40 protein-coding genes and 1 tRNA gene (1 of these 41 running past the window's edge) are annotated in these 49104 nt (G+C 47.0%); 14 read left to right on the top strand and 27 right to left on the bottom strand.

The features are described 5' to 3' along the window. Positions 1 to 451: acetyl-CoA carboxylase carboxyltransferase subunit beta (locus ACO1NU_RS02870; RefSeq protein WP_448816947.1), on the top strand; the 451-nt coding region annotated here is incomplete at its 5' end. 83 nt (positions 452 to 534) lie between these two features. Here ACO1NU_RS02870 and ACO1NU_RS02865 read toward each other — a convergent pair. The 3 genes from ACO1NU_RS02865 to glmM form a co-directional block, all read right to left on the bottom strand. Then, complete coding sequence (locus ACO1NU_RS02865) at positions 535 to 972, bottom strand: hypothetical protein (RefSeq protein WP_448816946.1); 438 nt, start codon at positions 970 to 972, stop codon at positions 535 to 537. Positions 973 to 1067: 95 nt separating this feature from the next. Beyond that, positions 1068 to 2192, bottom strand: a complete 1125-nt coding sequence (locus ACO1NU_RS02860; protein ID WP_448816945.1) for a cysteine desulfurase family protein — start codon at positions 2190 to 2192, stop codon at positions 1068 to 1070. Between the two features lie 12 nt (positions 2193 to 2204). Beyond that, positions 2205 to 3593 carry a phosphoglucosamine mutase gene (gene glmM, locus ACO1NU_RS02855; protein WP_448816944.1) on the bottom strand — a complete coding sequence of 463 codons (1389 nt, stop codon included), beginning with the start codon at positions 3591 to 3593 and terminating at the stop codon, positions 2205 to 2207. Between the two features lie 151 nt (positions 3594 to 3744). Between glmM and ACO1NU_RS02850 the strand changes: the two genes are divergently transcribed. From ACO1NU_RS02850 to ACO1NU_RS02840, 3 genes are read left to right on the top strand one after another with little or no spacing between them, the layout of a single operon-like run. Continuing rightward, the gene (locus ACO1NU_RS02850) at positions 3745 to 4482 is read left to right on the top strand and encodes a class I SAM-dependent methyltransferase (RefSeq protein ID WP_448816943.1); all 738 of its coding nucleotides are present in this window, start codon (positions 3745 to 3747) and stop codon (positions 4480 to 4482) included. Further along, positions 4475 to 5056, top strand: a complete 582-nt coding sequence (locus ACO1NU_RS02845) for a phosphatase PAP2 family protein (protein ID WP_448816942.1) — start codon at positions 4475 to 4477, stop codon at positions 5054 to 5056. Before ACO1NU_RS02850 ends, ACO1NU_RS02845 begins: the two co-directional genes overlap by 8 nt. Beyond that, positions 5038 to 5751 carry a ZIP family metal transporter gene (locus ACO1NU_RS02840; protein ID WP_448816941.1) on the top strand — a complete coding sequence of 238 codons (714 nt, stop codon included), beginning with the start codon at positions 5038 to 5040 and terminating at the stop codon, positions 5749 to 5751. Before ACO1NU_RS02845 ends, ACO1NU_RS02840 begins: the two co-directional genes overlap by 19 nt. A 13-nt stretch (positions 5752 to 5764) precedes the next feature. On the opposite strand, the gene ACO1NU_RS02835 is transcribed toward ACO1NU_RS02840, so the two are convergent. The 9 genes from ACO1NU_RS02835 to ACO1NU_RS02795 all read right to left on the bottom strand — a co-directional run bounded on the left by ACO1NU_RS02835 (position 5765) and on the right by ACO1NU_RS02795 (position 11805). Beyond that, positions 5765 to 6214, bottom strand: coding sequence for a MarR family winged helix-turn-helix transcriptional regulator (locus ACO1NU_RS02835; RefSeq protein ID WP_448816940.1), 450 nt, complete (start codon positions 6212 to 6214; stop codon positions 5765 to 5767). Positions 6215 to 6224: 10 nt separating this feature from the next. Then, complete coding sequence (locus ACO1NU_RS02830) at positions 6225 to 6383, bottom strand: DUF5522 domain-containing protein (protein ID WP_448816939.1); 159 nt, start codon at positions 6381 to 6383, stop codon at positions 6225 to 6227. Next, positions 6383 to 7324 (bottom strand): MBL fold metallo-hydrolase, encoded by a 942-nt coding sequence (locus ACO1NU_RS02825; RefSeq protein WP_448816938.1) that lies wholly within the window; start codon positions 7322 to 7324, stop codon positions 6383 to 6385. Before ACO1NU_RS02825 ends, ACO1NU_RS02830 begins: the two co-directional genes overlap by 1 nt. Then, entirely contained in the window at positions 7311 to 7916 is a 606-nt protein-coding gene (coaE, locus tag ACO1NU_RS02820) for a dephospho-CoA kinase (protein WP_448816937.1), read from the bottom strand. Before coaE ends, ACO1NU_RS02825 begins: the two co-directional genes overlap by 14 nt. 4 nt (positions 7917 to 7920) lie before the next feature. Then, the gene (locus ACO1NU_RS02815) at positions 7921 to 8862 is read right to left on the bottom strand and encodes a hypothetical protein (protein ID WP_448816936.1); all 942 of its coding nucleotides are present in this window, start codon (positions 8860 to 8862) and stop codon (positions 7921 to 7923) included. 71 nt (positions 8863 to 8933) lie between these two features. Continuing rightward, entirely contained in the window at positions 8934 to 9248 is a 315-nt protein-coding gene (gene yajC / locus ACO1NU_RS02810) for a preprotein translocase subunit YajC (RefSeq protein ID WP_448816935.1), read from the bottom strand. An 8-nt stretch (positions 9249 to 9256) separates the two neighbouring features. Beyond that, on the bottom strand, positions 9257 to 9694 hold the full coding sequence (locus ACO1NU_RS02805) for a DUF1573 domain-containing protein (RefSeq protein ID WP_448816934.1): 438 nt from the start codon (positions 9692 to 9694) through the stop codon (positions 9257 to 9259). Positions 9695 to 9699: 5 nt separating this feature from the next. Further along, positions 9700 to 10647 (bottom strand): transcription antitermination factor NusB, encoded by a 948-nt coding sequence (gene nusB / locus ACO1NU_RS02800; protein ID WP_448816933.1) that lies wholly within the window; start codon positions 10645 to 10647, stop codon positions 9700 to 9702. 69 nt (positions 10648 to 10716) lie between these two features. After that, positions 10717 to 11805, bottom strand: a complete 1089-nt coding sequence (locus tag ACO1NU_RS02795) for a Glu/Leu/Phe/Val family dehydrogenase (protein ID WP_448816932.1) — start codon at positions 11803 to 11805, stop codon at positions 10717 to 10719. Positions 11806 to 12041: 236 nt separating this feature from the next. On the opposite strand from ACO1NU_RS02795, the gene ACO1NU_RS02790 reads away from it, so the two are divergent. From ACO1NU_RS02790 to ychF, 4 genes are all read left to right on the top strand, one after another. Beyond that, complete coding sequence (locus ACO1NU_RS02790) at positions 12042 to 13835, top strand: ABC transporter ATP-binding protein (RefSeq protein ID WP_448816949.1); 1794 nt, start codon at positions 12042 to 12044, stop codon at positions 13833 to 13835. Positions 13836 to 13913: 78 nt separating this feature from the next. Continuing rightward, positions 13914 to 14237 (top strand): DUF3276 family protein, encoded by a 324-nt coding sequence (locus ACO1NU_RS02785; protein ID WP_448816931.1) that lies wholly within the window; start codon positions 13914 to 13916, stop codon positions 14235 to 14237. A gap of 130 nt (positions 14238 to 14367) precedes the next feature. After that, complete coding sequence (gene speB, locus ACO1NU_RS02780; protein ID WP_448816930.1) at positions 14368 to 15252, top strand: agmatinase; 885 nt, start codon at positions 14368 to 14370, stop codon at positions 15250 to 15252. A gap of 40 nt (positions 15253 to 15292) precedes the next feature. Then, positions 15293 to 16393 (top strand): redox-regulated ATPase YchF, encoded by a 1101-nt coding sequence (gene ychF, locus ACO1NU_RS02775; RefSeq protein ID WP_448816929.1) that lies wholly within the window; start codon positions 15293 to 15295, stop codon positions 16391 to 16393. A gap of 89 nt (positions 16394 to 16482) precedes the next feature. Here ychF and ACO1NU_RS02770 read toward each other — a convergent pair whose 3' ends face one another. The 11 genes from ACO1NU_RS02770 to ACO1NU_RS02720 all read right to left on the bottom strand — a co-directional run bounded on the left by ACO1NU_RS02770 (position 16483) and on the right by ACO1NU_RS02720 (position 34965). Beyond that, positions 16483 to 19068 carry a DUF4961 domain-containing protein gene (locus ACO1NU_RS02770; RefSeq protein ID WP_448816928.1) on the bottom strand — a complete coding sequence of 862 codons (2586 nt, stop codon included), beginning with the start codon at positions 19066 to 19068 and terminating at the stop codon, positions 16483 to 16485. A gap of 30 nt (positions 19069 to 19098) precedes the next feature. Continuing rightward, positions 19099 to 20448: an MFS transporter gene (locus ACO1NU_RS02765; RefSeq protein WP_448816927.1), complete on the bottom strand. Its 1350-nt coding sequence runs from the start codon at positions 20446 to 20448 to the stop codon at positions 19099 to 19101. 17 nt (positions 20449 to 20465) lie between these two features. Beyond that, complete coding sequence (locus tag ACO1NU_RS02760; RefSeq protein ID WP_448816926.1) at positions 20466 to 22274, bottom strand: alpha-amylase family glycosyl hydrolase; 1809 nt, start codon at positions 22272 to 22274, stop codon at positions 20466 to 20468. A gap of 29 nt (positions 22275 to 22303) precedes the next feature. Further along, positions 22304 to 24622, bottom strand: coding sequence for a glycoside hydrolase family 65 protein (locus ACO1NU_RS02755; protein WP_448816925.1), 2319 nt, complete (start codon positions 24620 to 24622; stop codon positions 22304 to 22306). A gap of 33 nt (positions 24623 to 24655) precedes the next feature. Continuing rightward, on the bottom strand, positions 24656 to 25306 hold the full coding sequence (pgmB, locus tag ACO1NU_RS02750) for a beta-phosphoglucomutase (RefSeq protein WP_448816924.1): 651 nt from the start codon (positions 25304 to 25306) through the stop codon (positions 24656 to 24658). A 1-nt stretch (position 25307) separates the two neighbouring features. Further along, positions 25308 to 27161: a glycoside hydrolase family 13 protein gene (locus ACO1NU_RS02745; protein WP_448816923.1), complete on the bottom strand. Its 1854-nt coding sequence runs from the start codon at positions 27159 to 27161 to the stop codon at positions 25308 to 25310. Positions 27162 to 27278: 117 nt separating this feature from the next. After that, the gene (locus ACO1NU_RS02740) at positions 27279 to 28340 is read right to left on the bottom strand and encodes a SusE domain-containing protein (protein WP_448816922.1); all 1062 of its coding nucleotides are present in this window, start codon (positions 28338 to 28340) and stop codon (positions 27279 to 27281) included. 86 nt (positions 28341 to 28426) lie between these two features. After that, on the bottom strand, positions 28427 to 30004 hold the full coding sequence (locus ACO1NU_RS02735) for a RagB/SusD family nutrient uptake outer membrane protein (RefSeq protein WP_448816921.1): 1578 nt from the start codon (positions 30002 to 30004) through the stop codon (positions 28427 to 28429). An 18-nt stretch (positions 30005 to 30022) separates the two neighbouring features. After that, positions 30023 to 33010 carry a SusC/RagA family TonB-linked outer membrane protein gene (locus ACO1NU_RS02730; RefSeq protein ID WP_448816920.1) on the bottom strand — a complete coding sequence of 996 codons (2988 nt, stop codon included), beginning with the start codon at positions 33008 to 33010 and terminating at the stop codon, positions 30023 to 30025. Positions 33011 to 33350: 340 nt separating this feature from the next. After that, positions 33351 to 34370, bottom strand: a complete 1020-nt coding sequence (locus ACO1NU_RS02725) for a LacI family DNA-binding transcriptional regulator (RefSeq protein ID WP_448816919.1) — start codon at positions 34368 to 34370, stop codon at positions 33351 to 33353. 121 nt (positions 34371 to 34491) lie between these two features. Further along, on the bottom strand, positions 34492 to 34965 hold the full coding sequence (locus ACO1NU_RS02720; protein ID WP_448816918.1) for a peroxiredoxin family protein: 474 nt from the start codon (positions 34963 to 34965) through the stop codon (positions 34492 to 34494). A 398-nt stretch (positions 34966 to 35363) separates the two neighbouring features. Here ACO1NU_RS02720 and ACO1NU_RS02715 point away from each other — a divergent pair, with 398 nt between their 5' ends. The 4 genes from ACO1NU_RS02715 to ACO1NU_RS02700 all read left to right on the top strand — a co-directional run bounded on the left by ACO1NU_RS02715 (position 35364) and on the right by ACO1NU_RS02700 (position 39916). Then, the gene (locus ACO1NU_RS02715; protein ID WP_448816917.1) at positions 35364 to 37034 is read left to right on the top strand and encodes a peptidase domain-containing ABC transporter; all 1671 of its coding nucleotides are present in this window, start codon (positions 35364 to 35366) and stop codon (positions 37032 to 37034) included. Positions 37035 to 37049: 15 nt separating this feature from the next. Then, the gene (locus ACO1NU_RS02710; RefSeq protein ID WP_448816916.1) at positions 37050 to 38366 is read left to right on the top strand and encodes an HlyD family secretion protein; all 1317 of its coding nucleotides are present in this window, start codon (positions 37050 to 37052) and stop codon (positions 38364 to 38366) included. Beyond that, positions 38350 to 39759 (top strand): TolC family protein, encoded by a 1410-nt coding sequence (locus ACO1NU_RS02705; protein ID WP_448816915.1) that lies wholly within the window; start codon positions 38350 to 38352, stop codon positions 39757 to 39759. Before ACO1NU_RS02710 ends, ACO1NU_RS02705 begins: the two co-directional genes overlap by 17 nt. A gap of 85 nt (positions 39760 to 39844) precedes the next feature. Beyond that, positions 39845 to 39916, top strand: a tRNA-Arg gene (locus ACO1NU_RS02700). Between the two features lie 72 nt (positions 39917 to 39988). Here the strand turns inward: ACO1NU_RS02700 and ACO1NU_RS02695 are convergent. The 4 genes from ACO1NU_RS02695 to ACO1NU_RS02680 all read right to left on the bottom strand — a co-directional run bounded on the left by ACO1NU_RS02695 (position 39989) and on the right by ACO1NU_RS02680 (position 47757). Further along, complete coding sequence (locus tag ACO1NU_RS02695) at positions 39989 to 41626, bottom strand: glycoside hydrolase family 28 protein (protein ID WP_448816914.1); 1638 nt, start codon at positions 41624 to 41626, stop codon at positions 39989 to 39991. Between the two features lie 91 nt (positions 41627 to 41717). Continuing rightward, positions 41718 to 43715, bottom strand: a complete 1998-nt coding sequence (locus tag ACO1NU_RS02690) for a sialate O-acetylesterase (protein ID WP_448816913.1) — start codon at positions 43713 to 43715, stop codon at positions 41718 to 41720. 99 nt (positions 43716 to 43814) lie between these two features. After that, on the bottom strand, positions 43815 to 46373 hold the full coding sequence (locus tag ACO1NU_RS02685; protein WP_448816912.1) for an adenosylcobalamin-dependent ribonucleoside-diphosphate reductase: 2559 nt from the start codon (positions 46371 to 46373) through the stop codon (positions 43815 to 43817). Between the two features lie 583 nt (positions 46374 to 46956). Continuing rightward, positions 46957 to 47757 (bottom strand): hypothetical protein, encoded by an 801-nt coding sequence (locus tag ACO1NU_RS02680; RefSeq protein ID WP_448816911.1) that lies wholly within the window; start codon positions 47755 to 47757, stop codon positions 46957 to 46959. Positions 47758 to 47926: 169 nt separating this feature from the next. Here ACO1NU_RS02680 and ACO1NU_RS02675 point away from each other — a divergent pair, with 169 nt between their 5' ends. Together ACO1NU_RS02675 and kaiC are read left to right on the top strand one after the other, a co-directional pair. After that, positions 47927 to 48223, top strand: a complete 297-nt coding sequence (locus ACO1NU_RS02675) for a Dabb family protein (protein WP_448816910.1) — start codon at positions 47927 to 47929, stop codon at positions 48221 to 48223. A gap of 161 nt (positions 48224 to 48384) precedes the next feature. Beyond that, positions 48385 to 49104, top strand: partial view of a circadian clock protein KaiC gene (kaiC, locus tag ACO1NU_RS02670; protein ID WP_448816909.1) — the 5' portion only. It continues 1008 nt past the right edge of the window; only the first 720 of its 1728 coding nucleotides appear in the window; its start codon is at positions 48385 to 48387; the stop codon falls past the right edge of the window.

The following is a 49104-nucleotide window of genomic DNA, read 5'->3' as shown; positions in this document are numbered from 1 at the left end:
CGGTGGTTCTATGGGTTCCCTGGTTGGTGAGAAGAACGGAAGATCGATCGACTATTGCATTGAACACCGCATCCCCTTCATGATGATCTCCAAATCAGGAGGTGCCCGGATGATGGAAGCAGCCTTTTCATTGATGCAAATGGCGAAAACTTCAGCCAAGCTGGCGCTGCTTAGCAAAGCGAAGATCCCGTACATTTCATTGCTTACCGACCCTACAACCGGTGGCGTTACCGCTTCATACGCAATGCTGGGTGATATCAACATCGCCGAGCCTGAAGCACTGATCGGATTTGCCGGCCCCCGCGTCATCAAAGAAACCATCAAGAAAGACCTTCCAAAAGGGTTCCAGACTTCCGAGTTTGTACTCGAACATGGGTTCCTTGATTTCATCGTTGACCGCAGAGAAATGAAGGAGAGAATCTCCAGCTTCATCAGCCTGATGAACAACTAGAATACAGCAGCATTCATAAGCCTGCAACAAAAATAAACCCCGCCTGCAAAAGATGCAGACGGGGTTTATTTTTTTACACACGTTTAAAGGTCTCCTCCCGGCCCGGTTCCCGGCTCGTGCCCTACTATGGGACTCGACTGGCGGGATTCCACACGAGATGAAAATCCTGTATTGGGCGAATTAAGATGCTGAGGCGCATTTGTCGCCGTGGTCGGCTCATCATCATCGTCCAGCACAATATCCTCATCGTCGTCGTCATCATCGAGGATAATATCATCGTCATCGGCAAAATCTTCATCGCCGGTCAGATCATCATCCGCGATCAGATCATCGTCGTCATCGTCATCAAGATCCGGATCACCGGCAATAATATCATCGTCGTCGTCTATCTCGTCAGCGTCCAGATCGAAATCGCTGTCTTCGTCGTCGTCAAGAGGCATTATATCGTCGTCGTCTTCAGGTCCAGAATAGGTCTCTGCTATTCGCTCTCTTTCCTGATACTTTTCTTCAAATAGTTCCATAGATAAATCAGTTTAAAGGTTTAACACTCTTACTAACAATCGCATACAGGTACATTGTTTGGAGAAAAAGGAAATATTACAAAAGCATTGCGCCTTTATACCCCCAGAGCAGCCTTCAATTTCGAAACCGCAAAGTCGATCTCCTCACGTGTCGTGAGCTTGCTGAAAGAAAAGCGGATGGCCGGTCTTTCCTGATTTGCACCGATGGCTTCAAGCACGTGCGAACCGATATTCGTTCCTGAACTGCAGGCACTTCCTCCCGACACCGAGATCCCGGCTATATCCAGATTAAACAACAACATATCAGCCATTTCCATCTCCGGAAAAGAAGCATTCAAAACGGTATAAAGACTCCTAGACGGATCTGTTTCACCGTTGAAGGTCACTCCCGGAATGGTCTCCAGCTGCTCCTTCATATAAGATTTGATGCCCTGAATATGTGCATGGTGGGCATCCATCTCCCTATATGCAATTTCCAGCGCCTTAGCGAGTCCCGCGATACCGTAGATATTCTCCGTACCGCCCCGCATATTCCGCTCCTGTGAACCTCCGCTGATCATCGGTGCAACTTTTACCGCATGATTGATATAAAGGAAGCCCACTCCTTTTGGTCCGTGCAGCTTGTGCGCCGCACATACCAGAAAATGAACCTTCAGCTTCTGCACGTCATGTGGGTAATGACCCATAGACTGTACCGTGTCGCAATGAAAGAGTGCGCCATGTCGCTCACATATCTCCCCTACAGCTTCAATATCCGTCAGCGTACCTAGTTCATTGTTTGCATGCATAAGCGAAACAAAGCTCTTCTCCTGTGAGATAAGCTCCTCCAAGTGGTTCAGATCTACATTACCCTTCTCATCGATATTCACATAGCTCAGCTTGATCTGTCCGCTTCGCTCCAGATCTTCCAGCGTATGCAGTACAGCATGATGCTCTGTCCTGGCAGTCACCGCATGCCTGATCCCGTAACTGGCAATGCCCGACCGGATGGCCGTATTGTCCGCTTCCGTCCCGCCGGAAGTAAAAAAAATCTCGGAAGGCGCCGCATTCAGCAAGCCGGCCACAGTTTTCCTGGCCCGCTCCACCAGCGCCCTCGCCTCTCTGCCGTGACCGTGAATGGATGACGGGTTTCCGAAACAACTTTCCATTACCGATGTCATCTCCTTCAACACCTCCGCATCAAGCGGAGTAGTCGCAGCATTGTCTAAGTACACTCGCATTTATCGTATTAATTAAGACCCTAACAGGGCATTCATATCCGCAATCAACCTGCTCGCCAGGGCATTTGCACTTTCTTCTGATGAAGACTCTGAATAGATCCGGATGATCGGCTCTGTATTCGACCGTCTCAGATGTACCCACTCACTGCCAAATTCAATCTTCAATCCATCGATCGTTGAATGTGGATGATCAATATATTTATCCTGAACCTTTTTAAGCAAACCATCTATATCCATTTCCGCCGTCAACGTCATCTTGTTTTTCGAGATGAAGTAGCTCGGATAGGACGCACGCAACTCCGACACCTTCTGTCCGGATTCCGCCAGATGCGTCAGGAACAAAGCGATTCCAACCAGCGCGTCACGGCCGTAGTGCAGCTCAGGGAAGATCACCCCGCCATTCCCTTCACCACCTATAACCGCCCCGGTTTCCTTCATCTTCGTCACCACGTTCACCTCTCCCACTGCGGCTGCCTGGTAGATATGTCCTGCCCGCTCGGTCACGTCACGCAGCGCCCTTGTTGATGAGAGATTCGAAACCGTATTACCTCCCTGCTTCTTCAGCACAAAGTCGGCTACAGCAACCAGCGTGTATTCCTCGCCAAAGGCGGCACCATCTTCACAGATGAAACACAAACGGTCCACATCCGGATCCACGGCAATACCCAGATCAGCACGCTTCGCCACTACCTCCTGCGACAGTGCCACCAGGTTCTCGGGCAGCGGCTCAGGATTATGCGGAAAATGTCCGTCAGGCTTACAATACAGCTCATGGATCGTTTCAACACCGAGCGCCCTGAGCAGGACAGGCACAAAGATGCCACCTGTAGAGTTCACACAGTCGATCGCCACCTTAAACTGAGCCTTTCTGATCAGTTCCACATTCACCATTGGCAAGGCCAGGATCATGTCGATATGCTTTTGCAGGTAAGTATCGTTCATCGTGATGGTACCCAGCTCGTCCACACCGGCAAAATCCAGATCGTCCATGGTCTCAGCAAGCTCAAGAACTTCCTTGCCCTCCTGATCATTGATAAACTCGCCCGAAGCATTCAGCAGCTTTAGCGCGTTCCATTGCTTGGGGTTGTGACTTGCCGTGATGATGATGCCACCTCCTGCTCCTTCTGCAGGTACAGCTACCTCCACGGTCGGCGTCGTGGAAAGACCGAGGTCTATCACATCCATCCCGATGCTCTGCAATGTACCGGCAATCAGGTTGCGAACCATCTCACCCGAGATGCGGGCATCCCGGCCGATCACGATTTTGTTCTTTCCTGTTTTCTGTGCTATCCACTTGCCGTAGGCAGCGGTAAACTTAAGTATATCTACAGGGGTAAGCGCATCGCCTGACTTGCCGCCGATCGTACCTCTGATTCCTGAAATTGATTTTATTAGCGTCACGATAAGTTTTTTTATGTGCGCCAAAAATAAGAATAAAACAGTTAATTCGACTTACATATCCCCGGCCCCGGAAGATGCTTAAGCCCTTTTAGCATCGGTAATTAGCGAGAGCTAAAAAATATGTAAGTTTGCAAATTGTAAATTCTACGATATGCCCGATAAATGGTATCAAAGCTGGTTTAACTCTCCTTATTATCACGTTCTTTACAGTCAGCACAACGATTCTGAGGCCGAGTTCTTTATCGACAACCTTTGCTCCCGATTCACACCCCATCCTGATGCACGGATCCTCGACATCGCATGCGGCAGAGGCAGGCATTCCATTTACCTCAACAAAAAAGGTTACGATGTGACAGGTATTGACCTTTCGCATTCCAACGTGATTTACGCCAAGCGCTTCGAAAACGAAAAGCTGCACTTTTACGAGCACGACATGCGCCACCTCTTGTATATCAACTACTTTGATGTGGCACTTAACCTTTTTACAAGCTTTGGTTACTTCGAATCGGAGGCCGACCATATCAAAGCCCTCGAAGCTTTCCGTAAGTCGCTGCATCCTGATGGCCTGCTTGTCCTCGACTATTTCAACAGCAGCAAGATATTAAGCCACCTGACTTCTAAGGCAACGAAGAAAATCGATGGCATTACCTTCCATATTACCAAGCGTGTGGAAAATGGTAAGATCATCAAAACCATTAACTTTGAAGACAAAGGGCACGCACACGAATACAAAGAAGAAGTTGTTGCTTTTTCGCTCGCCGACTTCCAAAGGCTTTTTAAACAAAGCGGCTTTGAGGTGGTGCATCACTACGGCGACTACTCTCTGTCAGAATACGAAGAAACTACATCAGACCGATTAATATTTATTTGCAAAAAAGCAGATGTTTGACCAGCTAATCCAACTTGATCACCAGGCATTTCTGGGTATCAACCAAGGGCTTGCCAATCCCTTCTTTGATTGGATCATGCCCCTGCTCCGGAACAGATTTTTCTGGATACCGCTATACTTCTTTCTAATCGTCTTCTTGGCGCGTCACTACAAGAAATTCGGATGGATCTGCGTCATCTTCCTGCTCATCACCTTCGCCATCAGCGATTTTGTAAGTGCATCCATGATCAAGCCGATCTTCGAAAGGCTCAGGCCCTGCAACGAAATAGGCTTCAGGGAAGATATCCGCTCGCTGGTGCACTGCGGAGGGGGCTTCAGTTTTCCATCCTCCCATGCTACCAATCACTTCGCTATCGGCGTCTTCCTGATCGTTGTCTTTGCACACCGCTGGAAGCCGATAATTCCGCTAGCTCTGGGATGGGCATTTAGCATTTCTTTCGCTCAGGTGTACGTAGGTGTCCACTTCCCGATAGATGTCACTGTAGGGGCTCTTTTAGGATCTCTGGTGGGCTATGTCGTGGGCTCTACCTTCCTCACTCTTTACATGAAACAAATATGGAATACTGGAAGCTGATAGTACTTTTCTCCAGCTGCTTCGTTGGCGGGATGAGTATCTTCTTTTTTCAAAAAGAAAATACTCAAAGAATAAAGCTGCTGTTATCCTTCAGTGGCGCCTATCTATTTGCCATCACCGTTCTGCACCTGATTCCCGAGGTTTACGAGGCTCATGATCATAATATCGGGCTCTTCATTCTTGGAGGCTTCCTGTTTCAGATTATTCTGGAGCAATTCTCAGACGGTATCGAACACGGTCACGTGCACAGTGCCACGCATGGCCATCATCATTTCCCATACGGGATTATGGTCAGCCTCTGCCTGCACGCCTTCCTGGAAGGAATGCCGCTTACACAAGGCCATCAGAACGAATTGCTGTTCGGTATTGCCCTGCACCATATCCCTGCCGCTTTTGCCCTTGCCAGCGTACTTATGCAAAACAAGGTAAGCAAGAACATGATCGTCACGATGATCGTGCTGTTTTCACTCATGTCTCCTCTGGGATACCTGCTTAGCAACGGGATCAGTAATGGTTCAATTGGCGATATCGACGCCTATTTTGACAGGATCATGGCCGTGGTAATCGGAATATTCCTCCATATATCCACCACCATCCTCTTCGAATCAAGTGTCGACCATCATTTCAATAAGCGCAAACTCATCGCCGTACTGAGTGGTACGGCAATTGCCCTGGCAGGATTCTTCCTGCACTAGGGCTATGCAGAGCTTAGCCCCGCAGCTTATCCAGCAAGATATTCAGCTGCCTGCACTCTTCTTCCGAGAGATTGTTGCTCAGGATATCTACTGGTGTGACCACCGGATCGAGGTATGACAGCACATCCAGACCCTTCTGTGTGATCAGGATATCTACGGCCCGTCTGTCGTGTGAGTTGACTGTGCGCGTCACCAGCTTCTTCTGAACCAGTCGCTCAACAATCCGTGAGGCATCCGACATTTTATCGAGCATCCGCTCCTTGATCAGGTTAATGGTCGAAGCCTTCGGGTACTGACCGCGCAGTATCCTCAAGAGGTTATATTGTTGCAATGTAACCTGTTCAGTACTCAGGCGCTCCTTTACCAGCCCGGTAACCCAGCTGTAAGAATAGATCATATTAACAACCAATTTGTGATAGTCGTTCTTAAATCTTACCTGATGGATTTCCTTCTCTAATTCCATTTTTCTTCAATTAACGGTTAATCTTCTTTTCGTTTTCTGATTGTCCGTAATTCCATGGGCAGTGTAAACACTTGTTTTTGCAGCAGTATCCTCTCTTCTGATGATATTCAGCCGTGAAAACCATGAACCCTTCTTCATTAAAATAATAGTCCTTCTGTTCTTCCAACATCAGGATAGTAGTTTAACCGGCATCACTCCCGAAAAATGCTTTCTCAGGTGCTCGCCGTCCCCATGAAGGGTCCATACTTCCGAAGGCTTTACAGCCTCTATATATTTCAGGATGTCGCTCCAGTCCGCATGATCTGATATATAAATCGAAAGATCATTCTGAGCCTGCAGTCGCTTCCAGCCGGAAGCAAAAGCCCTCAATACGCCCTTTGCTCTGAAATAACAGTCAAATGTAAGAGGAGGAACAATATAAACAAACCCTTTGTCGGGGTATTTCATCAATTTCCGGTTATATGGGGCATAATTGCCCGGATTGAACCCGAAATCTTCATATAATTTGGTAATGCCGACCATCGAGTGGTGCAGCAGAACGGAACGCTGCGGACAGTATCGCGTGATCAGATTTACCAATCGCTGGCTCTTCCCGAGTGAGTATGATCCCAGCAACACGTTGTGATTAGAGGCATTCAGCTTGCTGATCTCTTCTGCCGGATCGGGATGCAGCACATCCGGATTAGCAAACGTGGTTTCAGTAATGAGTACGTCTGCTTGTACCACATCGATGGGCTCACAGGTTGGGTCCTCCTGCATCTTAATATCACCTGTATACAGGTATCGCGTGCCCTCATACTCCATCAGGATCTGCGCCGACCCGAGGATATGCCCTGCGGCAATCATCGTGATCTTCACCCCGCCGATCGAGAAAGGCTGGTGAAAACCGAAGGTGCGGAACTGCTTCGCCGCATTCTTCCTGAGCCGGAGCTCCATAATGGCTGCTGTAGCAGGCGTACAGTAAACCAGCTCATTCCCCGGACAGGCATGATCGCCATGGGCATGTGTTATCACCGCCGTCTTCACGGGCAGCTTCGGGTCCAGGTAAAAATCGCCGGCCCGGCAATATAATCCCGACTCTTTGAAAGCCAGGAAATCAGGTAATATCATGAGTTGTTAATGCTAAATCAGTAAATCGGTCATGCAAGGCAAGAACCTGCGGGATGACCAGATGCATCTCATCATTCATAATGACGAAGCTTGCCAGCTTTTCTTTCATTTCGTCGCTCATCTGCTTATCGATGCGTTTCATCACATCCTCTCTGCTGATGCCATCGCGCGACATGACGCGGGCAATTCGCAGCTCGGGAGGCGACTTCACCAGGATTGTATATGCACAGTCTTTTGCCGATCCGCTCTCAAACAAGATGGCTGCTTCCTTCAACACATAAGGCCCCTTCTGCTGCAGTGCCCACCTGTCGAAATCACGGAAGACCGCGGGATGAACCAGGCCGTTCAGAACATCAAGCAAGCCGGCATTATTGAAAACTATGGAGCCTAAAAGAGCCCTGTTGAGCGTTTGTCCCGCATATACCTCTTCACCAAAGGCTTTTGTGACGCCGGCAATGAGCTCTTCGTCTGTCTGCATCAGCATCTTCGCACGCACATCGGCATAGTACACAGGCACGCCTAAAAGCTCAAATAAACGGCATACGGTTGTTTTCCCGCTGCCGATCCCTCCGGTTATACCAATCTTCAGCATTTGATTATTTAATAAAGAAATCGACGACCTGGGGGTCCACCTTCACCATCTTCGTGAACTGGGGGATACGCTTTACCTTAGCAGGCAGTTGCGAATAGCCGGCTTCCCTCTTGTCGCTCAAATCGATCGAGACCGCAAATGAATCTGCCTTAATAGCCGGATACCTGCTTAGAGGCGTCAGCACCGTAACCCGGATCCGTTCAGGTAAGACCTGCACCTCCCTGCCTTTTGCATTCAGCACTTTTACCGGGACCTCCACAATCTTCTCCGTAAACATTTCCACCGGGATCTCCACCTTGACTGACAAGGGAAAAACATCAATATTGTTCGCTTTCGACTCCATGAAGCCCACCTTTGCCGTTACCGGCGCACTTACCTCATTCCGGGTGAGCATATTCGTGGGCCAGGCACTAATGCCCTTCAGGTCTTCTGTAGCTCCGTTTACGATCACATGATTAGGCGTCATCCTGATAGGTCCCGAAATACCATAGTTCTTCTCAAATGTCAGATTATGCATCAGCCGGATGGGGATTTTCTTCACCGAGCGTTTCGAAAAGTCGAAGAATAAGGTGTCTGGGAGGATGGATATGACCCGCTGACTGGAATTGAACTGCTTGTTGATATCAGCCAACTGACTGGAGCAAACGATAAAGCTGCGCGTGCTGAGGGAGCGGAGGCTCACATTAATTGCAGTGGGCTGCAAACGAAGCCGCGAAAAGAGTAACTGCCAGCCGGAGCCTTCAATGCGCAAAGATACGCTGTCGTCTTGTAGCGGATGGTATGCCCGGTTTTCAGGCGGATCGATATAGTTGATTTTGGAATCAACCATGTACACATAATTACCCGATAACGCGATCATCATCCAGGTGGCAAACGCAACGATTAAACAGCTGATAAAAACAGTTAAACGGCGTCTTTCCGTGCGATTCAGTGTTATCAAGGGCATAATCGATAAAGATATAACAAACTTCCCTTAATAAGCAGAATGCCGTCTTAAAAGACGGCATTCCAAAATTTCTAAGCCTTAACTGCGTTGAGTGCTTTTGAAGCGTCAAGCGAGATGGCCGACTTGTCGAAGCGGATCTTCGCGCCGCTTTCTACCTCTATAAGGAAAGACGTTTCGTTCATGTCAATGATTCTGCCGTGGATACCTGCAGAAGTGATCACCTTATCCCCTTTTTTCAGCTCTTCGATAAACTTCTTCTGGTCTTTCGCTTTCTTCATCTGCGGACGGATCATGAAAAAGTAAAATACGATGATGATTAACACCATTGGCAGGAAGCTCATGAACTGAGACGCACCCGCAGCTTGCAATAAGATTGATACTGTCATTTTAAAATTTATTTAGTTAATGATTGAACTTCACCTTTCATGAAAAGTTCAGTGGATGGTGTTGCCGCGTTAGACGTGATAATCACCTGTTTATTTTGAAGACCTACTTTACCAGAGCTGTCAAAAACAACCTTGATCATCGCACTCGCACCCGGAGCAATAGGCTCATGCGGATACTCAGGTACCGTACAGCCACAGCTTGCAGAAGCATTAGAGATGATAAGCGGACTGGTACCTGTATTGGTGAATTTGAAGTCGTGAGACACTTTATCTCCATCGGTGATCTTTCCGAAATCGTATTCTGTTTCTTCGAAAACGATCGTGGCGTTGCCTGCAGAATCAGCAGCCACCGAATCCTGAGTATTTCCTTCAGATGTTTTGTTGCTGTTGCATGCAGATAAACTGATTGCAAGTCCGGCAACGGCGATGATAAAAAGCTTTTTCATATAATTTATTCAATTAAACCCCGGCCTGTTTTGCGGATTTTACCCGCAGCCTTGAGGTCAGCTAAAATTTTGTCTAAAATACCATTTATAAACAAATTACTTTTAGGCGTACTGAACTCTTTTGCAATTTCAATGTACTCATTCATTGTAACTTTTACCGGGATACCCTGGAAGTGAATCAGCTCGGCAATAGCCATCTTCATCAGCAGAATATCGATAATAGCGATACGGTCAGCCTCCCAATTCTTCGTCTTATCAGAAATAAAACGCTGAAACTCCTCGTCAAATGCGATCACCCTGGAGAACAGGTCGATAATAAAATCCCTGTCTTCAGACCATGAAGAGCTGATGAGTGCCAGTTTATTCTCCGTAGGAACCTCGCTCTGGAAATTGCTGAACGTTTTGGCCAGCATCGCTTCCAGTACTTCTTTGTCCACAGGCCAGTTGATGAACTTTTCTTCAAAAGTCTGTTCAATCCCCGGGGTTACACGGATAATCTTTTTGTAAATGAATTTGATGATATCTTTCTCGGCACGAAGTGAAGTGTCTTCACTCTCGAGATAGTTCTGGTAGGTCTCAGATTCTTTCAGGATGTTAAAAATCTGTTTGGTTACCTCCAGATCGAGGCTTGAGGCCAGCGAATATTTCTTGGCATTGGCCTGATATGCCGGGTTTTCACGCAGCAACTGAATAAATTTGTTGGTATTCAGTCGGGTATTGGCATTCAGATCGGCTTCCGACGGACGGTGCTTGTTAGCACGCTCATTCGCGTCGATCAGTACGTAGTCGGCAACATCAACGAGTAAACCAAGCAGGTAGATATACATTTCATACACCTCATCTACGCTTTCTAATAATTTTTTCTCGAAAACCTTTGCTACTTTGTCTTCTGAGCATTGGTATGCATATAATACCTGTAATACTTTAACTCTAAGCTGCCTTCTGTTTAACATGTTATAAGAACGATTTGTAATAAAATATACCCGCCTTGCCAGTTCACGTTCGCCTAAGCGAAGCGCACACTAGTAAGACCCTTTAATTCTTTTAATATCTGCAATACGCGTTTCGGCGATAATGTCTGCCGCGCGGTTTGCCGGGATATGATCCTGAACTGATTTCTGAAGCACACTTCTGGTTGCCGAATAAATATTCTCTGCCAGCTGCATGGTCCGCTTACGGCTGTAGCCGGATAGTTCAGAGTAGCAGTTGATCATTCCACCTGCGTTGATCAGATAATCAGGAGCGTAAAGTATCCCTTTCTCCAACAGCATTTTTCCGTGCAGATCCTCATCAGCCAGCTGGTTATTTGCCGAACCCGCAACAATGGCACACTTCATTTTCGGTATAGTCTCCGAGTTGATAGTTCCACCCATAGCACAAGGTGCATAAACGTCAAATTCCAGATCAAGCAGATTATTGTTGGATACGGCCTGCGCACCGTATTTAGCGGCTACCCGCATAAGACGATCTTCATTGATATCGCTCACATATACCTTGGCATTCTCTTCACGAAGTAAATGCACCAGGTTCTCGCCTACCTGCCCGATACCCTGAACAGCGATAGAACGTCCAACCAGGCTATCGTTTCCGAAATGTTCTTTGATACAGGCCTTGATGCCCATTAGTACACCCTTAGCCGCAATTGGCGAAGGATCTCCGCTTCCACCCAGAGTTTCCGGCACGCCGGTTACATATTGGGTTTCCATACGGATGTATTCCATATCACGGGTGTTGGTACCCAAATCTTCTGCGGTAATGAATGAGCCGTTCAGGTTTTTGATAAAACGACCGAAACGACGCATTAAAGCCTCTGTTTTATCTTTTGAACTGTCACCGATGATGACTGCATTTCCACCACCCAGATTCAGTCCGCTGATGGCCGCTTTGTAAGTCATCGTCCTGGATAACCTCAGCACATCGCTCAATGCGTCTGCCTCTGTGCTGTAAGTCCACATTCTGGTACCTCCCAATGCAGGGCCCAGTGTGGTATCATGGATAGCAATGATCGCCTTTAACCCCGTATCTTCATCACTGCAGAACACGACGTTCTGATGCGAACATTTACTTAGTTGATTAAAAACAGAACCTTCTTCAAACGACTTTAAAGACATATTTTATGGACAGAATGAGGGCTCAAAAGTAGTAATTTTTTCGCGAAAAGCACCGTTTCGGATCGCTTCTTTGCATATTTCTCTGCCTGGGCTATCTGATGAGTACCGGCATATCAGCATTCAGCCGGCCGATCATGCCGTTCTTTGCTCTGCCCCGGCTGTTGCCCATGTTAGCAAACAGAGCAGAACATGAGGGCAACAGATCTCCGGTAATTATGTACTTTTGCTTTCGGGATATGAAACATCTGGCCTATCTAAACAAGTTCTTCTATAAATACCGCTGGAGATTACTTCCGGGGATCTTGTTCGTCATCATTTCGAACATTTTCGGTGTATTGCCTGCGAGGGTGATCCAGATCGCTTTTGACCTGGTGAGCGAGAACATCGGCGTGTACAGGCTGTTCTACGGATTTAACCGCCAGCAGATCATTTACGAAGTATTCAGCTCAAGCCTTCTGTTCTTCGGTGCCCTGGTGCTGGTGCTTGCCCTGCTCCGCGGCCTGTTCCTGTTCTTCATGAGGCAAACCATCATTCTGATGTCCCGCCATATCGAATATGATCTGAAGAACGAGATATACGCCCATTATCAGGAACTCTCCATGAGCTTCTACAGAAGAAACGATACCGGCGATTTGATGAACAGGGCGACGGAAGATGTCAGCCGCGTCCGTATGTATGTAGGACCGGCCATCATGTACAGTCTCAACACCATCGTCCTTTTTGCGCTGATTATCGGATTTATGGTGAACGTGAGTGTCAAGCTTGCCTTCTTCAGCCTGCTGCCGCTGCCGCTCATGGCGGTGATCATCTACTATGTACACTCCATGATCAATGACCGGAGCGAGCAGATTCAGAAACAGCTTTCGCGACTGTCAGGCTTTGCTCAGGAAAATTTCTCTGGGATACGGGTAATCAAATCATACGGACGGGAAGACGATATCCGCGAAAAATTTGCTCAAGAGAGCGAACACTATAAGAAGACCTCGCTCGATCTGGTGCAGGTACAAGCCATATTCTACCCCGTATTGTTGCTCCTGATAGGCATCAGCACTATCGTAACCGTATATATTGGTGGTCTGGAGGTGATGGACGGCAAAATCTCTGCGGGTAATATTGCCGAGTTCGTGGTGTATGTAAACCAGCTGATGTTTCCGGTCATGTCACTGGGCTGGGTAACTTCCCTCATTCAGCGTGCTGCCGCCTCTCAAAAACGAATTAACGAATTCCTGCAAACGCAGCCTGACATACAATCAAAGACCTCCTCCCCGATGGAAATCAGGGGGCGAATTGAATTCCGCAACGTCACGTTCGTGTATCCGGATACGGGTATCAAAGCGCTGGACAATGTTTCGTTCACGATTGAACCGGGACAGTTTGTGGCTATTGCCGGCAGAACCGGTTCGGGGAAGTCGACCATAGCCAACCTCATCATGCGAATGTATGACCCTACCGAGGGCAGCATCCTGATTGACGGCGTGCCTCTGACTGAGGTTGACCTTCGTCAATACAGAAGCCAAACGGGCTTTGTACCGCAGGAAGTATTCCTGTTTTCAGATACGATAGCGAACAATATCGCTTTCGGTGAAGCATCAACGGAAATGCCAAAGGTACATCAGGCAGCGAAAGACGCGGCGGTGTACTCCAACATCATGAAGTTTGAACATAACTTCGAAACCATGGTGGGCGAAAGAGGCGTGACCTTGTCGGGCGGACAAAAGCAGCGTGTCTCAATTGCACGTGCACTGATCAAATCTCCGCAGATTCTGGTAATGGACGACTGCCTTTCTGCTATCGACACCAAGACTGAAGAGGAAATCCTGAAAAATCTGGGAAGCAATTTACAGGGTAAGACGAGTATCTTAATTTCTCATCGCGTATCGACCATTAAGAATGCAGATAAAATCCTGGTATTTGACGCGGGACAGATCGTAGAGCAGGGAAATCACACAGAGCTGCTGAAGAAAGGCGGACCGTACCAATATCTCTACGAAAAACAGCTTTTAGAAGACCAGGTACAGGGAGATAAGTGACTTTGTGTGAAATAAATTGTATTTTGATCTTTAAATATTTATACGTTATATTTACCGCAACCAAACTTTAACTATAACATGGGAGATTTTGAAAACAAAGAGAGAGAAGAGGTTTTTTCGAAGAAAGTAAGAGCCGGGAAACGTACCTATTTTTTTGATGTAAAGTCAACACGTTCAAATGACTACTACATCACGGTTACGGAGAGCAAAAAACGTCTGGAGGACGGGGTTTTTGTTAAACACAAGATCTTTCTGTACAAAGAAGATTTTGAGAAGTTTGCTGAAGGTCTGAAAGACACGGTTGACTACATCAAAGCTCACCAGGATGTTATAGAAAAGAAATATGAGTTCAGCGAACAACCTGCTGAAGTCGTTAAGGCTGAAGATGATTTTACTTTTTAACGACCTCAATAGTCGTTAAAATCATTTCATAAAAGATTTAAAAGAGAAACCATACCGCATGCGGTATGGTTTCTCTTTTTTACAGACCACCCTGATTGATATTTTATATCTTTGCCCTTATTTTTCAACAATGAAGGCTACACCCGGTAATCATTTCCTTGGACTTACTGATCCTGCTTTAACCGCTTACGATACCAGTAAGGTGGTGGTTCAACAATTGCCTTACGAATATACCTCATCTTACGTGGCCGGATCTGCAAAGGGTCCTGCTGCTATTGTTGCTGCATCAGAGTTCGTAGAGTGCTATGATGAGGAAATCGACACCGAAATTGTTGAGAAGCTGGGAATCCATACGGAAGAGCCCCTGAACTTTGAAGGCATTGTCAACGAAGAGGCTGTAGGGCTGATCGAAGAGTCGACAAGCAGGCTTTTGAAAGATAACAAGTTTGTGGTTTCTCTGGGTGCCGAACATACGGTAACTTATGGGATCGTAAAGGCGTTTGTTAAAAAGTACCGGAACTTAAGTATTCTGCAGATCGATGCACACTCAGATCTGCGTCAGAGCTATCAGGATAACCCCCTATCGCATGCCTGCGTCATGGCGCGCATCCATGATATGGGTTTAACGATCTGCCAGGCAGGGATCCGCGCGCAGGCAAAGGAAGAAGCCGAGCTGATCAAGTCGTCTGAAAACATCCATACCTTTTACGCGCATCAGATCAGAACCAATCCCCTGTGGATGGATGAGATTATCGGCCCGCTGAACAATGATGTGTATATCACCATCGATGCGGATGGCTTCGACCCATCTATTATGCCGGCTGTCGGTACTGCCGAGCCAAATGGTTTGTTCTGGACTGAAACCCTGCATCTGTTGCGTCAGGTTTGCCGGGAACGGAATGTAGTAGGCTTTGACATTGTAGAATGTGCGCCTGTTGAAGGAAGTATCCTTTCAGAATATACGCTGGCCAAGCTGGCTTATAAGCTGCTGGGCTACCGCTTTCATACCCCTTAAAATTGAGATTATAGTTTTAAAATTCAACTTACACATATAAATGGCTTTACAATGCGGAATCGTTGGTTTACCCAACGTTGGAAAATCAACCCTTTTTAATTGTTTATCGAATGCTAAAGCACAGGCAGCCAACTTCCCTTTCTGTACGATAGAACCTAACGTAGGTGTTATCACGGTTCCGGATGAGCGCCTGACGAAACTGGCCGAGCTGGTTAACCCTAACCGGGTGGTTCCGAATACGATCGAGATCGTGGATATTGCGGGACTGGTTAAGGGTGCAAGTAAGGGTGAAGGACTTGGGAATCAGTTCCTGGGAAATATTCGTGCGACTAATGCGATCATCCACGTACTTCGTTGTTTTGATGATGGTAACGTGATACACGTGGACGGCTCTGTTGACCCGATCCGTGACAAAGAGATTATCGATACTGAGCTTCAGCTGAAAGATCTTGATGCCGTGAGCAAAAAGATCCAGAAGGTGGAAAAGATGGCGAAGACCGGCGGTGATAAGGATGCCAAGAAGGCTTATGAGGTTTGCAATATCGTAAAGGCACACCTTGAATCAGGCAAGTCTGTGCGTACCGCGCCGATTGCTGAAGAAGACAGGGTGTTTATTGAAGACCTGTTCCTGCTGACCGAAAAGCCTGTAGTGTACGTTTGTAATGTGGATGAGAACTCTGTTACAAACGGAAATGCGTATGTAGATCGCGTTAAGGAAGCAGTGAAGGAAGAGAATGCACAGGTGCTGATCATCTCTGCAAAGATCGAATCAGAAATTGCGGAACTGGAAAGCTATGAAGAAAGACAGGAATTTCTGAATGACCTGGGCTTACAGGAGTCGGGTGTCAGCCAGCTGATCCGTGCGGCTTACCGCCTGCTGAACCTGGGTACCTATTTTACAGCGGGTGTACAGGAAGTACGTGCGTGGACTATTACACTGGGCTTTACAGCTCCTCAGGCTGCCGGGGTGATTCACAGTGACTTTGAAAAAGGTTTTATCCGTGCAGAAGTGATCAAGTACGAAGACTTCATCAAGTATGGCTCTGAAGCAGCTTGTAAAGAGGCTGGTAAACTGAGCGTGGAAGGAAAGACGTATGTTGTTGCAGACGGCGACATCATGCACTTCCGTTTCAACGTGTAAGTTCCCTTTTCTCCGATATACAGAAAAGGCTTTAAGTTGCAGAAACTTAAAGCCTTTTCTTTTTTGTGCACTACCGGGAAATTATTCCCTTATTTTAAAGGCGCACTGCTGTAAATATGATATTCGCCTGGTTGCAGATCGAGCGTAAGCGAGCCTCCTGAGACTGTCGTCGTCGTTCCGCTGAAGTGATCATACCAGGTTCCGCCTTGTGGGAACGCCACACTGGCCTGTTTGGCTGTCACTTCGAAGTTACCCACAACAACCACGTTCATAGACGCGCTTTTCAAGGTGATCGTCTTGATGCCACCTGTGAGGTTATACTGAAAGTCTGTAGACGCAAATACAGCATTGTTCTTCTTCAGGCTGATAAGACGTGCATATACGTTGTAGAGGGCTTTCCGGCGTGAATCGCTGTTGTACTGCCATAGGATGGGCTTCTCCCCTGTCCGTCCGTTTTCCTCGATCGATTTATCGTAGCCGAGCTCTCCGAACTGCCAGATCATCTTGGGACCCGGGATGGTAAAGAAGAAGGCCGCAGCAAGCTCCTGTCTCTTCAGGGCTGTAGGGAGATCTTTTACACTATAGTTACCTGAAACAGCACCGTATTGCAGGTTCTTGAACATCAGGCGCTCCTCATCATGACTTTCCATGTAGGTGATGAGGTTATAAGGCTTCGTAAAGCCGTGCTTATCGTAAAAGGCACGCGACAGGTCAGAGTTGTTCACATAACCCATCGTTCCTTCATTATAGGAGTGGTTCAGGTTATTCCAGAACATCATGCCTTCGTCGCTGAGTTCTTTCTCCTCCTGGTCGGCTGCAAAGTGCTCCAGAATGACGTAGAATTCGGGATCGATGGATCTGATATAGGAGTTATAATCCTTCCAGATCTGCACGCGGCTCGCGTCATAGGCACTCCAGGCGTTTACCGCCACATCAGAGGTTCCGGAGTTCTTCTGGGTGAAGCCTTTCGACAGATCGAAGCGGAAGCCATCTACTTTATACTCCTCCATCCAGAACTTCAGGACGTTTTTAACAAAGCGTTTGGTATCGGGGCTCTCATGGTTGAAATCATATCCCACATTGTAGGGGTGAGTAGGATCGGCATTGAACCAGGGGCTGTTGGTGGCAGGCTTACCCGCACCCTGATTGAAGTATAGCTGCACCATGGGCGACTGACCAAAAGCATGGTTGAGCACCATATCCAGGATCACGGCTATTCCGCGTGAATGACACTCATCAATAAGCTGCTGCAGGGCTGCCTTGGTGCCGTAATATTTATCTGCCGCAAAGAAGAAAGAGGGATTATATCCCCAGCTGGAGTTGCCTTCGAATTCCTTCACCGGCATGAGCTCGATGGCATTCACGCCAAGCCTGCTGAGGTAATTCAGCGTATCTGTTAAGGTGCTGTAGTTATGGGTGCCCACAAAATCACGGAGGTGCAACTCATAGATCACCAGATCTTTGGTGTCGGGCCGCCGGAAGGTATTGTTCTTCCAGCTGTATTTCGGGCTTTGTGCATGAATGACGCTGACGTTACCAGTGGTCTTTCCCTGGGGATATGCTTTCAAATTGGGGTATACCGAGGAAGGTATGTAGGTATCATTTGAGGGATCGAGGATCTTCTCGCTATACGGATCGGCCACTTTAAGCGTTCCATCTACCCAGTACTGGTAGGCATACTCCTTTGCTGGATCGAGGTTATCAACCTGAACCCACCAGCTTTTCCCGTCGGGTGTCTTCTTCATATACTGCGCAGCCTCAGGCTTCCAGTCGTTAAAATCGCCTGCCACATAGGCAAACTGCTTACCAGGCGCATACAGATGGAAGATGGCCGAACGCCCGTTGTTGATGAAGGTGACGCCTTCTTTGGCTCCTGAAGGTAGCTCAGCAACCTCAACATTGCCGTTTACGGTGAAGCTGAAGGATGACTCGGCTGTAGCACCCGCACTCGTAGCCACCACTTTGACAACCTGTGTACCGGTGCCCTGCACCTTTGTACTGGCACTTATAGCGCTTGTATTGGAGGCAGTGGCAATCTCTGTACCATTCAGATACAAAGTAAGGTTAGAGGCACGGGAGGCACGGGCAGAGATTTTCAATTCCTCTCCGCTTGTTTTCACCTGAACTGCTGCCGTAGGTACGTAGGTGGGCGAAAACTCGGGATTAACGAAGCGGACGTCGATTGCTCCTGCCTGCGTGATGGGCAGGTAGATATCACTATTATCCGTATTACGCGCTACTTTGCTGCCATCGGCATTTCTGAAGAGCAACGCAATTTTCAGGATCTTTTCTGCTGCCGGCACCTGAAAAAAGGACCGCGGACTGAGGCTGATCTTAAACAGATTATTGCCGAGGGGCGTCATCACAACCGCCGGATCAGGCGTATTGAAAGAGCTGCTTTTTACATACTTCCAGTCTGAGCTCCCGGTGCTTTTATCGGTGATAACACCGGCATGCATATAGATATTTCCGGATACATCTTTCAGACCGCCGTTGCCCTTGGTGGCATCGAAGGTGATGGTAAGCGCGTCTTCGCTGTTGGGAAAATCGGGGGACCAGGTAATGAGTCCCCCGGATGCTTCTATAACCGGTATTTCAGGATCGTCGATGTCCTTTTTCTTGCAGGCCGACAGAATAAACAGCGGCACCAGCATGTAGAGTATAAAATTTTTCATAGGTATGGTTAGTTATGTATCATTGAAGGATCAACCGCGGTCCTGCTCACCCTGGTCCTGCACATACAAGACAGAAAGAGCTGCAAGGAACATCAGCACGCCGGCCATAACCAGCGCATAAATGGCCTGACCACCGAAGAGTTGCTTTAAGATCATTCCTCCGAAGAATCCATTCACAATTTGTGGAAAAGTGATGAAGAAGTTAAAAATCCCCATGTACACACCCATCTTTCTTGCTGGTATGGAGCTCGACAGGATTGCGTACGGCATCGCCAGGATACTACCCCAGGCCAGACCGATACCGATCATGGAAAAGATGAGGAGCTGCGGATCTTCAATATAATAAATGGACAGCAGTCCCGCCCCTCCTGCACATAAGGAGAAAGCGTGTGCGATCTTACGACTGGTCATCCGTGCTATCGCAGGAAGACACAGCGCGTAAATAGCCGACACGCCATTATAGATCCCGAAGAGGATACCTACCCAATTGGCTGCGTCTGCATACTGCGTAGAAGACGTGTCGCCGGGCAATACCTTGTAAACATGCTGTGCGATAGCAGGCGTGGAAAACACCCACATAGAGAAAAGGGCGAACCAGGAGAAGAACTGCACGAGTCCGAGCTGTTTCATGGTTTTAGGCATGTTGGAGAAATCTGTGAAGATGTTCAGAATGCCTTTCTGTTCTTCCGCTGCCGGTTCCTGTGACTGGAAGCGGGCGTGCTCCTCCGGAGAGTATTCCTTTGTGGTAAAAACGGTCCACAACAGCGTAGCAAGCAAGGTGGCTGCACCTACGTAGAAAGAATAGATCACATTGTCGGGTACATGACCCTCGCTGGCAACCTTAGACACACCCAGGTATTCTGAAAATATATAGGGGAGCCAGGAGCCGATAACGGCACCTGCACCGATAAGAAAAGTCTGAACAGAGAAGCCAACGCTGTGCTGACTGCTGGGAAGATTATCTGCGACGAGGGCTCTGAAAGGCTCCATGGCCACGTTGAAAGACGCATCCATGATCATCAGGATTCCCGCTCCAACCATGATCGGAGGAAGCAGATAGGCAAGCATTGCCGCATTGGGCATAAAGATCAATGCCAGCGCCGCCAGGATCGCCCCCGTAAGAAAGTAGGGCCGCCTTCTGCCCAAACGGGTCCAGGTACGGTCACTATAATGCCCGATAATGGGCTGTATGATCATCCCGGTGATAGGTGCTGCCAGCCAGAAGAGTGACAGATGTTCAACATCTGCACCAAAAGTCTGCAGGATACGCGAGGCGTTTCCGTTCTGAAGAGCAAATCCGAACTGGATTCCGAAGAAGCCGAAGCTCATGTTCCAAATTTGCCAGAAAGACAGCTTTGGCTTTTCAATAACAGTACTCATAATTTGGTTTTGGTTGTTTAAAACTTGTATACAAGGGCATCAGACCGTCCCAGATTTACGGGGATTCCGCCGGATGCCGGATCTGCACTGAAGCTCTCCCCATTCAGAAGATCCTGTATGTTAATCTGTCCTTTCTTCACTCCCGCAAGAAGATCTTTTGGAAGCTTGATGTTGGTTTTCAAGGTTTTTGACCTGTCGAAGTTTGCCACTACGAGTACGCGCTCCTTTTCGGTATAGCGTACGAAGGCATACATGCGATTGTTAAATTCCGGTTGACCGTTCAGCTCTTTGAAAGCTCCGCTGACAATAGATTCGGTGTCTTTTGATATACGCAGCAGATCCGAATAGAATTTACGCAGCTGGCGTTGCTCTGTGCTTAGCTGAGCACCATCAAACGCACCGTTGTTCATCCATTTCTGATGTTCAGGTACTCCCCAATAGTCGAAGATCGTGGTGCGGTTGTCGTCTCCCCCGAAGCCTTCTACCCCTTTTCCCGGTTCAGCTACTTCCTGACCGAAGTAGACCATGACAGGCCCACCCGACAGCGTTGCTGATACGACCATGCCGGGTTTTGCATAAGCAGGGTTTCCGGCGAAGCCTTTAGACGCTATGCGCTCTTCGTCATGGTTTTCCAGGAAGCGCAGCATATGGCTGGAGAAATTTTTGCTTTCCACCTGGACCACATGGCTGATGTCTTTCACATCTGCTGTGGGCTCGTTCCTGATCAGACGCTTAATGCCGTCGTACAGACCCACTTTATCATACAGGTAATCGAACTTGCCTTCGCGGATATATTTCTCATATTGCTTGGGATTGTAGATCTCGGCGATAAAGCGGATCTCTGGATTGATCTCCTTGATTTGCGGAATGACCCAGGCCCAGAACTCAACGGGAACCATTTCTGCCATATCACAACGGAAACCGTCGACGTTCTTCTTTGCCCAGAAACTCAGGATGTCTTTCATTTTATTCCAAACGGGTGGAATGGGATCAAAATGCGTTTTTTCCTTGTTCTGGTAGTCGACACCATAGTTCAGCTTGATCGTTTCAGACCAGTCATTCAGGCTGGGACTTGCCGAAAATACATTGTTTCCGGTAGCCTTGGCAGGGTTCTCATCAAACTTCATGTCTTTACGCGGACTTTTGAAGTCTTTTCCCCCGGCGTCCGTGCCCGCAGGCACAACAAAGGGCTTTCCGGGTATGTAGTAGAAATCGTTCATGGGAGAAAATGCCTTTGTTACATCGTCTTTCTCTCCGAAATCTTCTACTCCTGCAGGTTTGGCATCTGAAGCATAGGTACGAGCCACATGGTTGGGAACAAAATCGATAATGACCTTGAGGCCGTGCCGGTGTGTTCTTCCAACGAGTGATTCAAATTCGCTCATCCGATTCTTGACGTCTACGGCCAGATCAGGGTTTACATCGTAGTAGTCCTTGATCGCGTAGGGGGAACCTGCCCTTCCTTTTACAATATCCGGATCGTCTACCTTAATACCCTCGGCCGAGTAGTCGGTCATTGTAGCATGCTCAATCACTCCAGTGTACCACACGTGTGTGATACTCATCTTCCTGAGCTCTTCTAAAGCCCTGTCGTTGATGTCGCTGAACTTCCCAACACCATTCTCATCTCTGGAACCATAGAACTTGTTGGTCGTGTTCTTGTTTCCAAACAGGCGCACCATGATCTGATAAATATTGATCTTGTTGGATGAGCTGTCGGTCGCGTTCAGCGAGTCAGTTGTTGTTTGTGCGGACTTCTTGCTGCGGTTTCCACAAGATATCCAGGCAACGGCTGCGATCAGGGCAATTAAAAAGCGAATTTTCATCTATACTTTGATTGAGTGCTGCTATAAATTTACTGGTATTCAGCGCAATGATTGTTAACTTTCACATTACTTTGTCCCTCGAGAACAACAGGTTTTCCAAAGAGGTAAACAGTAATGTCTTTTTCAGACCGGTTGTTCAAACAAGCGCCTTCCTTATCCACACTGATGTTGATAACCGATTCCCTAAAGAAGATGTTGAAGGAGAATGACTCCCATTTCTCAGGAAGGAATGGATTGAAATGCAACTGATCATCGCGGACGCGCATTCCTGCGAATCCTTCCACAACGCTCATCCATGTACCTGCCATAGATGTGATGTGAAGTCCGTCTTCCGTATCGTTATTGTAATCGTCAAGATCCAGACGTGATGTACGGAGGTAAAACTCATAGGCACGTTTCTGATCGCCTAGTTTAGCTGCCAGGATAGCGTGAACGCATGGTGAAAGTGAACTTTCATGCACGGTGAAGGGCTCGTAGAAATCGAAGTTCCTGCGAATGGTCTCTTCATCAAACTGATCTTCTAGCAGGTATAGGCCCTGAAGCACGTCTGCCTGTTTGATGTAGACAGAACGCAGGATGCGATCCCAGCTCCACTTCTGATTCAAAGGCCTGTCTGCAGGATCAAGCTGACTTACCGGTTTTAGCTCCTTGTCGAGGAAGCCGTCCTGTTGCAGGAACACACCGAGCTTCTCATCCTGTGGGTAATACATATTGTCGACGATATGCTGCCATGCCTGCACTTCTTTGTGTGCATCAAACGACATGGCTGAAGTCAGTTCTGCGTAGCGCTCAGGGTGGTTTCTGCTAACATATTCCAGCGCCTCAATGGCGTACTTCATACACCAGCAAGCCATGGTACTGGTGTACCAGTTGTTGTTGACGTTGTTCTCGTATTCGTTTGGACCGGTTACACCCAGCATGACGTACTGCTTCTTGTCCTCGCTCCAGTTCACACGCTGGCTCCAGAAGCGGGCAATGCCTACCAATACCTCGAGACCGTATTCACTCAGGTATTTCTTGTCGCCGGTATAGCGGATATAGTTATAAATAGCAAATGCGATAGCCCCGTTACGGTGGATCTCTTCAAACGTGATCTCCCACTCATTGTGGCATTCTTCCCCGTTGATGGTTACCATCGGATACAGCGCCGCACCGTCCTTAAAACCGAGTTTCTGAGCATTCTCAATTGCTTTCTGCAGATGCTTATGGCGATAGATCAGAAGTTTGCGAGTCACCTCAGGTGAAGCAGTTGCCAGGTAAAACGGCACGCAGTACGCTTCGGTATCCCAATAGGTGGAACCTCCGTATTTCTCGCCGGTAAATCCTTTCGGACCGATGTTCAGACGTTCGTCTTCACCTGTATAGGTCTGGTTCAGCTGGAAGATATTGAAACGGATGCCCTGCTGTGCTTCTACATCACCTTCGATGATGATATCGCTTTCTTTCCACTTCTCTGCCCATGCAGCAGCCTGCTCATTGAGCATCGTATCAAAGCCCTTTTCAGCCACCCGGCTCAACAGGTTCTTACTGGCCTGCAGCAAATCTTCTTTGGCATAGTTCTCTGAAGAGAGGTTTACCGCATATTTATACAGGTTGATTTGCTGCCCTGCGAGAATCCGGATCCGGAAACGCGCGCCCACATATTTCTCCCTGCTCAACTCTTCGACGTCGAAGCTTTGATCGGTATCGACGGTGAAGCGGCTGGCGGTGCACACGTCAAAAGCCGTCTTCTTGGTACGAAGCGTCAGATAAGCATCCTGACCGTTAACTTCCTTGTACACTTCATCCCAGAATTTCTCCTCATAGTTGGAATCCTGATTAAGCACGTCGCCGTCAATGTATGGAGTGATAGTCAGTACATCATCAAAGTTTAGGGCAGTAACGGAGTACTGAATAGCAGCAGCCTCATCGTCTACAATGCTGCAGAAGCGCTTTGCATAGACGCTGAGCGTTTTGCCGCTTTGAAGCTTAGCAGTAAAGCTGCGCTCCAGATACCCTTCTTTCATATTCAATACCCGCCTGAAATCGGAGACTTCACAGGTATAAAGATCGAGTGTTTCTTCTCCGACCTTAATATCAATACCTATCCAGTTGGCAGCATTCAAAACCTTGGCGAAATACTCCGGATAGCCGTTCTTCCACCATCCTACGCGGGTCTTGTCGGGATAATAGATCCCGGCAACATAATTACCCTGCAGGGTTTCACCGGAGTAGTGTTCTTCAAAATTTGCTCTCTGGCCCATGCGCCCGTTACCCAGGCTGAAAATACTCTCTGATATTTTGTTGAGATGAGGATCAAAACCTTCCTCTATGATATTCCACTCGTCAGCAACGATATACTTTTTCATTTTATACAGTAAAAATTGTTCAGCTAAAACAGACTACAAAGCGTCTAACATATCTACACGAAAGGCCGCAAGTCCGCTTACAACCACATCAGCATCACCTAAAATTTCGGGGGTTCCGATACCTACGACCTTCATTCCACCGGCACGGGCTGCTTCCACTCCGGCAACCGCATCTTCAAACACGACACATTGGCTGGGAGGTATTTGCAGCGCCTCGGCACCTTTCAGGAACACCTCCGGATCAGGCTTCGATGCAGAGACAACATTACCGTCGACGATAACATCGAACAGCTGCAGCAAGCCGGTACGTTCAAGTATCAGGCCTGAGTTCTTACTGGCGGAACCAAGTGCAGACTTCAGTCCGGCTGCTCTTACAGCTTCCAGGAATTCCTTCGCACCAGGTAAGATCTCTTCAGGTGTCATCTCCTGAATCATCTCCACGTACCATGTATTTTTTCGGGTGGCCAGCTCAAGTTTCTCAGCAGGTGTCTTCTCCACTCCACCCCAACCCAGGATAAGCTCCAGCGACTGTACGCGGCTTATCCCCTTCAATTTTTCATTATCTTCTTCAGTAAAGTCGAAGCCGAGTTCATTAGCCAGGCGCTTCCACGCGCGGTAATGGTATACGGCGGTATCAACAATTACACCATCCAGGTCGAATATACAAGCTCTTATCTGTGACATTTTATTTCTGTAACTCCAGCACCCATGTGGTCTTTGCCGGAATATTTATTGTTTGCAATGAATTTATTTTCTCTTGAGAGACCACGTTAAGGGCTTTTGAAAAGCCCTTGGTCCGCTCATGAAAGCGCTTTAACGGAAGCTCGGAAGCGGTTTCATTGGTGTTCATGATGACCATTACGGTCTTATCTGCGTTGTACCGGAAATACACGTAGATGCCATTTTCAGGCACATACTGCATCATTTTACCGGTTTGCAACACCTCGTTGCTCTTGCGGTACCGGGCAAGTGTACGGACAAAGTTGAAGGCTTCATTCTCTTTTGCCGTGCGACCCTGAGCCTTAAACTTGTTCTCTTTATCTCCAGCCCAGCCTCCTTTGAAGTCCTCACGAACCAGACCGTCGGGGTTCGAGAAATTCTTCATCAGAATTTCCGTTCCGTAGTATAACTGCGGGATTCCTCTGGTGGTCAGCAACCAGGCGATACCTGATTTATAGTCATCGAAGTCTTCGCCGATTACAGAGTAGAATCTGCTCAGATCGTGATTATCCAGGAACACAACGTTCCGGGTGGCATCCTGATACATAAAGTCGCTCGCCAGCGTGGTGTACAACTTATTTACACCATCGTTCCATCCAAACTTCCCGTTGAGGGTCTCGTTGATGCCCCACAGGGTTTGAAAGTCAGTCACACCGGGAAGTTCAGTGTCAAAGCCTCTGTTGACGGTGTTTCCTTGTGTGAAAAATGCCTGATTAGGGATACCATGCACCCATGTTTCGGCGAAAAACGTGAATCGTGGGTACTCTGCCTTGATCTGTTTGCCCCATTCTGCCATAAACTCCGGATCGTTGTAGGCGTATGTATCCAGACGGAAGCCGTCCAGACCAGCGTATTCAATCCACCAGATATGGCTCTGGGTCAGGTAGTTCTTAACGAAAGGATTCTTTTGATTCAGGTCAGGCATATGACCGTCGAACCAACCATCGGTCATGATCTTACGATCTTCTTCTGATGCATAAGGATCAAACAGCACCTGATCTTTGAAAGAAGATTTGGTGAACTCAGGCCAGTTATGGACCCAGTCTTTTGTTGGCATATCTTTTAAGATCCAGTGCTGACTACCAAAGTGGTTGTGTACCAAATCTTTGATCACCTTCATGCCACGTGCATGAGATTCGTCCACCAGTTTCTTGTAAAGTGCGTTATCACCAAAGCGAGGATCTATTTTATAGTTCTCTGTATTGGCATATCCGTGATAAGATGTTTTAGGCTGATCGTTTTCCAGAACAGGATTCAGCCACAAGGCTGTAACGCCCATATCTTCCAGATAGTCGAGTTGATTAATGATCCCCTGTATATCTCCTCCATGTCTGTAATACATGGAATCACGGTTTAAAGCAGTTTCCTGCATACCCTTGATCACGTCGTTACGCTTGTCGCCATTGGCGAAGCGGTCGGGCATGATGAGGTATATAAAGTCTTTGTTCGTCACCCCCATGATCCGGTTAGGCGACTTATCACGAGCTTTCAGCTCATATGCGTAGCTCAGTTTCTTCTGGTTCTTCGAAAGGAATTCAATGTTGAATTTACCGGGTCTGGCATCTGCTGAAACCATCAGGTCGATAAACAGATAGTTAGGGTTCTCCACCTTGTGAACCTCTGCGAGCGATACGCCGGCATAGTTCAGCTTCACTTCGCGGGAAGTAATGTTGTTTCCATGAACAACCAACTGCAGTTTCGGGTTGTTCATTCCCACCCACCAGAAGGCAGGTTCCACTCTTTCGAGCGCTGGCACCTGAGCAATTGCCGTAATATGCAAGAACAGACAAACGAGGCCTAGAGTAAAATTCAATTTCATTCCTTAAGTGTTTATTGGTATCACAATGGCAGACTCAGCCCACATGGCCGGGAAAGCCTGCGTAAAATCATACTGTCCGGATGCTATGAGAGCACCCGGACGATATGTATCTATATTTTACTTCTTTGTCAGCTTATACATGTAGTAAGCTCCATTAGACAGATCGAGGGTCACTTCGTAAGTTCCGGCCTCTTTCAACTCAATATTGTCTCCTCCATAGCTCAACACGCCAGTATTGCTTCCTGTACCCAGGTTCATATCCCAGTTACCATTAGCCCTGAACTTGTACTTTCCGGCTTTGAGGGTATAAGTAGCTTTCCACACATTTGCTTCTTTATCGAATGTCATCGGACTATCGGCATCCCAGCCGCCTGGTGTAGCATCACCGATCAAGGCCCAGGTAGTCTTCGCTGCAGACCATTTCAGGGTCTTCTCGTTAAACTTAATCAGGTAATAACCTGCACCTTCCTGCTTGATATTTCCTCCGGATGTACTCAATGCACCAGCACCAGCATCTCCGTAGGCCGGATGATCCCAGTCTCTTGCTGTAGTGATCTTGAATTCCGTGCTGGCATCAGGGAAGTTCACGTAACCTTCGTAACTACCATCGTTCTTCGCAGAACGGATAGCAGGTGCTGTAGCCGGGGTCCAACCCTGGTGACTGCCCACAATAAACAGCGAAGGATAATCAGGAATGCTGGAAACCAGGTAAGGGGTAACCTTCATGGCCACGACGTTGGAATATACAGGAGAAGAGTTAGGAGAAACAGATGCCTTCAAACGAACTTCAAGAGCCGACTCTTTGCCTGCAGGCAACAGAAGACGGTTTAGCAGCAAAGCATTGAAATCCCCTCCGCTGTACTTTCCAGAAGTCCTTCCGGTCATGTCAATCTGATATGGAGAAGCGAAATTCTGCCCTGCAGAATCGATCTCAATCGTATAGTCTGTTATGTTGGTTGCGTAGTCAGGCTGTGACCATTTTACGTCATAGTTATTCCAGGAGAAGGTAATTACCGTGTCGGCTGCCTTATCCTTACTCAGGTTTAGCGTTGTTGACGAAAGCGCCAGTAGCGGAGCATCTCCACCGCTTACAGTCAAGCGCTCCTCGTCCTTTTTGCAGGATGCAAGCACAAACATGGTAAGTGCAAGTACGCCTATATGCTTAAATATCTTTTTCATCAGAATATTATTTCTATTTAGGTGATGATTCATCATGAACCCGGTGGTCTTGACCGCGGCAGCTCATGATGAATCACTTAATCGAATTAGTAACCAGGGTTCTGTGTCAAGTTCGTGTTCGAAATCACATCAGTTGCAGGTAGCGGATAAATCGTACGGTATGCTTCAACGGCCTTACCATTGATCACCCCACCTTTGTAAGGCCACAGGTAAGTGCCCTCTACAAATCTTCCGTAACGGATCAGGTCAGTACGTCTGAAGCCTTCCCAATACAGCTCTCTTGTGCGTTCGTTGAATACGTCTTCCAGCGTAATGCCACTTACATTCCCCGAAGCATCACCGTATGCACGCTGACGAAGGAGGTTGATGTAATTTACTGCAATCGCTGCATTTCCGGAACCTCCGCGAAGCACTGCTTCTGCATAGATCAGATGCATTTCCGCCAGGCGGAACAAAGGAAAATCAGTTGAGCAGTACGTTCCGCCGACAGATTCGGCAGTTGCGCCTGTAGAAGTCAGGTTCGTGAACTTTGTGACGGCCAAACCTTCTTTGAAAACAGACATATCGGTAATTACCGGATTACTGCCAAAGAACATCGCCCTCTTGTCGCGGGTCGTCTTGTAATCACCAAAGGCTGATGGAAGATTGGATCTGCTACGGTTACCACCCCATCCGCCTCTCGGAATACCGAAGGTTTCAGGTTTCATATCGCCATTTACCGCGGCATTGATCAGGTAAGTTGTACCACCATAATTCTGTGTCTTTACTCCATCATAGTTGATAGAGAAGATCACTTCCGGGTTGTTCAGGTTATTATCGGCTTTAAACAGATTCGCATAAACAGGATGCAAAGAGTATTTACCAGAGTTAATCACCTTTTCAGCATAGGCTGCCGCCTCAGTGAATTTAGGTGTGCCGGTGTAAACCTGCGCATTCAGATAAAGGCGGGCGAGTAAAGCCCAGGCTGCTCCTTTGGTCACACGGCCATACTCGTTTGTCTCTTTCAGGTTGCCTTCAATAGCAAGCAGTTCAGACTCCACGTATTTGAACAGCTCCGCACGAGTAATCTGTTTTGGAGACTCCTTACCTACCGAGCTAGCTTCGGTTACAAAAGGAGGATTCCCGAACAGGTCCATTAACACCCAGTACTGAAATGCTCTCAGGAAACGTGCCTCGTTTGCATAATCTTTGATGTTGGCTGCTTCTGCACCGGAGATACCGCGTGAAGATAATTTCGCATCTGTACTCTCGCGCAGGAATTCATTCACAAGCGTTACCTGATAAACGCTGCGGGCATAAACGCCAAGCAACATGATATTAGAAGAAGACCAGTTCATGTAATCCAGTCCCGGGATACCGTCATCACCTACCCATGCACATGCAGCCTCGTCGGTCGGCAATTGCTGAGCCATCCAATAAAGACGCAAGAAGTCGGACGTTCCTGCATCAATTCCTCCCAGGTCACCCGAACCTGCTCCCTGGTTTCCGGTAGTTGCCATACTGCCGTACACCTTAGCGATACCGCTTCTGTAACCTTCAGGTGTTGCATAAGCAACATCTGCCGTAATATCGTTTGTTGGTGCCAGATCAAGGTCCTTCTTACACGAAGAAGCCAGGATCAGCAATCCCAATAGTGCTGTGAATAATCTATTATGTTTTTTCATCGCGATTCCTTTATATAATTAAAACCCAAGGTTAAGACCTAATACAAAAGTTCTTGGTCTTGGATACAACTGGTAGTCGATACCATTCTGAACTTCCGGATCAATACCTTTATAATTTGTCACCGTAAACACGTTCTGAACGTTGGTTGAGATGGTTAGATTACCTGTCTTGCGGTTGTTCAGAACATTTCCGAAATTATAGCTCAGGCCAACATTGTCCATCTTCAGGAACGACGCATTCTTCACGAAGTAGTCGCTCTGATACTGAGCTGTTGAAAAGCCTGCATTCATGAAGTCTCTGGTCACATTGTTCAGGATGCCTGCACCTGAATTAAGCAAGGCAGAGCTGCTGGAGAAGTTAGACGAAACGTTGTCGTACAGGTAATTACCCAAGCTCGCTCTCAGAACAGTGTTCAGGGTCCACTTCTTGTAGTTCACCCCGGTAGAGAAACCAAGAAGTACCTTCGGAGCAGGAGATTTATAGAAATAACGGTCTTGTTCGGTAATCGCTCCATCCCCGTTTAGATCAGCGTATACACCCTGAAGCGGTTTTCCATTTTCATCGTAAACCTGCTTGTACACATTAAATGAATAAGGTGTGCGGTTCAATGTATGTGCCTGGATAAAGTTTCCTGTAGATCCCTTGATACCACCGGTAAGCAAACGATAATCAGGATCGTATGAAGCAGTCAGGTTCGTTACCTTAACCTTATTGTAAGTCAGGTTGAAACCCAGATCCCATGAGAAATCTTCTTTCAATACCGGCTTGCCGTTTAGCGCAAACTCAAAACCTGTTGCTTCCATGTTACCGATATTGGTCAACAGCTGGTTGCTGAAGTTTGATCCTACCGGAATGTTAATAATGCTCAACAAATCTTTTGTCTTTTTCTTATAGACATCAATGCTACCATTAATACGTCCATTCAGGAATCCATAATCCAAACCTGCATTGTAGGTTGCGGTAGTTTCCCATTTCACGTTCGAATCATACGCTACCGGTGCGTTCATGTAATAGAACTGGTTACCAAGCTGGTACATCGACTCGTTGCTGCTGGTTGCATAGTTGGGCAGATAGGAGTAGTTGGCAATACCTTCCTGCTGACCGGTTATACCGTAGCTCAATCTCAGCTTCAGATCAGACAGCGCACGCACTGACTCGAGGAAGTTCTCTTCGTTGATCCTCCAGGTGAAGGCTGCCGAAGGAAACACTCCCCAGCGATTGTCTTCGCTGAAACGGGAAGATCCGTCTGTACGAACCGTACCCGCAAGAATATATTTGCTATTGAAGGTGTAGATCACACGACCATAATAAGACAGCAATCTGTTCTCTGGTTCATCAAACGGATAAACAGGAACCGATGATGGCGTGGTACGATCGCCTTCAAATGTGGTGTAATTGTAGATTTTAGTGCGGTTAGCGTAGAAACCGTAACCTGCTGTAGCGTTGATATTACTCTTCAATGAAGGGATATCTTTCGCATAGTTCAGGTAAAACTCCACCACTTTGTTGGAGATGTCTGACTTATAATCTTTGAAGTATCCGTTCGTTGCGGCGTTCTGTGCAGCAAAAGCAGGAATATAAGTTGAGCCCTTTCCGGTAGATATGTCGTAACCCAAATTTAAGTTAGCGTGTAATTCCGGAAGAAAATGGAACGAATAATCAAACTGCAGGTTACCAAAGCTGCGTGCAGTCTCTCCGCGGTCATCCTTTAGTTCAATAAGCCCGACAGGGTTTCTTGGTGCATTCGGATTAGGCACTCCAGATGTCTGCAGCCACTCAAAATAGTTACCATATTTATTCTCGGTACGCACTGGCTGAGTAGGATCAAACTGAATAGCATTCGCGATAGCATCCTGAAAAGCAAAGCGCGATTTGGTCATCGAACCTTTCAGATTCAGGTCTACTTTCAAATGATCATCAAATAGCTTAGGCGTTACGCTTAAGGCACCTGATGTACGTTTCAGATTATCAGTAATGACTGTTCCATCCTGATTCAAGTATCCAAGTGACAAGCGGTATGGAGTCTTTTTATATGCACCCGCAATGCTCAGGTTGTTATCAGTAGTAAATGCTTGCTGATAAACCTCATCCTGCCAGTTCGTGTTGGCTGTTCCGAGCAAAGCAATCTGATCTGCAGAACCATTCGCGTTAACGAAGTCACGAATCTCGTCAGCCGACAATACATCAACTGTTCTTGCCACTTTAGCTACCGAGTTTTGTGTGTTGAAGCTCACGGACGGCTTACCACTTTTTCCTTTTTTAGTGGTGATCAATACAACCCCGTTGGATGCTCTTGAACCGTAGATAGCAGTCGCGTTCGCATCTTTCAAAACTGTAAAGGTCTCGATGTCATTTGGGTTGATCAAGGAAAGCGGATTTCCGACACCCGGAAGCGTATTCTTTCCGTCTTTGTCCTTGAAGCTCGACAAAGGCACACCATCCACAACGATCAGCGGATCGTTACTCGCGTTAAGTGATGCACCACCGCGAATACGGATGGTACTACCACCGCCCGGCTGACCACCGTTTGTAGTAACCTGCACACCTGCAATCTTACCTACAATCAGCTGATCAGGAGATGTGATGGTACCTTTCTGAAAATCTTTAGAACTTACTGTTGAAATGGAACCTGTAACGTCCTTCTTCTCCTGTGTACCGTAACCGATTACAACTACCTCGTTCAGGTTTTGTGCAGAAGGAATTAATTTTAAGGAAACCTGAACGGCTCCGTTTACATTTACCTGTCTGGTCAGTACTTCGTAACCTACGAAGGTAACCGAAAGGGAGTGCGTTCCCATTGGAATAGAAGCCAGCTTAAACTGACCGTTTCCATCTGTAGAAGTACCCCTGTTCAGGCTCTTAATATTGACCGACGCCCCTGGTAAGGGCAAATTTGCTTCATCGAGCACCACTCCGCTGATACTACCTGTCTGGGCATAGCTCCATCCGGATAGCGCAACAAAGAACAGCAACAGAAGCATTCTCTCCATGTAACGTTTTTTCATTTGAGGGTTATTTAAGTTTTCAATTTTGTGGTTAGCAAAACCTTTGTTTGTAATGGGATAAAGGTAATCGGGAACGTTCCCGAACAAAAGATTTCCAAAGAAAAGTTATCCACATTTTAGGAGCAGAAAATCGATCCGGGACAGAAACAATAAGATGTCAGAAATACACTTACCAAGATATTGTAAATCAAATAATTGAAATTCACAGCATACGACCAGAGTTAAAACACCAGAGAAGAAAGGTCTTCCGGTTTTCTGGGAACGTTCCCGAATGTGGAAAACTTTTCGGCATATATATTCCCGGAAATGCAGGTTTGGAACGCGAAAAAGATGGTTAAACTTATAACATCGATGCAGCCCCGCTCGAATTGCGGATAATGAGCTCTGACCCCAGCACTACATTCTCATGACAATTCGGATCTGAGTCTTCCAGGCGCCGGAACAAAATGCTCGCAGCCTCTTTCCCCATTTCGAAAGCAGGTTGTGTAATGGTAGACAAAGATGGATTAAGAAGCGGAGCGATCTCCAGACTGGAAAAGCACACAATTTTCAGCTCCTCCCCGATCCGGATGTTCAGATCGTGGCATACATAATAACTCGCCAGAGCAAGGCGCTCTACCGAAGCAAACACGCCATCGGGCTTCAGCGACTGGAACATATCGCCCAGCAGCTGCATATTGCTCGACATCTCGTTACTGCAATCAATTACCAGGTCTTCTGAAAACGGGATTCCTGATGATTCAAGCGCATCACAATAGCCCTGCATACGCATCTTACCAATAGAAAGGTTTTTATTTACTACGAGGTAGACAATCTTCCGGCAACCTTGCTCAAGGAGGTGTTTAGTGGCCGTAAAACTACTTTCGTAGTCGTTAGTAAGTACTTTAGAAGCCATGACGTCATCATAAACACGGTCGAAGAAAACCAGGGGAATACTCTTCTTCCGGATCTTGTGCATATAGCTGTGATCTTTGGCCTCTCCGGTAACAGACATGATGATGCCGTCTACACGTCCGTTGTGCAATTCAGATAAGAAGGCAACTTCTTTTTCGAAATCATCATTGGTCAGATAGATCAACACATGATAACCTCTGTCCCTGGCAATACGTTCGATTCCGTTGATAGCCCTGGAAAAGAAATTATTCGCGATCTCGGGAACAACAACTGCAATCGTCTTACTCTTATTCTCCCTCAGGTTGCTGGCCAGATGGTTGGGCTGATAGTTCAGCTCCCTGGCCATAGCAAGGATCTTCTCCTTCGTTTCCCTATTGATATCGCTGTGGCCACGAAAGGCCCGGGATACGGTAGAGGTAGACAGGTTTAGTTTCTTCGCAAGTTGTTTGATATTGATCGAATCCATTAACAGCACAAGTTGATTTTAATTGCCGCTAAGACAAGGCAATCAAATATACAGGCTTTTCAGTGTAACCTTTACACTAATTTAAATAAGAAGATGATCATCTTTCGTATAGCTCAACAGCTCAAAGCCCCTTGATCTTGTCGAAGATCTGCACCACCTTGCGTTCATCCTTCTCATAAAGCTCCAGTCTCCGGTATTTGTTGTACACATAAACAGATGGATATTGCTGAGGCTGAAACTTTGGAAGGAACTCCTTATTGAGATCGATCAGGATCGTCACGTTCTTCTTGTTCAGAAGCTGTGGTGCATATTTCTTAACAAAGTCCTGCGCCTCTTTTCTCCCGTCGAGGGTTACCAGATAAAGCGACACACGCTGCAGGTCGGCATACCGGCTTCCCAGGGTCTTCATGGTCGACTGGCAGTGCGTACAGGTCACATCGAAAAAGCTGAATACCGATCCACGGTCTTTTGGGATCTGCCTGGAGTAAAAAGGATTTCCCTCAACGGTGAAAAATGTAAAGTCGGGAATCTCACGGGCAGGCGTCTGAGCTTCTATGGTGCCTGTTAGGCAGAAAAATAAACATATTAACAACATCAAACCTGATTTCATTGTATTAAGCATAGAATATTCGATAAATAAACAAATTATACCCATCATCAGCAAATGAGAGTCATATTTCATATACAAGAAAAACTATTCCATCATTTTCGTCATCTGCGATCGGCGTTTTTCACATAAGGCTCCTACAGGTTTCGGCTCTCAAGCTCAATAGCAGACAGTTGCATGAAAATAGAAGTCACATCCAAGTTCAGACTACATGAACATTTGTTCCTGATCCTGAAAGAAGCGGCATATGAGGAACGAAAGCAAAGCGGGATGTTGAATTCCTTGTAAAGAATGGATTTGGGTATTTCACTTTCAAAAAATTATTTTAGCAGATAAATTCTTCCAGGCCCCATCTCCTGGCTTTTCTGCAAACAAAACTACTTCACATGAATCACGAAAAAGATTTCGCCGTAAGCAGTGCTGCACTCTTCAGGTACGTGACAAAAGAAAAAAAAGACGTTGGCGCTATCTACATTTACGCCATCCTCAGCGGCCTCGTGCAATTGAGCATTCCCCTGGGTATTCAGGCCATCGTAAGCTTTGTGTTGGGCGCCACTATGGTAACCTCGCTCTACCTGCTCATCGGATTTATCGTGTTAGGTACCCTCCTTATGGGCTTTTTCAGATTGAAGGTGATGCAGATAATCGAAAAGATCCAGCAAAAAATCTTTTTTGAATATTCCATTGCGTTTGCTGAAAAGATTCCAAAGATCAATATATCTTCAACAAAAAAGTATTTCCTCCCCGAGCTTGTCAATCGTTTTTTCGACACTCAGAACCTGCAGAAAGGGATATCAAAAATCTTATTGGAGATTCCAACCGCACTGATCCAGATCGTATTCGGCATCTTGCTGTTAGCATTCTACCATCCCTGGTTCCTAGTCTTCGGCGCACTGGTCATCATCATTATCGTATTCATTTTCAGATATACGATGGATTCGGGAATCATGTCCAGCTTAGAAGAGAGTGATCGCAAGTATGAAGTAGCATCATGGCTTGAAGACGTAGCAGCTGCTATCAAAACCTTTAAGATTAACGCCAATGCGGATATGCACCTGACAGGGACAGATGAACGAGTGCTTAAGTACCTGAACTGCCGCACGTCTCATTTCAGAGTTCTTGAAATCCAATATAAGGCCATCATAGGTTTCAAGGTGACCATTACCCTCGTTATGTTGGCTATCGGCACCTATCTTCTGGTAACACAACAACTCAATATCGGAGCCTTTGTCGCGACTGAGATCGTAGTACTCACCATTATGAGCGCCGTTGAAAAACTGATTAAAAGCCTGGAAAGCTATTACGACGTGATTGCTTCGCTGGTAAAGTTGAACAAAGTGACAGACCTTGAAGAGGATCCAAGCGGCGATATTGTGCTGGAACAACAGCATGGTGGGATGGATGTGAAACTCAATGATGTAAGCTTTGCGTTTAACGATAACGACCCCATCCTGGAAAATATCAGCTTCGCCATCAGACCAAACACCATCAACATCATTTCCGGACGGTTCGGTGCAGGAAAAACCACACTGTTGAACATAATAGCCGGGTTTTATGAAGCTTCATCGGGCGTAATCATGTTTGATAACATTCCGCTCAAAAACCTGAATAAGCAGCAACTCCGAAAGCGGGTTGGTCTTTATACGCAGGACATGGTTATTATCAAAGGAACCTTGCTCGAGAATATTTTACTCGGCAGAAGCGATATCAGCATTGATGACATCACACGGGTATGTGAAGAGATCGGCATTGAAAACCTGGCAAGTGAATTCAGCAGAGGTTTTGATACCAAACTAAGCGAAACAGACACCGAGGTTTCTTTCAGTGCAAAAAAGAAGATCACGCTTCTAAGAGCCTTGCTGGGCAACAACAGGTTGATCATGCTTGAAGATCCTCTGTTTGGTATGCATGAGGAATTCAAGGAAAAAATGTTTAATTACCTTCAAAGGATAAAACAGCATACAACCATTATCATTGTTTCGCAGGCAACCGAGCTGTTTGATATTGCAGATCAGAAGCTTTTCTTGAGAGACGGAACTATCTACGTGAATAATTAATAATTATACCTGATTATGAAGCTCAAATCCTTCGATAATATATATCATATACACAAAGGTTCGGAAGTTAAGCGCTGGTTCTATTTTTTTCTGATACTGACAGTCCTGATCATGTTTCTTCCCTGGACGCAGAACATCCGTTTCACGGGTAGTGTCAGCACGCTGTATCAGGATCAACGCCCCCAGCAACTTAACTCTCCTATCCCCGGACGCATTATCAAGTGGTACGTGAAGAATGGTGACAATGTTAAACAGGGCGACACCTTGCTCCAACTCGCTGAGATCAAACCAGAATATCTGGATTCTCAATTAGTACAACGAACACAGGAACAGGTACAGGCCAAGAAAGGCGTGAGAGACTACTACGAGGCGAAGGTTAGCACCACCAACACGCAGCTAAAGGCGATCAGCGAAGCAAGAAGACTGAAGCTCAAGCAACTTGAAGTTAAAATATCCCAGTTGAACAACAAAATAGCAGCAGAAGAGGCTGAGCTAGCCGCTGTCAATAATGAGTTGAAATTGAGTGAAGACCAGTATAACAGGCAAAAAAGGATGTACGAAGAAGGTCTTGTATCACTCACGCAGTTTCAACAAAGAAGTGCATCGTATCAGAACGCCTTAGCTAAGAGGATTTCCGCGGAAAACAAACTTGCGCAAACACGGCAGGAAATACTCTCGGTGAACATCGAGCAGAATGCCGCCATTCAGGACTATACCGAGAAGCTAAGCAAAACCGAAGGCGAGCGTTACCAGAGCATGGGGCAGATTGAAGGGAGTACCGGCGAGATTGCTAAGCTGGAGAATCAGGTTGCAAATTACCAGGCCCGACAAGGACTGTATTACGTACTGGCCTCTCAGGATGGCCAGGTGGTTCAGCTTAACAAGTCAGGTATTGGTGAGATCCTGAAAGAAACAGAAAGCATCGGCACCATTGTACCCAAGAAGGTCAACTACGCTGTAGAGATATACGTAAAGCCGGTGGATCTCCCGCTCCTGGCAGCTGGGCAACGGGTCATGTGTACGTTTGACGGCTTCCCGGCGATCGTATTCTCGGGCTGGCCAAACTCCAGCTATGGCACTTTCGCGGGCAAAGTAGTAGCCATTGAAAATAATATCAATGTAAACGGACTCTTCAAAGCACTGGTGGTTGAGGATAAAAATCAGAAGCCCTGGCCTCCACAGATTAAGATGGGATCGGGCGTTCAGGGTATCGCACTCCTCAATGATGTCCCTATCTGGTATGAGCTATGGCGAAACATCAACGGCTTCCCACCAGACTACTACACCTTGAATAAAGAAAAATCCACCAAAGCCGATGAAAAAGCGGAATAAGATCATCCTTTTACTCTTCATATTATGCGTTGCTCAGATATCCCTGGCGCAGGATACCTTAAGATTATCACATAAGGAATTTGTATGGATTGTTAAGCAATACCACCCTTTGGCATTCAGATACCGGTTGGAAAACGATATCGCAAAAGCAGAAGTCCTCCAGGCGAAAGGAAGTTTTGACCCTGTTTTACAAGTTAAAGAGGGCTCAAAAACCATCGATGGGATTGATTACTATGAGGAAAGCCATGTAGGGATTGAGATTCCTACATGGTATGGAATAGAGCTAAACGGTAGCTACAAATATCTTGAAGGAGAGCGGCTGAATAACAGCGCGACCCCTGGAGGTCTTTACCAATTCGGCCTGACCATTCCATTGGCCAAAGGATTGATCTACGACAGTCGGCGTGCCTTATTGGAGCAGGCAAGACATGCCCGGCAAGTGACTGCTGCTGAACAGCAAGTCCTGACCAATGAACTTTTGAGGGATGCCGAAAATGCCTACTGGCAATGGGTTAAGCAATATGAACTCTATCAGGTGCAAAAGCAAGCTGTTGATATAAACAAAAAGCGCCTCCAATTGATCCAAAAGACCTATAATTATGGCGAAAAAGCCGCTATAGATACGACAGAAGCCATCTCGCAATTGAGAGGTTTCGAGTTGGAACAACAAGAGGCATACTTACAGTATGTCAAAGCTACGATGGAACTTTCTCTCTATCTCTGGAAAGATAATCAAAAGCCATTTGAACTAGACCGGCCGATGTTCCCCGCCGTGCAACTTACATCCAGCGAAGCTTATTCTACCTACCCTGCACTAATAGAACGATTGAATGCGCTGCCTGTCAACTCGCACCTGTCGGTGGTTTACTATCAACAAAAACAAAACATCCTGGAGAGCGAGCAAAGATTGAAGTGGCAAAGCTTCCTGCCTAAGGTCGATCTTACTTACAACTTCCTGAACAAAGAGCATTACCATGTCAGGCATTTGCCTCTTTTTCAGAATAACTATCAGTATGGGATCAAACTGGAGGTTCCACTTTTCTTAAGGCAAGCGAGAGCCGACTACAGGCAGGCGAAGCTGAAGGTTACACAGAACGAGCTTGATACAGATATTAAGCGACAGGAAATTAACACGAAGATTGTTAATTACACCACTGAAGTGGTCAATTACATCGCTCAAATTGACCTTGCCACAAAAAATGTAGCCAACTATGAACGCCTGCTCCTAGCAGAGGAAATGAAGTACGACAATGGCGAAAGCTCCCTTTTCCTGATCAACAGCCGCGAGAACAAGTTAATTGAAGCCAGAGAAAAAGCGATAGAACTCCGGATGAAATTCTTAAAAAGCTATAACGAGTTGAAACTGATCACAGAAAGCTATGATGGAATCTGACCGACTAAATAGTCATAATCACACATAAAGAAAGATGCAGCTTCTTAGTTTGATTATCCTATTTATTTTTATATTTGCCCACTCTGTTCCCGTAGTTCAATGGATAGAATTTTAGATTCCGGTTCTAAAGATATGAGTTCGAATCTCGTCGGGAACACAACAAAAAAAGGCTGATCGTTATAAAACGATCAGCCTTTTTTGTATCCGGACATCAAGCTTCTTAATGTGCTTACTTAATCACAATCTGATTTTTAGTTGCGCCGTCGCTTAATTCGAACGGCTGCTTTACCTTCTTCGTATCAGTATTCCGGATGCTGATCTTCTGATTATCTTTCCCGTCGAGTTTGACCAATACATTCACATCGCCGCCGTACTTCAGACCGTCTATTGTCACGTTCTTAGCCGTATTCAGCAGTACCAGAGGTTTATCCGCTTTCGTCTTCAATTGTACATTTTCCACGCGAATGTTGCTGACCTCGACCAGCTCAATACCTGTTTCTGCCTTTAAAACCGAATTTTTCAATGTAATATTCTGAATAGGCATTTCCGACAAGCCTCTGATAAATAAAGCATGGCTTGCACCACTGCAGGCAATGTTTTCGAAAACCATATTCCTGAACACCGGAGTTCCCTCATTTACAACCGGGCGCGTATCACGTTCACTGTCGGTAATAAATTTGACGAAGTAGTGCATATCAAAGAACACAGCTTCCTGTACAATATCCTTCATGAACAGGTTTCTAGCATAAATATTCTCCACTACTCCCCCTCTTCCGCGGGTCGACTTGAATCTCAGTCCCTTATCTGTTCCGAGGAAGCTGCAGTTTTCAATGAACAGGTTGCGTGCACCGCCACTCATTTCACTTCCTACAACTACGCCACCGTGTCCCTTGTACACCGTATTACCACGAATGATTCCATTCTCAGATGGCCGCCCTCGTTTTCTTCCCTCTTCATCTTTACCGGATTTGATACAGATCGCATCATCTCCCACATCCAGGATACTGTTCTCAATAATGAAGTTCCTGCACGATTCAATATCCATTCCGTCGCCATTATGTGCGTAGTCCGGATTTTTCACCATCACATCGCTGATCGTCAGATCCTCACACAAGATCGGATGCAAACACCAGGCGGCTGAGTTCTGCAGGATCACCCCCTCTATCAATACCTTCTTACAATTGTTCAGAACCAGCAAGTTTGGTCTCAGCACATCCTTCATATCCTCAAAAGCCGACAGTGGCTTACCAGGCATCAACAGCATACTCTTCTTTGCAACCGTAGCATCCTTGAATTGCTGACTCGGGTACCATGTCTTCCCATCGTCACTCACTACACCGCCCGAAGCCACTTTCTTCTGCCAGTCTGGTGGCGGGAGTTGTCGCTGATGAACTGCCCTCCACACATCACCGTTCCCATCGATGATCCCCTTACCGGTGATCGCTATATTCTCCAGGTCTTTACCATTGATAGGCGACTCGTTTCTCGCTACTTTCCTGCCCTCATACTCCCCCTCTATGATCTTATACTGCGATTTGTCGGCGGTAAAAAACAGGGTAGCGCTCTTTGCCAGATGCAAATTCACGTTATTTCTCAAATAGACGGGGCCACTTACCCATAAGCCGGCCGGGATCAGGACAACCCCTCCTCCCTTCTTGCTGCAATCTTCAATCGCCTGGTTGATGGCCCGCGTGTTCAGGAACTGCCCATCAGCGACTGCCCCATACTTGAGGATATTGATTGTGTCTGCTTTAAACACGGGTCTGGCTACCTGCGGAAGATTATCCCAGGAGTAAGATGTTGTAGTTTGTGCTTGAGTTCCAAGGCCAAAGGCCAAAGAAACCAGGAATAATAAATGGCTTTTCATGTCATTCAAATATGTAAACAAAACGGCCACCATAACCAGAATATCGGTAAATAAACTGTTACGGGGGCCGTCTAAGACCAAAATGGTCCTTTTATCTTGCTCCGTATGCCGGGTCAAACCAGCTGTCGGTACGGAACGGCGATGCAGGTAATCCCGCACCGTTCACCAGATTGCACTCCGGATTGTTGGCCCAGGCATATCTCACCGCCACAGGTTTAGTAACCGCCGTACTGCTCACTATGATCTGGTCGCCCTGAACCTTCGCATCTGCCCAATAGAACTTCTGGTCTTCACCAGCTACGGCGAAGCCCTTCAGCACGTCGCCACCAGCAGCCCGCAAGCCACCCACTGCATGGGTAAAGCGCAGTACCATCTGATTTCCTTTTATGGCACTCGACTTGAACACAGGTCCGGAGTAAGGTACCTTTTGACCGTAGGTCTTCGCAAGGGCTATCTTTGCTAAGCGTCCGCCTACGTCCTGCTTATTCTTCGGGTGAATATCTTTCGCATCCCCGATATCGATCGTAACGGCCATACCCGTATTCGGCAACGACAGCGTCTGCAACTGCGCCTCTCTCAAAGCAGCCCACCCTGTCGCTTCCGGTAGCTCATTGCGTTTCATGTAGTTGGCCAGCTGCACAAAATAGAAGGGAAAGTCGCCCCTGCCCCATTTCTCCCGCCAGTCGCTGATCATAAGCGGGAACAATTCGCGGTACTGATACGAACGTCCCGCATTGCTTTCTCCCTGGTACCAGATGGCACCCCGGATCGCAAACTGAATAAAGGGATGAATCATCGCATTATAGAGCACCATCGGGCGGTTCGGTCCCTCGTTAGACACCGGCATCGCCGGTACATCCTTCAAGTTGAATCCTTCCCGGTACTGCCACGAACCATCCAGCGATATCCGCTGACCATCTGCCGATACCAGTGCAATCGTTTTAGGGTCGGACGAGAAGCCCCCGTTGCCCGTAGCGTCAAACACCCTCACGGCAATCACCGCTTCCCCGGCTTTCACCGCATCCGCAGAAATCGTGTATGTCCGCGGTTTATTATATCCTTGCGTTGCCCCAACCTTCTTCCCATTGAAATAGGTGATATCATCATCATCGATCATTCCCAGGTTTATTTTCAGCTCCTTACCTGCCCAGGATGCCGGAATCGTTACCTTTTTACGATACCAGACCACCCCATCAAAGTTCGGAAGCATAACCGCATCGAAATAGGCAGGAAGCTCCATCTTCTTCCATCCGGCGTCATCAAACGAAGAAGCCGCCCAGGCAGCGAGGCCGCCCCGATAACCCGGATCTTTCGCCATCACAGCCGACTGCCATTCGTCCATTTGCTGCTGATACGGTTTGCCGCTTTGATTTTGCTGCGACGCTTCCATCTGAGTCACCATGCCCGCAAAATCAGGCATCTTCTTCAATGCGCCACTACTGGTCCATGCCTCGGCAATGGTACCACCCCAGGACGTGTGGATCAAGCCGATGGGCACTCCCGTTTTGTTATAAACATCCCGGGCAAAGAAATAAGCTGTAGAAGAAAAGTTGGAGATACTTGCGGGGCTGCATTGCTGCCAGCCACCTGCCCAAACCGACGCATCTTCACGAGGCGTTAAGCTGGTCTGTTGCTCCACCTGCAGCAAACGAATGTTCGGATACTTCGCCGCTTCAATCTCCTGCTGATAGTTGTTTACTTTTCCCCAACCTGCAAGCGGCATCTCCATGTTCGACTGTCCCGAACATACCCAGACTTCACCCACCAGCACATTATTCAAAATCAATGGCTCACCATCAGAGATCGTAATCGCATACGGACCACCAAAGCCGGGTGTCGGCATCATAATCTTCCAGTTTCCCTTCTCATCCGCCTGAGCGGTATAGTTTTTTTTGTCCCAGCCAGGAACCAGCTTCACCGTCTTACCGGGATCGGCTTTACCCCAAACAGCTGCCTTGGTCTTCTGCTGAAAGACCATATTATCACCAAATACAGAGGGCAGAACAACCTTGGCCTCCAGGCTTCCACTAAGCAGCAGAGGCAATATCAAAAGAGCATGTCTAAGAGAAAGTTGAGTTCTTTCTTTCATAAAAATCAGGTTTATTTTGGAACTCTAAACATACTAAAAAAGCCCTTTCGATCCGTAGACCAAAAGGGCTTTTTTTTATCAACCAGGTTGAATGTCAGCCTATCCGCACTTGGATGAACCACAGTCTTTACAAGTTAGGCAACCTTCCTGATAAAGCAGGTTGGTCGAATTACAGTTCTGGCATTTTTGCTTCTTTGCTTCTGTTCCATCAGGAATGTAACGCTTCAAGGCACGTGCAACCCCGTTCTTCCAGGTGTTGATCGACTCATCCAACTGAAGACTGTTGATCAGGTCAACCACTTTCTCAATCGGCATACCGTGTCTCAGCGTGCTTGAAATCAGTTTCGCATAGTTCCAGTACTCTGGATTGAACTTATACGAAAGACCTTCGATAGTGGTCTTATGTCCGCGTTTGTTCTGGTACTGGAAGTCATAACGTGAACTTCCATCAGCTTCCCTGTTCTTGATGATAAGACCTTCATTTACCCATCTCGGGATCAGGATACCGTCTTCGTCGTCCAGGAACCCGGTGAAGATCTCATAAGGTCTTCCGTCGATCAGACCGATAAAGGCAATCCATTTGTCGCGGTTGTTCTGGAAACGAACTACGTCAGCCTCCAGGACGATCGGGCGGATGACAGGAAAGCTCGCGTGGTTCACTTCATCTTCCTCCTTCTTGGCTTCCTTCTCCGTATTCGAGATCAGTACACCTGAACGAGATCCGTCTCTGTAAACCGTAACCCCTTTACATCCTGCTTTCCAGGCTTCCATATATAGCTGACCTACCAACTCCTCGGTTACATCCTCTGGCATGTTGATGGTTACGCTAATCGAGTGGTCAACCCATTTCTGGATCTCACCCTGCATTTTCACTTTTTTATGGTAGTCTACGTCGTTTGAAGTCGCTTTGAAATAAGGTGATTGTTTAACCAGATCATCCAGCTCTTTCTGCGTGTAGTTCTTGTTCAGGTCATGGCCGTTCACTTCCATCCACTGTTTGAAACGGTGATGGAACACCACATATTCTTCCCATGAGTCGCCTACCTCGTCAATAAAATCAACGCGTACGTCCTTGTCATTAGGATTTACTTTTCTTCTTCTTTTGTAGACAGGCATGAACACCGGCTCAATTCCGGAGCTGGTCTGAGACATCAGACTGGTTGTACCGGTTGGCGCGATAGTCAGCAAAGCGATATTACGGCGACCGTGTTCCAGCATCTGGAAGTACAATTCAGGATCAGCCTCTTTCAAACGCATGATGAACGGGTTGTTCTTTTCTCTTTCGGCATCAAAAATACTGAAGGCACCTCTTTCTTTCGCCGTCATCACTGAAGCGCGGTACGCCTCAAGCGCGATGTTCTTATGAACCTCAACGGAGAATGCTGTACCCTCATCACTACCGTAACGAAGACCTAAAGCCGCAAGCATATCGCCTTCTGCCGTGATTCCAATACCGGTACGACGTCCTTCATTTGCCTTGGTCTGGATGTTCAGCCACAGGTTTCTTTCAGTACGTTTCACCTCATCGTCTTCCGGATCCTCAGCAATCTTCAGCAGAATAGCGTCGATCTTCTCCAGTTCCAGGTCGATGATATCATCCATCATGCGCTGTGCAGCATGGATATGTTTCTTAAACAGTTCCCAGTTGAAATACGCATCCTTAGTGAACGGCTTCTCAACATACGAAAACAGGTTGATCGCCAACAGTCGGCAAGAATCATACGGACACAATGGTATCTCCCCACAAGGGTTGGTAGATACGGTACGGTAACCCAGGTCCGCATAACAGTCAGGCACCGACTCGCGGATTATGGTATCCCAGAACAGAATTCCAGGCTCAGCCGAACGCCATGCATTGTGAACGATCTTTTTCCACAGCAGCGTAGGGTCAATTTCTTTTTTATATAGAGGAGAATCTCCGAAGATAGGATATTGTTGAACGTAGGTGCGCTGCTCTTCTACAGCACGCATAAACTCGTCATCAATACGTACAGAAACATTCGCTCCTGTTACCTTGCCCTGCTCCAGCTTGGCATCAATGAAGCCTTCTGAATCCGGGTGTTTGATGGCCACCGACAGCATCAATGCACCTCTTCTTCCGTCTTGAGCTACCTCACGGGTCGAATTGGAAAAACGCTCCATGAAAGGAACGATTCCCGTTGAAGTAAGAGCCGAGTTTTTAACCGGAGAACCTTTAGGACGGATGTGCGACAGGTCATGACCTACACCACCGCGGCGCTTCATCAGCTGAACCTGCTCCTGGTCAATCTTCATGATACCACCGTAGGAGTCAGACTCACCATTATTACCGATAACAAAACAGTTTGATAAAGAAGCAATCTGGTAAGGATTTCCGATACCGGTCATCGGGCTTCCCTGTGGAATGATATATTTGAAATCTCGTATAAGTTCAAAGATTTCGTCCTCACTTAGCGGATTTGAATACCGCTGTTCGATACGGGCAATTTCAGAAGCAATACGACGATGCATATCATCTGGGGTCGCTTCGTATATAGCACCGTATGAATCTTTCAACGCATATTTATTCACCCAAACCCGTGCAGCCAGGTCATCGCCCTTGAAGTATAAAAGGGACTTTTGATAGGCTTCATCTGCAGCATAAGTGGTTTTGATTTCAGATAGATTCTCAATTTCCATGATCAGATTTTTAAGGTTGCAAAGTTAATATTTGTATTGTGTTTGGTGTGAGATGTTTGAAAGTTTTTCTCAGACTAAGTGTTGAAAAAAATAAAAAGTTTACAAAAACATTTTACAACTACCTTATAATGAATTATATAAAAACTTAAACATGTTGAAAAGTTACCAAATTTTCACAACAGCAGTGAGGATTTTTTACTAACACAGTGTTAACATCTTTACTAACACCCTCATATACTGTCTCTTAATCGAATCTCCACGTGATGTCTTAAAACTGAAATCAACAATGAACCAATTTGCGACCAAGCAGGGAGTGCAAGCACGGTGATCGCACGGTGCAGCCACGGTGAAGCCACCTTTTGGATCGAAAACGTGGCTTCACCGTGGCTGCACTGTGGCTGCAATATGGCTACACGCCGTTCAGGGTCTTAAGTTAGGGCCGAGTTAATGAGAGTTTGCTTACTGGGAATTGATGCCAGATGGTAGAACAAGAGTATGCGGGGTATACATTGATGACGATTTGCGGAAAGACAATCACGCTATACCAAAATTTGCAATGAAATTGCCAAAAAGATACAGCTCACTACAAATTTTTAAAAGCCTCTGATTCCAGTATAGAAAAATAAGGAACAGCATCATTGAGTTCGCGGGTATCCACCATCTGGAAATTACGCACTTCTACAGCGTCTTCGTACTCTGGACTGGTATTCACAATTACCCCTCCCAACAAAAAGATCCTGTCGCAATGAAATTCCTTCTTGCTCATACGGATCAGAATACTGAGCTTCTTATGGATTTCTTCATAAGCGACATCAGTAATTTCTTTGGCGGGATTGGCGGATGTCAGGATCCGTTGCTTGTAGGGCATCACCGTGCGCTCGAGCAGCGTTTGCTGGTAATCAAGCTCGGAGTTAATCGGCACGTAGACTTCGTCTGCCTGTTGGAGCCGCTGTAAAGCCAGCATCAGTGCTCCGCAGCTATTGGTAAGCTGCTTTTGGCCGGGGCGGCGCATCTTTCCGAGCTGACCATCGTCTGTCATCCCGATATGCGGTCCATAGAAGATAAATGCATCTCCTCCATCCGGTACATGATGCGCGAATGCCACCATTCCGGTAAAGCCCGAGAACGGTAATCCACCGAGTCCACCCATAGAAAACGGACGTGTCAGCACCCTGCGGAAATCAGTAGATACGTTGATGTCGTCGCAGCATAATGATGTCGCGAAAAGCATTTTTGACAGATCAGAATTGTATTCGTTTTTCAGGAAATCCAGATAGGTTTCCGTTACCTCAGTTCCCGTCTTCACATTTGGGTACTGTGCCTTGACGAGGGGTTCAAGCTCTTTCATGGCGGTAAACGTAGCGGAAAATTTTCGTTTTTTCAATTTCAGCTTTTGGTTATGGGTCGTAAAGTTTATGCGCGATGAATATTTTATCCCGGGAGCCGGATATGGAAAGCCACTATCGGACAGAGAAATAAAAGGCAAAATTTAGACGCAACTGCATCCGAATGCGATCATTTGATATCTTTACGCCTCAATTAAAATTATCAATATGCTTACTCATCATGTACTTTTCTGGCTGAAAGCCGATATAACCGAAGATCAAAAAGCAGCTTTCAGGGCAAGTCTTGAAACACTTAGTGGCGTGGAGACCGTTAAATCTTTACATGTCGGAACCCCCGCTCCCATTGAGCGTGCAGTTGTGGATACAACCTATACCTTCTCATTACTGGCGATTTTTGAAGATCTGGCCGGTCACAATGTATATCAGACACACCCGCTGCATCTGGCGTTTCTTGACCAGTTTAAAATCTACTTTGACCGGGTGGTCATATACGATTCTGAGTAAAGCGCAGCGGCCTGCCGTACTCTCTATTTCGGGTCAAATGGATGTCTAACCCAGCCATTTGACCTGAACACGTCAAACAGAATGCTCATTCCTTCGTTTTGTATCTACTAATAAAATCCAGACTAGGTGCTTTCTTATCCGGTCTGAAGATGTATTAAGGAATGAAGCAAACACAACATTTAAACTCTCCGTCTCTGGCAAAAACGCCGACGGGTATAGCCGGACTGGATGAAATCACGAACGGTGGTCTGCCTGCGGGTCGTCCCACGCTGATATGTGGCTGTCCCGGCTGTGGCAAAACCCTGATGTCGGTTGAATTCATCGTTCGGGGTGCAACAGAGTACAACGAGCCCGGAGTATTCATGGCCTTTGAAGAGAAGGCTGAAGAACTGGCGGAAAATACGCTGTCTCTGGGCTTTGATCTTGACAAACTAGTGCGCGAGAAAAAGATCCGTATGGACTATGTCCACATTGATCGGAGCGAAATTGAGGAAACGGGTGAGTATGACCTCGATGGCTTGTTTATCCGTCTGGGGCATGCCATTGACAGTATCGGTGCCAAGCGTGTGGTACTGGATACTATAGAAAACCTTTTTTCGGGACTAACGAATGAGAGCATTATACGTGCAGAGCTCCGCAGGCTCTTCCAATGGCTGAAGGCCAAAGGCGTTACTGCAGTGATCACCGGGGAGCGGGGTAAAGATAGCCTGACCAGGCAGGGCCTGGAAGAGTATGTATCAGATTGTGTGATCTTGCTTGACCACCGGGTAAAACACCAGATCTCCACGCGACTGCTCCGTGTTGTAAAATACCGGGGATCTCTTCATGGAACAAACGAGTATCCGTTCTTAATTGACAGCGAGGGAATATCTTTATTGCCT

It is taken from the genome of Arcticibacter sp. (assembly GCF_053551015.1).
The sequence above is the reverse complement of the archived record's forward strand: the minus strand, read 5'-3'. Positions and strand labels throughout refer to the sequence as shown.

Excerpts from the sequence above, each read along its gene's own strand:
- ACO1NU_RS02730 (WP_448816920.1), bottom strand. The coding sequence starts at position 33,010 with ATGAAAAAACGTTACATGGAGAGAATGCTTCTGTTGCTGTTCTTTGTT.
- ACO1NU_RS02690 (WP_448816913.1), bottom strand. The coding sequence starts at position 43,715 with ATGAAAGAAAGAACTCAACTTTCTCTTAGACATGCTCTTTTGATATTG.
- ACO1NU_RS02760 (WP_448816926.1), bottom strand. The coding sequence starts at position 22,274 with ATGAAAATTCGCTTTTTAATTGCCCTGATCGCAGCCGTTGCCTGGATA.
- ACO1NU_RS02715 (WP_448816917.1), top strand. The coding sequence starts at position 35,364 with ATGAATCACGAAAAAGATTTCGCCGTAAGCAGTGCTGCACTCTTCAGG.
- ACO1NU_RS02850 (WP_448816943.1), top strand. The coding sequence starts at position 3,745 with ATGCCCGATAAATGGTATCAAAGCTGGTTTAACTCTCCTTATTATCAC.
- ACO1NU_RS02745 (WP_448816923.1), bottom strand. The coding sequence starts at position 27,161 with ATGAAATTGAATTTTACTCTAGGCCTCGTTTGTCTGTTCTTGCATATT.
- nusB (WP_448816933.1), bottom strand. The coding sequence starts at position 10,647 with ATGTTAAACAGAAGGCAGCTTAGAGTTAAAGTATTACAGGTATTATAT.
- ACO1NU_RS02815 (WP_448816936.1), bottom strand. The coding sequence starts at position 8,862 with ATGCCCTTGATAACACTGAATCGCACGGAAAGACGCCGTTTAACTGTT.
- ychF (WP_448816929.1), top strand. The coding sequence starts at position 15,293 with ATGGCTTTACAATGCGGAATCGTTGGTTTACCCAACGTTGGAAAATCA.
- ACO1NU_RS02710 (WP_448816916.1), top strand. The coding sequence starts at position 37,050 with ATGAAGCTCAAATCCTTCGATAATATATATCATATACACAAAGGTTCG.
- ACO1NU_RS02835 (WP_448816940.1), bottom strand. The coding sequence starts at position 6,214 with ATGGAATTAGAGAAGGAAATCCATCAGGTAAGATTTAAGAACGACTAT.
- speB (WP_448816930.1), top strand. The coding sequence starts at position 14,368 with ATGAAGGCTACACCCGGTAATCATTTCCTTGGACTTACTGATCCTGCT.
- ACO1NU_RS02795 (WP_448816932.1), bottom strand. The coding sequence starts at position 11,805 with ATGTCTTTAAAGTCGTTTGAAGAAGGTTCTGTTTTTAATCAACTAAGT.
- ACO1NU_RS02685 (WP_448816912.1), bottom strand. The coding sequence starts at position 46,373 with ATGGAAATTGAGAATCTATCTGAAATCAAAACCACTTATGCTGCAGAT.
- ACO1NU_RS02830 (WP_448816939.1), bottom strand. The coding sequence starts at position 6,383 with ATGTTGGAAGAACAGAAGGACTATTATTTTAATGAAGAAGGGTTCATG.
- ACO1NU_RS02705 (WP_448816915.1), top strand. The coding sequence starts at position 38,350 with ATGAAAAAGCGGAATAAGATCATCCTTTTACTCTTCATATTATGCGTT.
- ACO1NU_RS02770 (WP_448816928.1), bottom strand. The coding sequence starts at position 19,068 with ATGAAAAATTTTATACTCTACATGCTGGTGCCGCTGTTTATTCTGTCG.
- ACO1NU_RS02765 (WP_448816927.1), bottom strand. The coding sequence starts at position 20,448 with ATGAGTACTGTTATTGAAAAGCCAAAGCTGTCTTTCTGGCAAATTTGG.
- ACO1NU_RS02740 (WP_448816922.1), bottom strand. The coding sequence starts at position 28,340 with ATGAAAAAGATATTTAAGCATATAGGCGTACTTGCACTTACCATGTTT.
- pgmB (WP_448816924.1), bottom strand. The coding sequence starts at position 25,306 with ATGTCACAGATAAGAGCTTGTATATTCGACCTGGATGGTGTAATTGTT.
- ACO1NU_RS02805 (WP_448816934.1), bottom strand. The coding sequence starts at position 9,694 with ATGAAAAAGCTTTTTATCATCGCCGTTGCCGGACTTGCAATCAGTTTA.
- ACO1NU_RS02860 (WP_448816945.1), bottom strand. The coding sequence starts at position 2,192 with ATGCGAGTGTACTTAGACAATGCTGCGACTACTCCGCTTGATGCGGAG.
- ACO1NU_RS02675 (WP_448816910.1), top strand. The coding sequence starts at position 47,927 with ATGCTTACTCATCATGTACTTTTCTGGCTGAAAGCCGATATAACCGAA.
- coaE (WP_448816937.1), bottom strand. The coding sequence starts at position 7,916 with ATGCTGAAGATTGGTATAACCGGAGGGATCGGCAGCGGGAAAACAACC.
- ACO1NU_RS02865 (WP_448816946.1), bottom strand. The coding sequence starts at position 972 with ATGGAACTATTTGAAGAAAAGTATCAGGAAAGAGAGCGAATAGCAGAG.
- ACO1NU_RS02845 (WP_448816942.1), top strand. The coding sequence starts at position 4,475 with ATGTTTGACCAGCTAATCCAACTTGATCACCAGGCATTTCTGGGTATC.
- ACO1NU_RS02785 (WP_448816931.1), top strand. The coding sequence starts at position 13,914 with ATGGGAGATTTTGAAAACAAAGAGAGAGAAGAGGTTTTTTCGAAGAAA.
- ACO1NU_RS02840 (WP_448816941.1), top strand. The coding sequence starts at position 5,038 with ATGGAATACTGGAAGCTGATAGTACTTTTCTCCAGCTGCTTCGTTGGC.
- ACO1NU_RS02755 (WP_448816925.1), bottom strand. The coding sequence starts at position 24,622 with ATGAAAAAGTATATCGTTGCTGACGAGTGGAATATCATAGAGGAAGGT.
- ACO1NU_RS02790 (WP_448816949.1), top strand. The coding sequence starts at position 12,042 with ATGAAACATCTGGCCTATCTAAACAAGTTCTTCTATAAATACCGCTGG.
- ACO1NU_RS02695 (WP_448816914.1), bottom strand. The coding sequence starts at position 41,626 with ATGAAAAGCCATTTATTATTCCTGGTTTCTTTGGCCTTTGGCCTTGGA.
- ACO1NU_RS02825 (WP_448816938.1), bottom strand. The coding sequence starts at position 7,324 with ATGATATTACCTGATTTCCTGGCTTTCAAAGAGTCGGGATTATATTGC.
- ACO1NU_RS02735 (WP_448816921.1), bottom strand. The coding sequence starts at position 30,004 with ATGAAAAAACATAATAGATTATTCACAGCACTATTGGGATTGCTGATC.
- ACO1NU_RS02725 (WP_448816919.1), bottom strand. The coding sequence starts at position 34,370 with ATGGATTCGATCAATATCAAACAACTTGCGAAGAAACTAAACCTGTCT.
- yajC (WP_448816935.1), bottom strand. The coding sequence starts at position 9,248 with ATGACAGTATCAATCTTATTGCAAGCTGCGGGTGCGTCTCAGTTCATG.
- ACO1NU_RS02720 (WP_448816918.1), bottom strand. The coding sequence starts at position 34,965 with ATGTTGTTAATATGTTTATTTTTCTGCCTAACAGGCACCATAGAAGCT.